The sequence below is a fragment of the Corallincola spongiicola genome (genome assembly GCF_004284785.1).
Classification (GTDB): domain Bacteria; phylum Pseudomonadota; class Gammaproteobacteria; order Enterobacterales; family Neiellaceae; genus Corallincola; species Corallincola holothuriorum.
In genome coordinates this window covers 518,962-576,632 of the sequence record NZ_SHLY01000001.1, presented here as the reverse complement: position 1 = coordinate 576,632, position 57,671 = coordinate 518,962, and the positions used below count along the sequence as shown (strand labels likewise).

Below are 57,671 nucleotides of genomic sequence, written 5' to 3'. Positions count from 1 at the left end.
GCAATACTGAAAATGAAGCGGGTATCTCTAGTCACCATACAACTAATACTTCTCACTGGCTCTATGCGGAAAAACTACCATCATCTGTCGAGGAACGTTCGACTGGTTCCTCTACGGTTGCATCACCAAAAATGGCATCAAACATCACCCCTTTAGCGAAATACAGCATGGGTACAGCCCAAATCAGGAGTAAGCTGAACATCATGGTGCTTTGTACCTGCTCCATGCCTTGACCAGATAAATATACAGCCAAAGGAATCGCCGCCAGACCCATTGCCGGCGTGAGTGCCAAGAACACTAGAAACAGTTTAAACCACTGATGGTGGGCAGCGCGTATTGAGAGGTAAACCGCCTTGGTCGGCGATATGCCGCGATCCAGCATCAGCATGATGGCGAACGATGTACCGACCGCTAAATAGATCGCAGGCAATAACAGCAACACTAAGCCCAGTTGTAACAATATGGTAATTAGCACCTGTACCAGTGCCAGTGGCGCAAAGTATTTCAGGTAATTAAACACGTCGGTAACCTGAACCGGCGCACCACGCGAACGGCGCAGCGCCATCATATCCAAGCCGCCCCAGAAAGGCGCAGCGATCAACGTTGCTATCAAATTGGCTACGCCATCGATACCTTCATTACCGCCCTCTCCGCCGCCTAGCATCAAACTCATAATATGCTGAGCGCCAATATTGATGGCCACTGCGAATAGAAATGCGAATAGCACGGGCAGTTTATTTTGCTGGGTCAGTTGCCAGGATTTTTTCAATACCTGTTTTACACTGACGCTGTATTCACCACTTATAGCCCGCTGAATAGCAGGTGAATCTTTAGGATCGTTAAACATATTTCACTAACTGATCGATGAGTTGAGGGGGATTATAGAGGATCAGCGCTGGAGGTGAAGCTTTGTCTCAATATTCGAACGCATCCCTTCCCATAAGCAGAACTTACCAACGTAACTAGATCGCCGCGTAGTCACATTCAGTTGGTCATCGGTCAGCGACAACGACCAGTGATGGTTAAGTTCATCTTCAGCCTCCAACGACTCAACCAATGCCCTGTCCAGGCACCAAACATTAGTCTGTTGAAAAAGGTGGGGCCGGAATGCTTCGTTGTCTAGCTCATCGGCAAACAGAACGATATGTAGATTTTCGAATTGATGTAGGTAGCGCTTCAGCTGATGCTCCGCGGGGATCGCGATAACCACGCCGAGCGCTTCATCTTCGGTATAAAGATCTGGGAACTCCTTACTTTCAGCATTGGCGTTTATCCGTAGAGATTCATCGTAAAACAGACAAAACATCAGTAAGCGGAGATACAGGTGGTCGCTAATCTCGGAGCCACTTAGCGCCATCGTGGTGCTGACACGATAGTAGCGTTGCTCCGATTCAATGGCGATATCAGCATGTAACCTGTGTACCAAACGTTTATCACTCATATTCGCCTCATTACTGATCAGTTAGTGATGACAAGATCAATGACTAACTTAATGGCTAACACAACCAGCGCGACGCCGGTGATCCGCTCAAGCCAATAGCCCTTGCGTTGCAATGTACTTCTAAATCTCGGACTACCAATAAGCCACGCCAATAAACAGAACCAGGCAGCAGTGGCTAACGCCATATAGATGCCATAGAACAGCTTAATACCAACATCACGCTCAGGCGATATCACTACCGCAAACAAAGCAATGAAAAATAGCGTCGCTTTTGGATTAAGACCGTTAGTCATTAATCCCTTAACGAAAGCGGAACGCTGCATCACCTGCTCGCTATTTTGACTAAGCGTATCTGCCGCTGGTTTGGCTAGCATTGCTGACACGCCCAAGTAACCCAAGTATAGAGCGGCAAGCAGCGTAAACAGCGTTAATAGTGCAGGCATCTGTTGAAAGAGCAGTGACACCCCTGCCAACGACAAGCCAACATGCCAGAGAATTGCGGTGCCCACCCCTAGTGCGGTTATCATCGCGATGCGTCTGCCCGACCGGATCGCCGTTTGGGTCACCACCGCAAAATCAGGCCCAGGGCTTGCCACTGCTAAGCCATGGATAACCACGATAGTAAGAAACTCTGGAAACCAAGGTGAATTCAACATAATCAGCGACGGCTAGTTACCTGCAACGGGTAACCTCTTTAAATAATCGATAAATGCAGGCACCAAACTGCCTGCGGGGCCATAAAATGTGTATTGAAACTCCGAGCTGGTGGATGATGGCTCCAGGTTCAGTTCAACCGTGCACGCTCCAACTTGGTTTGCTTCGCGACAAAAACCTGCTGCAGGGTAAACATTGCCCGACGTACCTATGGAGATAAACATATCAGCGCAGGATAGTGCTTGGTAGATCCGATCCATCTCCATTGGCATTTCGCCAAACCAAACAATGTCAGGGCGCAATGTCTCACTCAAACCACAGCAGTCACACTTCATTGATTCGTCCAAAACTAACGGCGCACGGGTCACATGGCCGCTAACCGCACAACGTGCCTTTAATAACTCACCATGCATATGGATCAATTGCGCCTGGCCCGCGCGGTCATGTAGATCATCGACGTTTTGAGTAACGACCAAAAGTTGGCCCGAAACCGCTTGATCAAATTCTGCGAGTGCAAGATGAGCCGGGTTAGGTACCACATCATCACTCTGCAGGTGTTGGCGTCGGGCATTGTAAAATCGATGCACCAAGGCTGGATCACGGGCAAACCCCTCCGGAGTCGCAACGTCTTCGATTCTGTGGTCTTCCCACAAACCATCAGCCGCCCTAAACGTACGTATGCCAGACTCCTGAGATATACCTGCGCCAGTCAGTACGACGATGTTTTTAGGACGATTCTTCAATGGTAAATCAAAGTGTTGCATAGAATTCCTCCAGTGAGCCTGAGTTCAGCCTACACCCTTAAACGGGCAATTAGTTAGACCCAGCGCAAATGTTTTCTCTGTCGTTTTTTGTCGGAGGGGATGAAATAACCAAAAAACGCAGTACTTCAGTGCCATTATTTTTTAGCTGATGGGGTGTCTCGGGTGTTATTGCTACACCCTGCCCCTGCTTCAAGTGGAAGTCTTGGCTGGCTGTGATGATGGTGGCAACGCCGCTTAAAACATAAAAAAATTGTTGTGCTTGATGATGAATATGAAGCACCTCGCCCGCCCCTGGTGCAACCTCCTCTTCGATAACACTGAGCTTAGGATCAGCCAGAAGATGCCAACCAAAACATCCTTGGTTCCATTGATAAGGCGTGATGCTTTTACGATCTACAACTTGGTTTGACACAGTCGCTTTACTCCGAAAAAAAGCCCGCTAGAGTGCGGGCTTATTTAATCACGGTAAATTTTTTAACGCATATTGCGCAGCGCTTCAATACGCTTATCCAGCGGGGGGTGGCTCATAAAGAACTCAGACATACTCTTTTTGCCATTGATACCAAAGGCCGCAAGTTGCCCCTCCAACTGTGTTTCAGGAGCTGGTTGCTTCAATCGTTCGAGTGCTGCGATCATTTTCTCTTTACCTACCAACCGTGCAGAGCCCTCATCAGCACGAAACTCTCGTTGCCGTGAGAACCACATAACAATGGTACTTGCCAGGATCCCGAATACCAGTTCGAGTACCATAACAACACCAAAGTAAGCAAAACCGCCTAAACCGCCACCCTCTTCATCGCCACGTAAGAAGTTATCAATAATATTGGCAACAATACGGGCAAAGAAAATAACAAAGGTATTTACTACACCTTGCAGCAAACTCATCGTGATCATATCGCCGTTCGCCACGTGGCTCACTTCATGGGCCAACACGGCTTCTGCTTCATCACGGGTCATGTTATTAAGCAAACCAACGCTAACCGCTACCAGCGCATCATTGCGTTTCATTCCAGTAGCAAAGGCATTGATCTCCTGACCAGGATAGATGGCAACTTCTGGCATACCAATGCCCGCTTTGGCCGCCTGACGCTGAACGGTATCGACTAGCCAGCGTTCGGTCTCGTTCGCTGGATTGGTAATAACATGCGCCCCAGTGGAACGTTTCGCCATCCACTTAGATATGGCCAGTGAAATGAAAGAGCCGCCAAAACCAAACACGGCTGCCAGTACAAGTAGAGACGCGATGTTGCCACGACCATACTGTAAGCCTGTCACGGAAAAGATAACGTTCAATACGATACCTAGCACTAATACAACGGCCAGGTTCGTTGCAATAAACAGTAAAACGCGCTTCATAAATGAAAACACCTCTTAGTACATAGTTATTTTATAGGTATGGTCGTTAAGACCGTTTTCAATGGAGTTTTACTTCATTTAGTAGGTAAAAAAATGTAACCAAATAAAAAGCCACCTGTGACGCAGGTGGCTTTGACGGTATTTTGGGAGACATGCGCAACTTTCGCTACGCTGCATCTGAGATTTGCTCAAATGCACGATTCCAATATAGTGTATTCTGGTAGTTCGAACTACAGATCTAGCTCAAAAAGCATTTCAAAATATTAACCAAAATTATGAAAAAACTCTTATTGTTAAGCAGCTCACGTTATCGCGATAATGCCTACCTGGCGCAGCCTCTGGCGATGGTCCGTGACTTTTTGCCGAGCGGTATACGAAAGGCTGTTTTCATCCCTTATGCGGGTGTCACCATCAGTCACAGCGTATATCACCGTATGGTCGCCGAGGCGCTACAACCTTTAAACCTGGATATCACCAATATCACTGATATGCAGGACCCGATCAAAGCCGTTCAAGCCGCTGAATTGATATTGGTGGGCGGTGGGAACACCTTCCAATTACTTGCTTCGTTATACGATCAAAAGTTGATCGATGCGATCCAAAACAAAGTAGACGCTGGTACGCCTTATATTGGTTGGAGCGCTGGCAGCAATATGGCTGGCCCAACGATTTGCACCACCAATGACATGCCGATCGTCTGTCCGCCGAGTTTCAATGCGTTAAACTTGGTGCCTTACCAGATAAATCCACACTTCACCGATGCAACTTTACCCGGTCATAACGGAGAATCACGCAGTCAACGTTTGGCAGAATACCTGACCGTTGCTCAAGATCAGCGGGTCATCGCCCTGCCAGAGGGATGCTGTATAAAAGTTGAGGGAGAACAGCACACCTATCATGGCGACACCGATGGTAAGGTGCTTCGTTACCAAGTCGATGCTGTGACACTGAAAGATGGCGACGACGTTCTTAACGCCTGATAAATCGCAGTAGCTAACACGCCTTTCAGCAAGTCAGCGTTTTCCATCGTGGGAAAACGCTGCACAATGCCTACAAAACCAAATCGAAATTGGTCACCTCTGTTTGTTGATAGCCAATTGTCCCGATCAGTGGCGCATCGATAAGCGATGCCAAGGTATCAATGTTTTCTGCTAAGAATTCCATCTCAGGCAACGGCGAGTTTGCTATCCACCCAACCAAATGACCACCCTGCGCTTTTATTTGCGCTGCCGTTAACAAGGCATGATTAAGGCAACCAAGTTTCATTCCCACCACCAAAATGACCGGCCACCGCATCGTAATAGGTAAACCTGAAAGTAGCTCACTATCATTAATCGGCACCATCCAACCGCCCGCACCTTCTACCAAGCAGATATCGGCATCGCGCTTTGCTATCACGTCCTGATGATGTTGTTGTAGCTCGGCAAGTGATACCTGAGCGTTATCTTGTGCGGCAGAGATATGGGGAGACGCTGGTGCATTAAAGCAGTATGGATTGACCTCTTGGTAAGTTGTTTCCAACTGCGTCGCAGCCATCAGCGCTAAGGCGTCCTCGTTTTCCAGCCTACCTGCGGGATTGAGTGTCCCGCCTGCTGCAACAGGTTTCGATACAGCCACCGACAGTCCTTGGTTTTGCCACCAGTGAATTAACTGAACCGACGTAAATGTTTTGCCGGCGTCAGTATCTGTGCCGGTTATAAATACTGTTTTCACATCATCCCTTTTGCTTAACGCTGTAACACCAACACGCCGATCTGATAGGTCGCCGGCAACTTATCATTGCTCAGGCGGAATGGTTCGTAGCCCGAAAGTAACCGCTGCACATCTAACTTACTCAAAGGGCTCTTGCGCTTATTCTCGGTCACCACATTAGCACCTACCGACTTCAATTCTCGGGTTAATGCAGTCAATCGCTGGTACTCAAGTGTCAGCGGTTCAACTTGAAGTCTTGCCACGCTAAAACGCTGTGTCTGTAGTTGTTCTGAAATATGCTCCGCGCTGAGGAAGTCATTCACATGGCGGTAATCATCCACTGAGCGCCATGCTTGTTCTAATTCAGCCAGTGAACCACGCAATAAGGTTGAAACTACCGCGCGCCCACCAGGCTTTAATACGCGGTAGATCTCCCGCAATGCCTGGTCTAGGTCGTGGCACCATTGCACCATGAGGTTGGAATACAAGGTATCAACGGTCGCGTCTAATAGTGGCAAAGACTCCGCATCCCCCTGCAACCAAAGGCATGAATCATCAGGGTATTGGCATTGCGCATGCTTGAGCATTCCCCGCGATAGGTCGATAGCGATAACGGTATCGGCGTTTTGCTGGATCTTACTTAGCTGCAAGCCCGTGCCACAGCCTAAATCCACCGCAACTCCGAGCGTCGGGCTTGGGTCTAAACATTGCCACAAACATTCGGCAGCATAACGCTGCAGCCTTGCGGCATCATCATAACTCTCTACAGCACGGCCAAAACTGGTTGCGATACGTTGTTTACTGCTGTTCGACGACAACCCTGTATTCCTCTGCGATTGCGGTGACAAGTGCTGCTATATCTTGTGCTTCATGGCTGGCGCTGATGGTGATCCTTAATCTCGCGCCGCCGACCGGCACGGTTGGTGGTCGAATCGCTCCTACCCAAAAGCCGCGTTCTTTAAGGCGCTCAGCTAACGCCATGGTGATAGCTACATCGCCAAGCAAAACAGGTTGAATAGCCGTGCTCGAGTCACCCAGCGGTAAACCGGCATCAGCAGCTTGTTGGCGAAATAGCATAATGTTTTTTTCAAGTAACTCTCTGCGCCACGGCTCCTCTTTCACTAAGCTGAGTGAAGCAAGCACGGCACACGCTTGTGCCGGTGGCATTGATGTTGTGTAGATGTAGTGACGACCAAACTGTTTCAGATACTCGATCACCGTATTACTGGCCGCAACAAACGCACCACCAACGCCTAACGCTTTGCCAAAGGTTGCCATATAGATACGGATCGCTTGCGGCATTACCTGGGCTAGGCTGCCGCGGCCGTTGCCGGTCACACCAAACGCATGGGCATCGTCAACCATCAACCAAGCGTCGTGTTGATTACACAAAGAAGCAATATCATGGATCGGCGCGGTGTCACCATCCATGCTGAAAACCCCTTCAGTCACCACCAGTTTGTTGCGACCAGATTGCTGAAGACGTTGCCCAAGATTGGCCAGATCGTTGTGCTTAAAGCGGGTCATTCGTGCGGCGCAGTTCAATCCACCGTCAATTAAAGAGGCGTGATTAAGCTTATCTTGGATCAGTAGATCCTCTTTGGTCAGCAACGTAGCTAACACGGCTGAATTAGCCGCAAAGCCAGAGTTAAACAGCAATGCACTTTGCTGGCCAGCAAAGTCAGCCACAGCTTCTTCCAGCTCAGCATGGGCGTGGTTATAGCCCGTAATAAGAAAGGAGCCACCTGAACCGCAACCGTATTTATCTGCGCCGGCTTTCCATGCTGCGATCACTTTAGGGTGATGGGCTAGGCCAAGATAATCATTACTGGCGAAATTAAGATAACGCTGACCGTCACCTTCCTGATCCAACGCCAAATAACGACCACTGCCGGTAACGAATAGATGTCGCTGCCGCTGCAATGACGCTAAACGGCGCGCATCTAATTCATCTGCCAGATGTTCAAACGCCATCGCAATTAATTGGCTTCGTAGAACATTTTGTCCTGCTGGCTTTCAACCACGGCGGACATAAGAACCTGCTCATGGGCCTCGTCACTGGCTTCTTCGCGCTGCTCCACTTTGATGCCCAGCGTATTGAACAAGCGGTGATCGTCAGAAGTTTCCGGATTGGGTGTTGTCAGCAGCTTGTCGCCATAGAAAATCGAGTTGGCACCAGCAAGGAAAGCCAAAGCTTGCATCTGGTCATTCATCTTTTCGCGGCCAGCAGACAAACGCACATAAGAAGCTGGCATCAAGATACGCGCGACGGCAATAGAGCGAATAAACTCAAATGGGTCGAGGTCATCCACTTGATCAAGCGGGGTGCCTTTTACTTTAACCAGCATATTAATTGGTACGCTTTCTGGCTGCATTGGCAAGTTAGCCAATTGCACCAACAAACCGGCACGGTCCTGACGGCTTTCCCCCATACCGACAATACCACCTGCACATACTTTCATTCCTGCAGAACGCACATGGGACAACGTGTCTAAGCGGTCCTGATAAGTTCGGGTGGTAATGATTTCACCATAGTATTCAGGCGAGGTATCTAGGTTATGGTTGTAGTAATCCAGCCCGGCCTGGCCTAGCACTTCTGCTTGCTCTACCGTCAATTTGCCCAGCGTCATACAGGTCTCCAGACCCATCTCTTTCACGCCTTCAACCATCTGCACCAAATAAGGCATATCCCGTTCTTTTGGATTGCTCCACGCAGCCCCCATACAAAAACGGCTTGCACCTTTATCTTTTGCTTGAGCCGCTTCCTGCAAAACTTTTTCAACTTCTAGCAAGCGCTGGCGTTCAACATCAGTATGGTAATGCCCACTTTGCGGACAGTACTTGCAATCTTCTGCACAGGCGCCGGTTTTAATCGACATCAGCGTACTGACCTGGACTTGGTTCGGATCGAAGTTGGCACGATGAACGGTTTGCGCCTGGAACATTAAATCGTTAAAAGGTAATGCGAATAGCTCTACAACCTGTTTAACGGTCCACTGGTGACGGGGTGATTCAGTCATCGGGATAACTCTTCCATTGATTCTTTTGATATTCCCGCTAGTCTACTTCAGCTTACGACCCTGTCAACGCAGACCAGAACTCAAGGTTTACAACAGAGCATTAAATGAGCAATAACAACCCAAATATTGATGTCGACTTTGACAAGAACCACCTATGGCACCCATACACATCCGCGCTAAACCCATTGCCATGCTTCGGAGTAGCGTCCGCGAGCGGTGTCAGGATCAAGCTTGATGATGGACGGGAACTGATCGATGGCATGAGCTCATGGTGGTCTGCGATACATGGCTATAACGTGCCTGCGCTTAATGACGCTGCAACCACTCAGCTTAGTAAAATGAGTCACGTTATGTTTGGTGGCCTTACCCATGCGCCGGCCATTGAACTCAGTAAGAAACTACTGGCACTGTTACCTAAGCCATTGTCACAAGTGTTTCTTGCCGACAGCGGCTCGGTTGCCGTCGAAGTCGCATTGAAAATGGCGCTTCAGTATTGGCAAGGAAATAAACAGCCTGCTAAGACCAAGTTTGTCAGCTTTAAACGCGGATACCACGGCGATACGTTTGGGGCGATGTCGGTATGCGATCCCAAAACAGGCATGCACTCCCTGTTTGAAAACGTATTGGCCAAGCAACTGTTCGCCGAGCCACCAAAAAATATCACCGAAGGCGAATTTAACCCGGCATCGCTAGAGCCACTGGCACAGCTACTAGCAACACAGCATGAACAGATCGCTGCCGTTATTATTGAGCCCATCGTACAGGGCGCTGGTGGTATGCGTATCTATCATGGCGCCGTTTTAGACCAGCTACGGGCACTGTGTGACTGCTATAATACGCTGCTGATATTCGATGAAATAGCCACAGGTTTCGGCCGCACAGGCAAAATGTTCGCGCTTGAGCACGGCGAAAGTGGTGCCGTGGTACCGGATATTATCACCGTGGGCAAAGCACTTACCGGCGGATACATGACCCTTGCTGCTACGGTGTGCACAAAAAAGGTCGCGAACGGTGTGTGTGAAAGTGAAGCGGGGGTATTCATGCACGGCCCTACATTTATGGGTAACCCCCTCGCCTGCGCTGTCGCTTGTGCCTCACTCGACCTGCTGGCCACGCAACAGTGGCAATCCCAAGTGGCAGCAATAGAGCAACAACTCCATCGTGAATTAGCTAAATGCCGCGATCTAGCTGCCGTCGCAGATGTACGTGTCATCGGTGCTATTGGCGTGGTTGAAGTGAAAGAAGATGTGAACGTCGCCGAGATCCAGGCATGCTTTGTTGAACAAGGAGTTTGGATCCGCCCGTTTGGCACACGGATCTATGTCATGCCGCCATACGTTATTGCCGCTGAAGATCTTACACAGTTAACGGACGCGATCTATCAAGCGATCGCATCGGGTGTAGGTATTAGCTAGACACTAAGCAAGCATCAATTTGATGCTGTTTTAGCCTAAGCCCCAAAGGTATAGATACCATTAGACACTTCGACGTTAGGTGGGCGTTTGTGTTCGTTAAAGTAGTCATAACCTTGTTTAAGGTTTTGCCAAAATTCGTACCACTGATTGTCCCGGTACTTGGCAAGCGCATCATTTTCTAACTCAAATGGAAATGCATGTACTCTGAAATAGGGCTGCCCTGCCCTTAACGCCGCAACTGCTAATGCGTATATTTCGTTTATGTAGCTATCAGTCATCGCGTAGCAGCCGATCGATACACAGTTGCCATGTACCATCAGCGCGCTACCTGTTCGCCCATGATAACGGTCGTAGCGATTGGGGTAACCGAGGTTAAAAGACAGGTGAAACTGGCTCCATGGGTTTAATCGTCCAGCGTTTACAAAGTAGAACCCTTCGGGGCTTTGGTAATCCCCTTCCTTCACCTTCGGTCCCAGATCGCCGGAGAAATCGCAAATATCGTAGCTTTTAAAATGTTTAAACTCACCGCTGGCCGATTCCAACCATAATTCGAGTACACCAGGCGTCTTAAATATACGGATAAATATCGGCGCACCGTATTTCAGCCCTTTGGCTGCCAGTGCCTTCTTTAATGCCGGTTCGACCTGTGCAATGGCGGTTTCTGAACGGGCACTGGTAGGGAGCTCTACTGCCCACAAACATGGGACAAAGCTGCATAACATTGTCGCCCAGGTAATCCACTTAAATTTCATAATCCCTTCAAATCGTGTGTATTAGCTGCTAACCCAGTTTCTGCTAGCGCAGTAAAAATCTTGTGGCGTGAAAATGCGTGGGTTAACCACGTTCCTTATGGTTCTACTTTACAGCCAAATTTAAGCTCAGCTTGATCTGGCACTTCAAACCTTGGCTCCATAAAGTTGAACATCATATCTGTAACTTCGAACGAGTATACTGCGGGATCTTTTTCCGCATTACGCTGTGAGACTCTCTGTTTCCGTAACGCCTTAGGGGCGTCGACAAAATGCAGTTCTGGCTCAATACCTAACGCTCTTGCTTTGTCGGCAAATGCCGCGCGCTGCTCACGCGTAGTAAAACCTAAATCGAGTATGACAATACCTTCAAGCATCAAAATCTGCTTACTTACTTCCCATATTTGGGCGTAACAACGTTCCACCCGTTCGATCATCCAGCTGTAATCCAGTGACACCATATCTTTGGAATACAGAGTTTGCATCCATGGGTCTATCGAAAAACGGACGGCGCCCAGCTCATTGGCAAGGGACAACGAATAGGTTGTTTTACCGGCACCAGTCGGGCCACACACTAAGATCATCCTTGCCATATCGTGTCTCTCCTTCTTTGTATCGCGCTAGAGTTGAGCCGTTAGAAGTTTTGTCAGTGCCTTCACAGCCGCCGGCCTATTTTTTGCTAATTTAAAATGCTTGGGGATATGCAGCAAAAATACCGAGTGTTTGTAATGAGATAGATTTCGGTCTTTAGCGGTTAAGTAGTCTAAGACGAGAGCAGCATGTTTGCGAGACCATGCCCAAAGCAATTTACCCTTCACATCGCAGCACCAATACAGATCAGCTGGCAAACGAATGAATGTCGATTTTCTAAAACCGCAGTGTAAGCAGCTGATGCTGCCTGACAACCGGCTCTTCGCTAGCGGAGCTGGTTTCCTAGCCAGATTGATAATACAGCCTTTCTCGCTAGTTTTAACATCCTGACACAGCGCGGGCCGCCCGCAATTCGGGCATACAACATCAAACTGTTTAGGAGGGGAATACCATTCGTATAAATAGGTCATGGTCAGATCTCGGTGACGCTATGATCTCTATAAACAATCATCAGAACTTGGACAATAAAAGCAACACAAAAAAACGAGAGGTGTAGTTGGTTGCTAGCTTAGACAAAGAAAATAGAATTAAACAGATTACCTTAGCCTATACCATTGGTTTTCTTTGAAATACGCCGGAATAAGAAAGACCAGACCCGCTTCGGTACGGTGAACATTAACAAGCACTCCGGTGTCTCCATCCGGATATAGCTCGATCGTTTTACTGACCGAGGTGGAAACACCACCGTTGGAAGAAAACTCACTATAAGGGCTTAAAACAAGATGTCCGTTATGACAGGAAAACTGATCCCCCTCGAATTTTTCTCGGAGATGTAGCTCTTTGCCGCCAACTAAACTAATTGTCGCACTATCTCTCAGAACAGAGAGTTCAACCTTATCAACACTGCCATTCCGCTTGTCCGTGAGTAACCAGTAGAAATCACTAATGTTGATTACTTTCGACTCACCGTTCTCAAGGTGTCTGAATGAGCCACTCAATTGGGTACAGCTGTTTGTTTTGTCTGATCCCCAACCTTTAGGCATATCGTTACTACTTGTGCAAGAGCAACACAAAACAACAGCTATGTAAAAACATATATGCTTCAAACTATCCATTCGTATAGTGCCACGCTGCGAGCTTTGCCCCCGAAAAATAAGCGACGAGTTAGTGATTTGCATTGTTATTGCTCTATTTATTTACCGCACCAGAATTTCATGCTTTCTAGCGTGGCGATATCTAACTCCGTCAGCTGCCCTTCTCTAATCGTATCGATTGCACAAAGGACATTTTCAGTACCATGTTGCTGGCGGAGATAAAAAATCACCTCCTCTGCACTCACATCCCAATTTTCCAGAAGTCTGAATATTGACGCCTCGCAGCTTTCCATTGGCCGTGGAGTTATTTTCTGGAGCATTCGTCCAGCTAATGTTTGTGCCCGCAATTTGTCTGTTTTTAAATCCCTTTTGAATACACCCATTAGTCCAAAGTAACGTTCCTTTTTGGGAGAGCTGCAAACATTCGCATGAAGCTTTCTGTATTCTGGGGTTTTAGCAACTCCATAGCGTTCTGCATGTTGAACTACTGCTTCAGTGATCTCGTCCGATGTCATAATTTTAGTGACCTATAACTCCGTAACCGAAGGCTAAGGCAAGCGGCTCGCAGCATCGTGCATCTCGCACTTAACTTATTGACTAATTTCAACAAATCTCGCACTAATTGCAAACGCCTTTATCTCATTTCTTGACACAGCTTTGGCATAGGAAGCCAGTCCAAATCAGGGGAACTGTATGAGTACACAGCAAGAAAGTGTGCAACTTAATTTGTTGCGGGCAACAAAAAAGGGGCTTATTAGCCCCTTCTCTTATGGTTTACCGCAAACTTAGTTAGTCCGGCGTTTTCTCAGCGCAACACCAACTAAGCCTAAACCGAGCAGCGCTAGTGTGGCAGGTGCCGGCACCTGATATTGAATACCACCGATAGCGCCGGAGCCGCCAAATGTGACGTCGACACGGTCGAAGGTGGTACCTAACAGTGAGGCGGTGATCGGGTTAATTTGGTTGATGGTGTTATCGCCAAAAACCGCATTGCTGCCGTAGGGGCCAGTATTACCGACCAATGCACCAAAGCCAACGCTTTCGAGCAGTGTGTCGCCATCATAAAATGATGCGAAGAAACCACCGTCGATGCCGTACTCTGACGGACCCTCGATATCAACCAGAACAAAACTAAAGCTGAATAGGTCAACATCAAATGCGAAACTGATCGTACCTGCGTTTGGTCGTGTGCCCTCGTCGTCTGGAAGGTCAAGCACGCCATCGTCGGCACCTACGTTGTTTTCAGCAATGATAAGAATATTGCCTAAATCGGTATCGGTTGGCAGGTTGCCGCCTGACCAGGGTGATTCCAGGTCGGGATCCCGAGTCGCATCTTTATTGGTATCAAATGCTGCAACGTAATCGAAACCACGATTTGGGTTGGTGCCCGACACTGTGACCCCATCAAACTGGTCGTTTACAATCTCGCCATGGCTTAACGCGTCAAGATCCATCGATAGAGGCGCGGCGCTAACGCTCAAAGGTAGAGCGAGGCTAGCAAGCAGTAATCGTTTTAGCATTCACTTGGTTCCGTTCAAGTTTATCTTGATAATGAATGGTAGGTTAGCAGTCGCTTAGGCAGGGCTCAAGCGAGTGTTCGAAAGTTTTACAGTTAGCAACAAAAAGCGGCCATTTTTGCTGAAAATAGCCGCTTTTAACTAAAAATTTGGGATTGGTTGAACCAGTAGTTAAGTGCCCGACCTGCTTACGTCACCTCTTCAAATGCACAATCCTGAATAATCTCTTTCAGCTCTGGTACACAAGAGCCGCACCCTGTACCCGCTGTGGTTTCACGCTGCAGCGCATCAAGATCTGTCGCGCCATTTTTTACTGCGGCACAAAGCGTTTTATAGCCCACCTGCTTACAAGCGCACACAGTGCGTCCTGCTGCCAGTGAGCCTTGTGCTTTACCGCTCATAATACTGCGCATCGCTTCGCTGCCCAGAGGCTTATCTAGCAGCGTGGCTAACCAGTCATAGTCGTCTCGTTGCAGGCGTTTACCAACGATATAGCAGCCCAACAAGCGTCCCTCTTTTAATACGGCGTAGCGATAACTGCCCGTCGCAGTATCAATGAAGCTAAGCTTTTGCTCGCCGATAAAGGGTTGCATGCGCGCTTGCAACAAACCGGCGACGGTATCACTACCTTGCAGGCTGGCCATGCGATAGAGAATGCCCTGCTCGACGCGTTGGTTGACCCAATATTCCGTTTCATGGATGGGAGTGTCATCCGTGGTGAGTAACAAGGCTTCACTTTGACGAAACCAAGGGCTGACTTTTACTGGTGTATGTTTGAATTCTGGTTGGCCGGATGTGGGGTCCACTTCCGGTGACACCAGTGCGCCAACCCGAGCTCTAGATGAGGTAACGCCGGTCCAGTGGATCGGCATAAAAATCTCACCCTGACGCATACGCGCGGATGTTTCTACCCGTACTAATGCGCTGCCGTGGTGACTTTCCACATTGGCGAGGCCTTCCTTTTCCAAGCCAAACTGTTTCGCGGTATCAGGGTGGATCGATATAAATGGCTCTGGCAAGTGGGCGTTCAGCTTAGATGCTAAGCCTGTACGCGTCATGGTATGCCATTGGTCGCGAATACGCCCACTATTCAATACCAGTGGATAGTTGTCGCTGACATCTTGCGCCGGTTGTCGATGCTTAACTGGAATAAGCCGGGCACGGCGGTTTGGCGTGTAGAAATTTCCTTCAGCAAAAAAGCGTTTATGTAGACTGATGTCGCCTTTCGTTATCATCGGCCATTGGAACGGCGTCAGTGCATCAAACTCTTCGTTACTCATATTACTGAAAGCGCTGATATCGAAGTCGCGCGAACCGTCGTTTTCATATCCAGAAAGCTGTGCATGCTCGGCAAATATCTCGCCTTCGTGGGAGAAGTTAAACCCCTGTTTATATCCCATGCGTTTGGCGACTTCACAGATTATCCACCAATCGGCCATGGCTTCACCTGCTGGCGGTACAATAGCGCGCTGCCGCGAAATTCGCCGCTCTGAGTTGGTGACTGTACCTGATTTTTCTGACCAACCGCGCGCCGGTAACAATACATTGGCTAAACGGGTGGTATCTGTATCTGCTATGCAGTCCGATACGACCACAAAATCACACTTCTGTAGCGCAGCCTTTACGCGATCGGCATCGGGCAAGCTGACGACAGGGTTAGTCGCCATGATCCAAACCGCTTTGATCTCGCCTTGTTCCATCTTATTAAACAGATCGACCGCTTTGGCACCTGGCTCAGTGGCCATTGTCGGAGAATCCCAAAACGTCTGCACCCGTGCAATCGCATCGTCAGTAAACTCCATATGGGCAGCCAGCATATTGGCCAGTCCACCCACTTCGCGTCCACCCATCGCATTAGGCTGACCGGTAATAGAAAACGGGCCCATGCCGGGGCGTCCGATACGACCCGTTAACAGATGACAATTGATGATCGCGTTGACTTTATCCACGCCACTGGTGGACTGGTTTACGCCTTGAGAATATACGGTGGTGACTTTCTCTGTAGCAGCAAACAGCGCCATAAATTCGGTCAACTTAGCACTATCGATACCTAACTTTGCCGCGACTTGTTGTAAATCACCCAAATCGCCCTGATCGGCATGGGCAGCGTGCAGTGCTTGCTCGGCCCCTTCGGTATATTTGGAAAGATACTCAGGATCTTGATGATCGTTCGCTGCCAGATAAGCCAGTAATGCATTGAACAGTAAGACATCGCTGCCGGGCTTGATCGGCAAGTGTAGATCGGCGATATCACAGGTATCTGTTACCCGCGGATCGATCACAATGATCTTCATGTTTGGCCGGTCTAACTTGGCCTGCTTTACCCGCTGAAACAGGATGGGGTGACACCAGGCTAAATTCGAACCAACCAGCACAAGTAAGTCTGCCACTTCAAAATCCTGATAACAACCAGGTACGGTGTCAGTACCAAATGCACGCTTATGCCCCGCCACCGCAGATGACATGCAAAGTCGGCTATTGGTATCGATGTTGGCTGAGCCAACGTAGCCTTTCATCAATTTGTTGGCGACGTAGTAGTCTTCGGTGAGCAACTGGCCGGACACATAAAGCGCGACAGAGTCTGGTCCGTGGGCATCTATCGTATCGCGAAACTGGTTCGCTACCGTGTTCAGTGCCTGTTGCCAGTTAATACGCTGACCATCTTGATAGGGGTGCGTTAAGCGCCCGGTGGGTACAACCGTGTCGCCTAGCGCGAGCCCTTTAGAACACAGCTTTCCATAATTCGCTGGGTGGGATTTGTCACCACGGATAGTGACCTTGCCCGATTCATCTGCTTTGGCTTCAACGCCACACCCGACGCCACAGTATGGGCAGGTTGTTTTCACCCAGTCGTTGGTCATGGAATACTCCTAATAAACATCTCTGCGTTGCTTTGGTGCAATACCCTTGCCACACTGCCAAAACATCGTAAAACCCCCGCCGTAACGGCATTTCAGCCTTAGTGCCTTAAATTGACAACTCGTTAAAGCTTCCCCGACTGCACTTTATTGGCGCAAGATAAAAGTGCAACCTAGATCACATTGGGCAAGCAGCTTATCAAAACACTACCTATAGCGAGATAGACCTACTACCCCTACTCATAGAATGGATTTAGACACCACCAATCGAGGCTGGAAAATAAATCAATAAATTACAGCGTGTTAGATAAAAACAACCAATCAAAAACACAGTTGGCCTCAACCTTGCTTTGTACCTAGCTAAATAGCGTTGTTTTTACAACCAGCAGCAAGTTTGAGGGTAAATGATGGGAAATAAGATTATCGCGCTGAACAATGAAACAAGAGCGCTTAAGCAGCAGTCAACTCCATCAAAGTCAGCCTCTTCGCAAGGTAAAGTCTGGTTGGTCGGCTCGGGCCCAGGTGACGCTGAACTGCTAACAGTTAAAGCTCTGCGCATTATTCAACAAGCAGACCTAATTCTCTACGATGCGCTGGTCAGCGATGAAATTAGGGCGTTGTTTCCAGAACAAACCGCAGCGCTGTTTGTCGGCAAATCGAAAAATCATCATAGCATCAGCCAGTCGGCACTAAACGAGTTGTTAGTCACTAAGGCGGCTGAAGGATTTAACATTTGCCGTCTTAAAGGAGGCGACCCGTTTATATTTGGTCGTGGCGGTGAAGAAGCCTTAAGCCTGCGTAAAATTGGCGTTGATGTAGAGATCGTGCCAGGTATCACTGCGGCATCGGGCTGCACCAGCTACGCAGGTATCCCACTCACTCACCGCGGTATGGCACAAGCTTGTACCTTTATTACCGCCCACGGTGAAACCGGACTTAACCTTGATTGGCATGCCCTTGCCCGCCCGGCACAAACGCTAGTTATCTATATGGGGCTGAGCAAACTTCCTGATATTCGCCGTGAACTGTCTCATCACGGTATGCCAACCAACACGCCGGCCGCTTTGATTTCCAATGGCTGCCGTCCAGAACAACAAACCGTTATAGGCACATTAGAAACGTTGCCCGAATTGGCAAAGCAACACCAGTTGCCATCTCCAACATTGGTCGTTATTGGCGAGGTAGTTACGTTAGCCCCTGCCCTTAACTGGTTTAACACTTTAATCGAATCAGAACAGCACGAGCTGTCAGCATAATTTAGAGGGATCCCACTATGACAAATAAAACGAAAGTCATTGTTGTCGGTAATGGCATGGTTGGTCATAAGTTCATTGATGAACTTAGCAGCCACCAAGCCGCTGATAGTTATGAAATAACCACTTTTGCAGAAGAGCCTCGTTTGGCTTATGACCGTGTCCAGTTGTCGAGCTATTTTACTGGCGCAACGGTTGATGATCTGATGATGACCAGCGAGGCTTATTACGATGAGCGTCAGGTACGTTATCTGGTGAATCAGCAAGTTGTCTCTATCGATAAAGAAGCCAAAACTATCACCACGGACAAAGGCATCGTAGAAAGTTACGACAAGCTGATCCTGGCAACCGGCTCTTTCCCGTTTGTGCCACCAGTACCTGGGCATGAACAAGAACACTGCTTGGTTTACCGCACAATTGAAGATTTAGAAGCAATCACCGCATCCGCCGAAGGCAGCAAAGTCGGTGTTGTTGTGGGTGGTGGTCTATTGGGCCTGGAATGCGCCAACGCGGTTAAGAACCTTGGCTTACAAACCCATGTTGTCGAATTTGCACCACGCCTGATGGCAGTGCAGTTAGATGAAGGTGGCGGTAAGTTACTGCGCCGCAAGATTGAAGATATCGGCGTGACTGTTCATACCGAAAAGAACACCACTGAAATCGTTGCTGGCGAAACCTGCCGTTATCGCATGAACTTTGCTGACGGTAGCTTCCTGGAAACCGATATGATCGTTTTCTCGGCAGGTATCCGTCCACGGGATAACCTGGCACGTGAGTTTGATATTGAAGTAGGCCCACGTGGCGGCATTGTGGTTGATGACAAATGTCAGACCAGCGCTGAAGATATCTACGCCGTGGGTGAATGTGCCCTCTGGGACGGTCGTATTTTCGGTTTGGTTGCGCCGGGTTACCAGATGGCCAAAGCCGCCGTTGACCAGATCACCGGTGGTGACCTTGAGTTTAAGGGCGCAGACATGAGCACCAAGCTCAAGCTGCTTGGTATTGACGTTGCCAGCATCGGTGACGCCCACGCCAATACAGAAGGCGCCCAGTGTTACACCTTCTGTGATGAATACACGCAGGTTTACAAAAAGTTGGTTGTTTCTAGCGACAACAAAAAGCTTTTAGGCGCTGTTCTGGTGGGTGATGCTGACGCATACGGTTCACTGTTGCAGCTTCACCTAAATGATATGGATCTGCCTGAGTCACCAGAAGTTTTCATTTTACCTGCAATCGACGGCGAAGAAGCTAGCGCCGGACTTGGCGTAGATGCTCTGCCTGACAGCGCTCAGATCTGTTCTTGCCATGACGTCACCAAGGGCGACCTGATGGCGGCGGTACAAGCCGGCGCGACAGATATAGGTGCCATCAAGGGCGCGACTAAAGCGGCTACCGGTTGTGGTGGTTGCCTGGCCTTAGTGGGTCAGGTGATGAATGCCGAACTACTGAAGCTAGGTGTCGAAGTTAACGACAATATCTGTGAGCACTTTGACCATAGTCGCCAAGAGTTAGCCGACATTGTTCGAGTTAAACAGATAGGAACCTTTGGTGAGTTGTTGGCCGAACATGGCCGTGGTGATGGTTGTGAAATTTGTAAGCCCGCCGTTGGTTCTATCTTGGCTTCTTACAACAACGAATATGTACTGAAAGACGAACATATATCGCTGCAGGACACTAACGACATCTTCCTTGGCAACATGCAAAAAGATGGCACCTACTCTGTTGTTCCCCGTGTTCCTGGCGGCGAGATCACCCCTGAACAGCTTATTGCGATTGGTGAAGTAGCGAAAGAATATGACCTCTACACCAAGATCACTGGTGGCCAGCGCGTCGACTTGTTCGGTGCTCAGCTCCATGAGCTGCCACCTATCTGGGCCAAGCTCATCGACGCTGGTTTAGAAACAGGTCACGCCTACGGTAAATCACTGCGTACTGTTAAGAGTTGTGTGGGTAGCACTTGGTGTCGTTATGGTGTTGATGACAGCGTCGGTTTGGCTATCGAAGCAGAGAACCGTTACAAAGGCCTCCGCGCGCCACACAAAATCAAGTTTGCCGTATCTGGTTGTACCCGCGAATGTGCCGAAGCACAAAGCAAAGATGTCGGTATTATCGCCACTGAAAACGGTTGGAATTTGTATCTGTGTGGTAACGGTGGCATGCGCCCTCGTCATGGCGATCTGTTTGCTAGCGACCTCGACAAAGAAACGCTGATTAAGTACATCGACCGCTTCCTGATGTTCTACATCCGTACCGCTGATCGCTTACAACGTACTTCGGTTTGGATGGAGAACCTTGAAGGTGGTTTGGACTATCTACGCAAAGTCGTGATCGAAGACAGCCTGAATATCGCCGACGAGCTGGAAGCAGAGATGGCGAAGGTGGTTGCGACATATCAATGTGAGTGGAAGACCACCATCAATGATAAAGAGAAGCTGAAGCGCTTTAGTCACTTCATCAATGCGGATGTGGGTGATGACAAACTGAGTTACGTCACCGAGCGTGGTCAGCGACGCCCAGCCACAGAAGCCGAAAAAGCCGCTGCAGCCGCAGGCACAGCACAAACCGAAGACCTCAACGTCGTTGAGTTAGTGGATTAAGGAGCAGGATCATGAGTAACGAAACTTGGATAGATATTTGTGACGCTGGTGATATCCACGCAGGCGTTGGTGTGTGTGCCTTACATCAAGGTGAACAAGTAGCGATTTTCCGCTCAGGTTGCGGTCAACAACTGTTCGCGATTGGTAACTATGACCCATTCGGCAAAGCCAATGTGCTTTCCCGCGGTATTACCGGGTCATTGCAAGGCGAGCCGGTGGTCGCGTCCCCCCTTTATAAGCAACATTTTTCACTGCGTGATGGCAGCTGTATCGAAGATGCAAGTGTTGCCATTCCTACTTACCCAGTTCGCGAACTGGAAGGCCGAGTTCAGCTGCAATCCCTCTGAGCATTTGGCAGGCGGATTTCCGCCTGCCGTTTTTTTTAGTTCAGGCGGCAGAGCGAAGCTACGCTCTGGCAGCAAAATAAGTATTAATTATAAAACGTGCCGTTAAAGGCACCAGGAGTTTGTAATGACTGGAGAAAAGTTCAACCTGATTTCCTTTACCGGAAAAATGAAGGTTCTACATGCCAGCTGGATCGCGTTCTTTATTACGTTTTTAGTTTGGTTTAACCACGCACCGCTGATGCAAGCGATTGCTGGTACATTAGGGTTATCGTCGCAGGAAATAAAAACCCTGTTAATTCTAAACGTGGCCTTAACGATCCCTGCGCGGGTCATCATTGGTGCCCTAACCGACCGCTTCGGCCCCCGTCTGGTTTATTCGGTGCTTTTAGCTGTCAGCTCTATCCCCTGTTTTATGTTTGCCTTTGCAGATACCTTCTTACAAGCTGCCATTGCCCGTTTTGCATTAGGTTTTGTGGGTGCTGGATTCGTTATCGGTATCCGTATGGTGTCGGAATGGTTCCCTGCCAATGAACTAGGTACCGCTGAAGGTATCTATGGTGGCTGGGGTAACTTTGGCTCAGCCGCGGCCGCTATTTCATTACCGACCGTTGCCCTGCTGTTCGGCGGTGACGAAGGCTGGCGTTATGCGATTGCATCCACCGGTGCAATCTGTCTTTTCTACAGTGTTATCTACTACCGTACAGTCCGCAACACACCTGAAGGTTCTACTTACTTTAAGCCAAAGCAAGTCGGCGGTATGGAAGTGACCAGCAAGGGTGATTTGATCTTCCTGCTGATCATGAAAGTGCCAATGTATGCAGCGTTAGCCTTGCTGACCTGGAAGTTGTCACCGAGCAATATTGATATGTTAAGCAGCACCGTGTCATACGGTATGTATATCGGCCTGGTGTTCTTGTACATCTTTGACTCTTACAAAGTGATACAGGTAAACAAGAACCTGTTCAAAGAGCCAGTACCAGAGATTCATCAGTACAAGTTTAAGCAGGTCGCTGTATTGAATATCCTTTACTTCGCGACGTTCGGATCTGAACTGGCTGTGGTATCTATGCTGCCGCTGTTCTTCAGTGAAGTGTTCGCATTGGATATGGTTTACGCAGGTCTGTTGGCTTCTGCCTATGCATTCATGAACCTGATGTCACGTCCTGGTGGCGGTTGGATATCTGACCGTTGTGGCCGTAAGAAGACTCTGCTTATCTTGACTGCCGGTTTAGCGGTTGGCTATCTGTGTATGGGTCTTGTTGATGGTACTTGGCCGCTTTGGTTAGCCGTTGCTGCAGCGATGGCATGTTCATTCTTCGTGCAAGCCGGTGAAGGCGCAGTATTTGCCGCCGTACCATTGATTAAGCGTCGTTTGACTGGACAAATAGCCGGCATGACAGGTGCTTATGGTAACGTGGGTGCGGTAACCTATCTGACTGTATTGTCGTTTGTTGACTATCAGACCTTCTTCTTTGTTATCGCCGGTACAGCCGTTGTTGGCTTTATCACGCTGTTATTTATGGAAGAGCCGAAAGGTCAGATGGCAGAAGTAAATGAAGATGGCACGGTTGAACTAATCACGGTAAGTTAGCCTTGATTGCGCGCAACTAGCTAGCTTGAAATGGGAGGTTATGCCTCCCATTTTTCTATGTTTTTACTGTGTGTTTTTTATTAATTTAAAGCCCTGCAGGAAGCCATTGATGTCGGTTTTGAGTGTTCGCTTTGCCAGCCATAGTAGTGCTGGTGTTAAACAAAAAAATGATGACGCCTTGGCGGTGAAAGTTGCTCACGGTGGCGAACTCGTACACAAAGGGATCACGGCAGTGATCGCTGATGGTGCCAGCTGTTGTAGCAGCGCCGAAATAGCCAGCCGCACGGCGGTGACAGACTTTATTAATAACTACTACAGTACGCCAGATAGTTGGACGGTTGAAAAATCAGCCACCCGCGTTTTGAGCGCGTTGAACAACTGGTTATTCGCTCAGGGCCACCGTGCACTGAACACCGAAGACAGCTTGGTAACGACATTAAGCGCGGCAATTATTAAGGGGCAAACCGCTTATCTTTTCCATGTCGGCGACAGTCGGATCTATCTCTATCGCGACAATGAACTGGCGTTACTAACCCAGGATCATTGCCATTATCAGCGAGCCAATAAGCTTTATCTGACACGCGCCTTAGGTATAGATAACAAGCTCCAGATCGACTTTAAATCTGTGCCGCTGCAAGTAGGTGATCAACTGCTGTTCACTACGGATGGGATCCATGACGCGATCAGCCCGCAACAACTGACAGAACTGATGGCTTCGCAACAGGAGCTACAGGATAAATCAGATGCAATCGCTGCGTTCGCTGCTGATTCTCATAGTGACGATAACCTGACCTGCCTTCTTGTCGAGGTTGAGTCGCTGCCCTTGCAGACGATGACCGAAGCCCAGTCGGTACTTACCTCAAAAGTGATCCCGCCGGTGATGGCTGTCGGTAATGAGATTGACGGCTACAAGATCGTGAAAGTGCTGCATAGCAACACGCGCAGCCATGTCTATCTTGTGGAGTCATCAGATGAGACCCAATGGGTACTAAAAGCACCATCAGAAAACTTTTCCGATGATCCGCAATATCTCGAAGGTTTTGTGCGCGAAGCCTGGGTCGGTGAACAGATAGATCACGATAACGTGATGCGCTGTCAGCCCGCGGATTCAGAAAGCCCGTTTCGCTACCATCTTTGCGAATACATAGATGGTATTACGCTTCGCCAATGGATGTACGACCACCCCACACCGGATATGGCGCTGATCCGCCCAATATTGAAACAGGTCATTAGCGGCATTCGAGCCTTGCAAAGGCACCAAATGGTGCATCGTGATCTTAAACCAGAAAACATCATGATCCGAAACGATGGAACGGTGAAACTTGTCGACTTTGGGACGGTACAGGTGGCGGGCTTAGATGAGATTGAGCGCTTTAATTTAGAAACCTGCCCAGTCGGCTCTGTTGACTATATTGCCCCTGAATACTTAATGGGACATAAAGGTACCTTTCAATCCGATCTGTTTAGCCTTGGCGTGATCGTTTACGAAATGCTTTGTGGTGAGCGTCCGTTCTCTTTGAAAGATCCAAAGCTTAACCCCCCAACCAGCCTTAATGTCTGGCAATATACGCCGCTAGCACACCGAAAAACCAAACGACCGCTGTGGATCGATTTAGCCATTAAGAAAGCGTGCTCTCCGAACCCTAAAAACAGGCAGCATGCGTTATCTGAATTTCTTCACGATATCTCGCAACCAAATGATGAACTGATTGAAAAATTTGAACGGGCACCGCTCATTGAGCGCAGCCCCCTCACCTTTTGGCAAGTGGTTGCAGGCCTATTGTTACTGATTAACTTGGTGCAGCTTTACTGGTTTAACCGTTAGTTAGTTCGTGACGATCGCAATCACCGACGCATATGGTGCGGGTGCTATCTGCGCGTAGGCCTCGGGGCGCACCCGCCGGCAGTCCTGGCGGATAAAAGTCTCTATCCGTCTTTCATCTTGTTCGCTGACGATAACCAGATCTGCTTGATGAAGCTTTTTCACCATACCAAAAGAGAGATCATCAAGATCATCCGGTAGTACACAAGTTAATGGAACCGCAGCGCTAGCCTGCTCAGAGGCCTCACTTAGATGCTGATCGTATAGTTTTGCATAGTCTGTGTTATCCGGATTTAACGCTTTATTGAAGAAGCCCTCCCAGAATCGCCGCCGATGACTGACCGTAGTGAAGGTGCGCTTTATGTCGGCGCGTTTTGCCGCAGAAACCGCTATCAGTTGTTTCAGATGGCGCGGCAAAATTGCGCGGATGCGGAATTTTAACAGCCGAGTTAGTACGGGTGCAGCGCCCCCTGTTGCAATGGCGATCTGGCATTGCCCGTCATTGATAAGCGAAGGGCAAATAAAACTGCCCGTATTTGCATCGTTCGCGACATTACAAAAGATCCCGTCAGCTTCCGCCTGCTGTGCGATCGCCGTATTCAGTTCTGCACTGTTTGTTGCTGCGATAACTAACCATTGCTCTGCAAGCAGCTCTGCAGAATAAGAACGACATAGCCATTTGAGGTCATGCTTTTCCACCAACATGGTCGCTTCGTCAACCAGCTGCGGCGCCACGAGCGTCACCTTTGCTCCGGCTTCAATCAATGGCGAAAGTCGACGGCAACCAACCGCACCGCCACCTACAACGAGTACGTTCCGATCTTTCAGAGTTAAATATGCGGGATAGAAAAGCAAAAGAGCTCCTTAACGCTGCCGGCAAGCCTTGACGTTAAGGAGCTCTCTACCTAATGGCAAGAACTATTCACCAAATTAGAAAGTTGAGGTGAGTTGTAGCCAAAACTTGTCGGTGTCGGTTGCATGGTCATCGGCATCGTAGGAAGCGTACTTACCGAGAATGCCAAAGTGTTTGTTGATCTTATAAGAAGCAACCAGATCAATCTCTGTACCGTAGTCTGTGCTGCCCTCATCCGATTCAAAATTGTGATAGAAGGCGGCTAACTTAACACCCGCTACTGAGCCTGCGACTTTTACATAGGTATCGACAACACCATCACCTGGTGTAACGAGGAACTTGTCGGCAAAACCCTGGAATTTATGCAGCGTGGCCAACGGTGTTTTAAAGCTAACGCCATCGTCTGATCCCAGAACTTCGTAGCCAGCACTGACAGAAACAGGCTTGAACTTCACACTACCTTCAACCAAATAGTAATCTGCATCATAGCTGGCTGGGTTATCACCGGCGTCAGACTGCATCGCATAAGACGCTTTTAGTCCAAGCTTGGTCGTCTCGCTCAGCGCATAACCGCCGTTATAAACAAAACCAACGGTGTTGCTCGATAAACCATCGTTGTTATCGAAGTCGAGATAGTAGTCAAACGCCGTCACCTTACCAAATTTACCGGCATCATAAGTGAGGTTAAGCGCACCGATATTACCGTGCAGATCTGAGTCAGCACCATCTGGACCAAAGATGCGGTTCACGTTCCAGATATATGATGCGTCAACAGAGAGTGCCTCGGAAAATGCGTATTCGACACGGCCACCATCATAAGTCTGCTCGTTTTGGCGCCAGCCAACACCGCCGACAAAACGTTGGTCACCGAGATTAATGCGCTGACGACCGAGCGTAGCAGTGGTATTTTCAAAGCCAACGTACTTTAAAAACGCTTGGTTCAGATCAGTGCCTTTCGGATCGGCAACCACTGGGTATTCAGTCTTTCCGTTCTCGGTACTGTTGTAGTTATCGTTACCCACAACCAATACATGGTCCGCTTCTACACCGGCAATGAAACCACTGATAGGTGCTGACGTATAGGTAATGCGCGACTTCAATGTACTCGCGTTGGCTTCTTTGTCCTTACCGTCTTGGTCCACATATTCATAACGGTAGCGCATGCTTAGTTTGGTGCTACCTTCTTTAATACCGGTGGCTATATCGTCAAGTAACTCTGCTTGAACAGGTGCAGTGGCTAGGCCGATAGCCAAGGCGATCGGGCTAAGCTTGATAGCATTTTTCAGTGTATTAGATGTATGCATTAGTAGAACTCCCTTAAACATTATGTGACGCGATTAGATAAAGATATTGGTCGCGTGCAATCCCGAATCGCGGCTTATGAACCGTCTGTTATGTTTTGGTTACGGGTATGTAAAGGCAGGTTCCATGCCAACACTGTTGATTTAGATCAATATGTGACAGTTAGGTGACAAAAATATCTCTAAGGGGGTATGAAAATGACGAGGATACAAAAAAGCCGACTGACGTCGGCTCATTCAACGCCCCATTCTGGGGGCTTATTTAGTGCTTATAATGACTCATCTTCACTAATTCGGGACGCCACTGCACTTTGTTGATCCTTGTATTTAGCGTCAGTGCGTTTGTTATAAGGGCGTGCAGCCGGCGCGGTGAGCGTTTCGAAGTTTAGTGCTCCGATCTTCATTTTGGGGCGCAATGCTAATGGCAACTTACCACTGTTATAGAACTCCAACACGATGCGTCCAGACCAACCCGGATCAATACGGTGGGCCGTCACGTGCACCATGAGTCCCAACCGAGCCAACGAAGAACGACCATCTAACCAACCGACAATATCGGCGGGCAGTGTCACGGACTCATGGGTCACGGCTAATGCCAACTCACCTGGGTGCAGAAAAAACGCATCGCCATCGGCAATGACAATCTCTTCGCTCATCACCCGTTGCATTGCCGCCTGAACCTCTTCTCTGGGGCCACTCAAATCAATGTAAGGGGCGGTGTGATCATTGAACGTACGGAAGGTGTTACCCAAGGTGACATCGACACTGACCCCGCTAATCAGTTCGCTCGATGGCCGTGGATCAATGATTATGCGCTCTTCGTCTAAATAACGTTCAATATCAGTATCACAAAGTCTCATGCTGTTCCCCTATAGATCGGCGCGCTCATTAAAACGCTGACGCCTATTTTTCGCAACCTTTTGCTTATTGTATTTCGATAATAGGTACGTTATCGGTTGCGGCCTGATGCCGAGACCAAACAAACGCACCAACTTTTCTCGCCAATTCTATGTAAAGCTGGCTCACAGGCTTACTTGGATCGGCAGCGACTGAAGGGTTACCAGAGTCGGCATCACTACGGATCGAGGGTTCCAGCGGTAAACGCGCCAACAGCGGGACGCCCGTCTCTTTAGCTAACAGATCGCCCCCTTCTTTACCAAAGATGTGATTAATGTGGCCGCACTGTTCGCAAGAATAAAAGCTCATATTCTCTACCACGCCGCAAACGGGGATATTGACCTGATTGAACATATCCACACCACGCCTGGCATCAGAGAGCGCAAGATTTTGCGGCGTCGTGATCACGAGGGCGGCACTGACTGGTACTTTCTGCGCCAAGGTGAGCTGAATATCGCCGGTGCCCGGTGGCATATCGATGACCAGATAGTCCAGCTCAGGCCATTGGGTGTCATTTATCAGTTGTTGTAACGCACCCGAAGCCATTGGCCCGCGCCAAACAGCAGCTTTATCGCTGTCGATAATAAAGCCCAACGAGTTACAGACAATACCATGAGCCGCAACGGGAGCCATCACTTTGCCGTCGGGTGACGCGGGCGTTGCACCTTCTACACCTAGCATAATAGGTACAGAGGGCCCGTAGATATCTGCATCTAGTAGGCCAACAGCAGCACCGTCATGGGCTAGCGCTAACGCTAAGTTGGCAGCCGTGGCTGACTTGCCCACGCCGCCTTTGCCGCTCGCCACAGCAATAATGCTTTTCACTTTACTGAGGTTTTCTCGAGATTCATCTACTAGGTAATCCGGCACTCGGGTTAAAATAGTTATTGCTATATCACCCAAACCATACTGCGCAACTAAGCGCTCAACCTGCCCCGTTAATTGGTCTTTGAATTCTTGATTAAAACTGCCAACAGTGATGGTAACTGCATTATTGTTTAGCTCTACCTCTGCGGACAACTGGCTCAACGTGCGTCCTGTCAGCGGCTCTACTAATTCACCAACAGCGACTAAAAAGGCGGATCTATTATCGATTGTCATGGGTAATTCTTATCGTTCTGCGGGCTCAGAAGTGTATCACGTCAATTGTTTAGGCCGAAGCGGGTGCAAGCTGGCGCTGCTTCTAGTAAAATCCGCTTCCTTATAAAAGTGCAACGAATTCAGGATTTGGACGACACCATGTCGCGAAACATTTTGGTTACCAGCGCCCTGCCTTATGCAAATGGGCCGATCCATCTAGGCCACTTGCTCGAGTATATTCAAACGGATATCTGGGTACGCTTTCAAAAACTCCGTGGTCACGCTTGTCACTATGTGTGTGCCGATGACGCGCATGGCACGCCGATCATGCTTAAAGCGCAGCAATTGGGTATATCGCCTGAAGAGATGATTGCGCAAACAGCGATTGAGCATCAGCAAGACTTTGCCGATTTTCAGATCAGCTTTGACAACTATCATTCTACTCACAGTGATGAAAACAAAGCGCTGGCGGAGATGATTTACACCAGATTAAATGACTCTGGCTATATCAAGACCCGTACCATCAGTCAGCTATTCGACCCTGAAAAAGAGATGTTTCTGCCTGATCGCTTTGTTAAGGGCACCTGCCCGCGCTGCGACGCTGAAGATCAGAACGGCGATAACTGTGACAACTGTGGTGCCACTTATAGCCCAACAGATCTGAAACACCCTAAATCTGTCGTCTCAGGTGCTACCCCTATCCTCAAAGATTCAGAGCATTTCTTCTTCGATTTGCCACAATTTAAAGAGATGCTTGGTGAATGGCTCAATAGCGGTGCCCTGCAAGAAGAGAATGCCAATAAACTGAAAGAGTGGTTTGAAGGCGATCTCAAGCAGTGGGATATCAGCCGAGATGCCCCCTACTTCGGTTTCGAGATTCCTAACGCACCGGGTAAATATTTTTATGTCTGGTTAGATGCGCCTATCGGCTACCTCGCCAGCTTTAAAAATCTGTGTGATAAGCGTGACGACCTGAACTTTGATGATTTCTGGGCACCCGGCTCCGATGCCGAAGTTCATCATTTCATCGGTAAAGACATCACCTACTTCCATTGTCTGTTCTGGCCTGCGATGTTACACGGCGCAGATCTACGCCAACCGACAGCGGTACACGCTCACGGTTATGTGACGGTCAATGGTGCGAAGATGTCCAAGAGTCGGGGTACGTTTATCAAGGCGCGCTCTTACCTTGATCACTTAAATCCTGAATATTTGCGCTACTTCTATGCGGCAAAGCTCAGCAGCAAAATCGATGATCTGGACCTGAATCTTGAAGACTTTGCCCAACGGGTAAATTCAGACTTGGTCGGCAAGGTGGTTAATATTGCCAGCCGTACTGCAGGGTTCATCAGTAAACGCTTCGACGGCACCTTATCAACCACTATCGCTGACCAAGCGTTACTTGATGAGTTCGTAAACGGGTCTGAGACCATCGCTGAGCATTATGAAGCTCGAGAGTTTGGCAAAGCGATGCGCGACATTATGGCATTGGCGGACAAGGCTAATGCCTATATTGCCGAGCAAGCACCATGGAAACTGGTGAAGACCGAAGGCCAAGAGCAACATGCCCATGACGTCTGTTCACTGGCGATCCACCTGTTCAGGATCTTGATGGTCTACCTTAAGCCTGTGTTACCTGCGATGGCTGCTGAAGTCGAACTGTTCCTAAATGATAGCTTAACTTGGGACAGCACAACTAAGGTGCTTACGGGCGCCAAAATCAATAAATTCAAACCGCTAATGCAGCGGGTAGAGATGGATAAAGTAACCGCGATGGTTGATGCGTCAAAAGAGAATTTGCAAACAGCAAACGTGGCCGAACCAGCTACTGAAACACCAGAGCAGGCTGAATCAGAACTGGCAAAAGATCCACTGGCTGATGAGATACAGTTTGACGATTTTGCCAAAGTTGACCTACGCGTGGCACTTATCGCCAAGGCTGAAGAGGTTCCAGAAGCGAAGAAGCTACTCAAGTTGACCTTAGACCTAGGCGGCGAAACCCGTCAGGTATTTGCGGGTATCAAGAGCGCCTATACGCCTGAGGATCTTGAAGGCAAGCTAACGGTGATGGTGGCGAATCTGGCACCACGTAAAATGCGCTTTGGTGTATCGGAAGGTATGGTGGCGGCCGCCGGCCCTGGGGGTAAAGAGATCTATATCTTAAGCCCTGACAGTGGCGCCAAGCCTGGCATGCGTATCATGTAATATAGAAAGCCCGGATAGCTTAGTTATCCGGGTTCTTTTTTGCGTGACGCATTTTCTTCTATAAGGTGCGAAACTCGCTAACATTAGCGCACGGTACTTGGTCTATTTGTAAAGACTCCACAGTCGCTGTTCGCGGCCCAGTTTCTAACCACATCAACATGGCACTAATTGCACTCAATTCGCCTTCGATTAATACTTCCACCCGACCATCCACCAGGTTTTTGGCATAGCCCGACAGTCCGCGCTTTAGCGCTTCCTGCTGAGTATAGTAACGAAAGCCAACACCTTGAACATAGCCCTCGACAAGACACAACCTCGCCTCTCGCATCGTTATTTTCGCCTCTTTTTCGTTTCCTGAAGTTTAGCTTGCGTTGAGTTAAGTCATGATTCTGCTATCCCTGCTACGCTTTAGCCCTTACAATCCCGCCTCTTTTATCTTGGAATAGAACAATGACAGCCTCAATTACATTAGCCAAAGGCCGTGAAAAATCATTACTCAGACGCCATCCCTGGGTCTTTTCTGGCGCCGTTAGTAAAGTTAAAGGCAAACCGCAATTGGGTGATACGGTCAATATATACGCAACCGACGGCAGTTGGGTAGCCAGAGGCGCCTATTCCGCAGAGTCTCAAATACGTGCCCGTATCTGGACTTTTGACGAGTCAGAAGAAGTAGATGAAGCATTTTTCCTTCGTCGTATTGCGGCGGCGAATGCCCGTAAACTTAAAGTGTTGGCGGATAACCTTCCGACGGCCTATCGCGTTGTTGCTGCAGAGTCTGATGGCTTACCGGGGATCACTATCGATAAGTATGCCGATACGGTGGTGTGTCAGCTACTCTCAGCCGGTGGCGAACGTTGGCGCGGCGCTATCGTAGCGGCACTGCAACATGTCTTCCCGGAGCATTCAGTCTATGAACGCTCAGACGTAGATGTTCGCAAGAAAGAAGGCTTATTACCGGTTACCAACCTGTTGCATGGTGAGATGCCTTCCACTGAAGCCGTTATTGAAGAAAATGGCTTAAAGCTGCTAGTCGATATTCAGCAAGGACATAAAACAGGCTATTACCTGGACCAAAGAGATAATCGTCTGGTCAGTGCTGATTACGCAAAAGATAAAACTGTACTCAACTGCTTTAGTTATACCGGCGGTTTTGGTACCTATGCTCTGAAAGCTGGCGCTGCTCATGTGGTCAACGTCGACATGTCACAACCCGCACTCGATATTGCCAAGCAAAATGTTGAGCTGAATGGGTTGGATCTCAGCAAGGCTGAGTTTATTCGTGAAGATGTGTTTAAGTTGCTGCGTCGTTATCGGGCAGAAGGAAAGCAGTTCGATACGATCATTCTTGATCCACCAAAGTTCGTCGACAGTAAGCAACAGTTAACTCGTGCTTGCCGTGGCTACAAAGATATCAATATGATTGCAATGCAATTGCTTAAGCCCGGTGGGATCTTGCTTACTTTTTCCTGCTCAGGCCTGATGCCAACGGACCTGTTCCAAAAGGTTGTCGCAGACGCGGCACTAGACGCAGGTCGCGAAGCGTGGTTTTTGAAGTGGCTTCACCAAAGTCAAGATCACCCAGTGTTAAGCAGCTACCCTGAAGGGCTCTATCTAAAGGGTTTGGTAGTTCAAGTTGATTGAGCTTCTAGCTTCATGTGACTGATAGAAGCGGAGAATAAGCTCCGCTATCATACTTGCGCACTGCCTATCACTGAGCTTTGCTGGCGGTGCCAAGTGTAAATATCGACTTTTGAGGCGATTACAACTGCGGGACAAAAACACCTTAGCGTGTGCCATAGAGATCGGCAGTTGCCTCGTTCCGTTCTCTTCCACCGCTATCCGCGCCAAATCAATAGTCATCATCGAAGGCAGTTTTGAGTCAGCAAGATAGTCCGCATGAGTAATAACCGCTTTCGACCATGACACATCATCAGCACTATATAGTGTATTCAGATCGCTAAAGCAGGCTCTTTCTAACGCTGCAAATAGCGGCTTTACAACCGTCCCCGCCATTGCCGATAAACGGCCCACTTCACCCTCTTCGTATTGCATAACAGCAGCTTGCAATAATTCAGGCTGCGGCAGTTCGACGTTATCAGCTTGAAGAAACAAGCTGGCGAGGGGCGCGCCAGTATAAGCGCCGATCCCTTCGGTCATGCCTATCAGCGTTTCTGGGCCACCACCGATGAGTACAACTTTAAGGTTGCACATGGCAGCCATGTGAACAACGCGACTGACATCAGCTTGGTCCACTTCCAACCCGGCACAGATCTTATTCTCAGGGTGGCTATTCAGCAGCTTAATGGCAAGCGCTTCGAGCACAAGCGTAGATAACTTTCTCGTTGGCGCCGTTCGCACAAAGATTAAGACATACTCCGAGCCGTCACGGTTCAAACCCAGCATACTGTCGATCAGATGATTATCGGCAGCCGCAGTGTCTTCAGGCAGTTGACTAAATGCTTCCAGCATCGCAGTTTGAGTACTCTCTTCTGTGGCCATAAAAGCGCTCGATAATAAACGTACACTCTTCATCACTGGTGACTCTCCTGAACGCCGGCTAAGCAGTGCAATATCCGCTGTATATACAACTGTATTCTTTGCTATATTGATAGCTCTAAGGGTATGACACACTATAAGGGAGTTGGAGCTTACATGCCTAAATTTTTAGATATCCAACAATCAATTAGAGATGCGATCAGGGAAGGAACACTCAAACCTAATCAACAAACGCCTTCCGAAAATCAGCTAGCTTCCACGTTCAGCGTTAGCCGTATGACGGCAAGACGGGCATTACAAGAATTGGTGGCAAAAAATGTTCTCTTTTCAGTTAAGGGGCGTGGCACTTTTGTCAGTGATCCTCGTGGCCAATCACCGATTTTTGAATTCAAGAATATTGCCGATGAGATCCGTGAACGTGGAAGCCACTATAAGAGCCGAGTTCTTTTGCTGACATCGCGCCCCGCCGATCGCGAAACAGCGTTTGCGCTCGGTACAGCGGAAGGCAACGAGGTGTTTTTCAGCATGATAGTACACCTGCAAGATGGCATTGCAGTGCAATTGGAGCAGCGTGCGGTCAACCCCGATTTCGCGCCGCAATATCTTGCTCAAGACTTCAATCATACGACCCCCCACGACTATCTCTGTGGTGTGGCGCCACTGACGGAGGCCAGCCATCAAATAGAAGCAATTCTACCAACATCAAGTATGTGCGAATGGCTTAAGATTGATGCAGCACAACCCTGTATACAGGTAACCAGGCAGACGCTGAGTGACAAGAGTGCGGTAAGTTTTGCCCGGTTAATCTATCCCGGGCATAGATATAGATTAGGTAATGAACTGGTGTCTGGGTAAGGAAACGATGGCGCTACTTGAAGCTTCGGATTAAACCATCACAAGCATCTTCAAGTAGATTCAGTACCACTTCAAAACCTTTTGCTCCGCCGTAGTACGGGTCGGGTACTTCTGACAATGAGGAGGTTCCGTAGCTGAGCATGAGTTTTATCTTCTCGCGGTATTCCGGCGGACAGATCTCGGCTAGGTCATCCATATTTTGGTTATCCATCACCAATATTAAGTCAAACTCTTGGAAATCACTTGCTACGATTTTTCGTGCTTTGAGACCTGTAAAAAAGTAGCCGCGCAACTCCCCTGCCGCTTGCGCACGGGGATCGGGTGAAGTGCCTTGATGGTAGCCAATAGTACCGGCGGAATCCGACTTTATATTAAAACCAGCCTCTTCGGCTTTTACTTTAAAGACGGCTTCAGCTGTTGGCGAACGACAGATGTTCCCCATACATACAAACAGAACCGATTGCACTTTGCTTACCATTACTTACCGTTCACTCGTTTCGCACTAACAATGCAGCAGATAGTAACAGAGCTCATTTCTTTTAATCACTAATCTTCTCAATTAAGACCACTTTTCCGGCTTTGAATGTGAAGATCGTGATCTGTTTTTCATTTTCGAGTTGAAAACCGACGCGTTCAACTTTGGTTTCATCATCGCCGGAGACCACATCTGACAACACTGGGGAGCCACACTTAGATATCACAACCAATTTGTCGTCTTCACGGGTTACCCAGCCACCTTCACATTTTACGTTGGTTACAGTGTAGGTACCCGCCACGACGATAGCTGACGAAACAATAGATATAAAGAGAAGAGAGACTTGATAGAAACTGCGCATTTTTCTCACATCCTTGTGGTCTTTTATAAACCGAATTAGTTCTCCTAGATTACCATTGTGCCAGCTCACCGATCAAATCACTGTAACCGCGCATCTCTAACGTATCTAGTAGGACGCTAACCGACTGCCAATCACTTTGAACGGCATCATGAAGCGCATTACTTAATTCTTGTGCATGATTGGCGCTATAACCTTCGTTTATCGCCAAGGCAAAGACCTCATTTCGATTAAAGCCTCTGGCACCGGATTTGATTTCTCTGATCGCTTGATCCAACATAAATACGCCCAATTTTTCAGCATCGCTATTCGGTAACATTAACAATAGAGATTGGCTTCATCGAACGGATTTTGAGCAGGTCGTGATCCAGCGCAAGGCGATTGTAAAAAGAGAGCCTAGTTAAGGTGATTATCATCACAGATATAGTTCGCCGTAAGAATCATCGACGATGACAGCATACGGAAGCAAAGATAAACCTCAGTATTAAGCAACATCAAGGATTTAACTATCTACTCTCAGGCTGTCATATCATTACTCTCTTGCGTAGAAGAACGTTACCCTAGCGTAAATGTACGCCCAACCTACTCCTTTAATCTGACCGGTGTGGCAGCGGGTAAGTGCACAACGCAGTTCTCGCTATTTGGTCAACTAACCCACTGTCATCTGGAGTTTAATGCCAAAGCGATCGCCGCTGATAAAGCGTTCTTTGAAAATGAAACTCTTCCCCATGAGGTAGCCCACTTTGTTATCGCTTCTTTGTATGGAAGAAGTAAAGCGATAAGACCTCACGGGCCAGAATGGAAAAGGATATGCATAGAGTTAGGCGGTTCTGGAGCAAGAACTCACAACCTCGCGCTAAAAAGGTCGAAACAATATCGGCAGTGGTTGTATATTGATTCAAATGGCCATCGCCACATGCTTAGTACCATTCGCCATCGCCGCGTGCAAAGTGGAACCGTATATAAAGCGCGCTCGAGTAAAGCTACCATTGAAGCAAAAGGTTTTCTGGAAGAAGTAATACAGGATGCAGAGTAGTCACTTTATTATTGTTAACTCGGCAGAAATAGGTGATTCTAGGTTGAAAATGCGGGTGTAGTTCAATGGTAGAACGGCAGCTTCCCAAGCTGCATACGAGGGTTCGATTCCCTTCACCCGCTCCAAATTCGCAGCCAATCTATCCTTGCCAAGTTAATAGGGCTGCAGACCGATATGCATATTCTGATATATCTAATTGCAACCGGTTGCCGACATCACACGAAGTTTGTGCGACTCCTTGGCGATAGTAATTTAAAACCTCAAACAGGCCGCTGGCTGCACCAAGCTCGCCAAGGAATAAGTTAGAAAAGCTCGTTTTAGTTCGTGGGGAGAGCACCTTAGCCAACTTTTGATAGCTACAAAGCCATTCATCTCGCTGCTCTTCCGCTGCGTGCGTCACACAATACTGGTCTACAGGAGACCCTATTTCTGTCACATAGCCGCTGAAAATGGCACTGACAGCACCACCCACCTCCGTCGTAGTAAGTTGCGCTTCCGTTTTGAGCCAGGGAATCAGGACACCAACATCGCTCTTTGCGACGCGAGTAAGCAATATACAATCATTCGCTACATATTCATTAGTCAGCGATAATGCAGAGCAGTCAGCAGCGACAATAGTAACGTGCGTGACCTGTGACTGTTCAAGGAGCGTATCTAAACGCTTCATACCCATTAATGCAGATGCGCGCCCATAAGGGTAGAGATAACAGTTGGCAGAGGTGGCGAGCTCAGGAAAGAGCGTGGTTACCAAGTCAAAAGCTAGCTTCCCCGCTTCATCTGCAGACGGGGACAGTTGCGGCATTAAAAAGATAACAGGCAGATCAGAACTGACTTGCTCACGCAGGAGATCTCTTTTCGACAACAAATAGGCCTGAAGTCTATCGAACTTAGTTAGCCCCTCCTGGAACTGGTATGAATGACTAAATCGCGCGCGTAGTTGGTGCGCTTTATAAGCCAAATAATCTACCGCCGGTAGCTCATCAGCAGGAAATATAAGTTGATCCTCAAACGCGGTATCACCGAGAAAAAACTTTGAATCTGAAAATTTTAAGGCCATCGCTAACCAATTAGTACCGTCGGATTACCAACGACTATCTTCCCGCCATGTGCCGTACCATCGCCCAGCCTCGCAGCGGGTTTACCATTAATTTTAACGCTACTTGAGCCTTGTTTAATTGTGTCGGGGGGGCCTATGCAGATCAACTTATCCCCTTTACACGCCGCTGGTAAGCCACCGATTAGTACGTTGCCAGAGCCGCCGACGACAGGCCCTCCGACGTGGGGGACCTTGGACGTCACCTTTGGACAAACGTGGAAACTGGTTAAAGTCGCCGCAGGTTTTCCCATTGTAATTGCCCTAACCTTAGTTCAGAGAAATGCTGCCAGCTTTTAACGCGATAGCACTGCCATTTATTGAAATTTTCGAGCCTTTAATATCTACCGAACCACTACTCGACAACGTTATAGATGCACCGCCAGTTTTTATCGTTATCTTGCTACCAGCATCGATAACTAGCTCTTTACCTATGGTCAATTTATCGCTCTTACCAACCTCGGTAACCCGTTCACCTTTAATCGCTGTGGTGTCATCTTTATTAATCTGAGTCAGACGATCTCTTTTAATAGTTTCAGTGCGATCGTTCTTGACGAGTAATTCGAGATCCTTTTCTGCCTGGGCATATAGCAGCTCTTTACCTTTTGCATCCTCAAATTTTATTTCATTAAAATTATCGGCGCCGCCAGATTTGGATGATCGGGTTTTAATTCCGGAAACCGTCTTTTCCGAAGGAAGATCATAAGGCGGCATCAAATCGCCGTTATATACAGCACCAATGATGATCGGCTGATCGGGATCCCCACCGAGGAACTCAACGAGCACTTCCTGTCCCTTACGCGGAAAAAAGAATGCTCCCCAACGGTCTCCCGCCCAGTTCTGCGCCACTCTTACCCAGCATGAACTGGCACTATCAAGAATTCCTTCACGGTCCCAATGGAAAAGCACTTTGACTCGACCATACTTATCGATCGTTATCTCGTCAGTCGAATCCCCAGTCACTACGGCAGTTTGCACACCCGTGATAGTCGGCTTAACGGTGAGTTGACTGGGCACAAAACAGACGTCAACAGGTATACAGCTAATGCTATTAGTAATGAGCTGGTCTTGTTGTTTCTCGGCACCAGTTTGACTGGCAATTTTTATGACTAAATGACTTTTAGTAATGAGATATGATTTGTTAATCTCGGCCGGATCTTCATGGGCAGAAAAAGAAAAATAGTGCCCTGCCGTAAAGCTTCTGCAATTACTGCTGGCATTGGCCTCAATCCGGTCTTTTTGCAAGGACGCGAGAGTAACTTCTGCAGCAAGGTTGGAACGGTTATTCCATTCTGATTCACTTACATATTCATAGACTTCGAGTTCGTCACTTTCTGTTGCTGTGGCACACGGCTTCTTTGTAGGCTTAGCAAAATCGTATCCAGCGATAACCGCCTTGGTTGACGGTAGATTAATTGAGCCACTCCAGCTGTGGATGTGGGCCTCAGAAAGGCTTCCGGTCGTGTAAGCCACTTGACCTTCTGGACTTTTACGATAGGAGGCTACATCATCGGAAAATACAATCGTATGTGCGCCTTTTACGTGTTCGAAGAAATAGAATATTCCTTCATCTTCTAATAGCCTTGAGATAAATGAGAAGTCGCTCTCATGATATTGAACTTTATAATCGTAAACGGCGTGAGTTTTATTTAATTCAAACTTTGATTTTATTCCATATACAGAAAGTATATTTCTAACAATATCTTCGATATTTTTCTTTTGAAAAATCTTACAGTTTGTTCGTCTATTGAGAGACCAAAGATCTGGAGAAACGGTAAGTTGATAGTCTTGATACTTATGGCCATCGGCATCAGCTGAAACACGACTACCCAAGGACCTCAAATTTGTGATCTGTCCGTGTAAATAACGTTTTTTATTACCTCCAAGCAATATAGTTATCGTCGCATCAGTACCGATCATCCGATCACAGACAACGAGTTCTTCATTAGCGTATACGTTAAGTTGAATACTAAATAGGGTGGAAATACTCTCTACGGCTTCCAATGAAGTAATGTGGAGTTTGTCTTTTCCAAGATCAGTTTCAACGCTAATGATATTGTTGTCTTGCGACGCCTTTTCCATGGCTTACCTATTTACTTTTCAGTAACTAAAAATGGGGTGCCTAAGCACCCCTTTATACAGAGTAGCTTGCGCTTACAGCTGCTGTCCTTTAACACCGCTATAGCCATAAACCATAGGTGCTTGAACATTGTTTTTGTCGTCGGTAGGTGTCACTGTCATCATCATCTCGGTATAAGAGATAGTCAGCGTTTCAACTGGACGATCGTTTTGTACTGACACTGAATAGCTAGAAATCATAGCGTCAGTCAGTTCAATCTTCATGATCTCTTCGATTTTCTCACCCTGCTTGGTAATGTGGAAAACCGCTTTTTTACCTTTACCAATGGTTGCTTCTTTGAACAGATCTGGTGATGCCTTATCTTGCATCTTAGTGATAGTAATATCACCTAATCTTGTAGCACTTGCTTCACGATCTTGTGCAGTACCAGTGAAAGATGTAATTTCACGATTTACTGCCCAATCAACAGAAAGCAAGGTGATCAGATCTTTATACTGCTCAGCTGTTGCTTCACCTTTGATGCCTTCATAATTTAGATAAGTATTTGCTTGCACGCTAATCTCCTTTAGCATTATCAATGTCACAGCCAATGATTTAACTGCAACTTATATATCATCACTTCGTTGATGATTTGTGATATTGACAAAAGGAAATTGGCTCATTCCCGAGCGGGTTTGAAGTGCCAATTCCTTTTGGCTTAGCGACCGAAAACATTTATTGGTCACAGTGATTATATCTTTATAGCCGATATTTACAAACTATAAACAACGATATATTTAAATAATTAAACCTTTCATTCAACCTAAATTAGCGCCACCTAACTTACAATAGGCCGATCGTAATTTCCCCATTCTCTACATCCAAAACAACATGATCAAACTCTCTATTTTCAGACAACGCGAGTAGTACTTCTGAAGATAGGTTGGGTAAAAGAATATTTTGCAAATTATTGTGTAAAACACGCGCACCTGAGCCTGCATCATCACAGAGAGAAATTAGATGGTTAATTAGCGCTTCAGAATATTCTGTAGATGCTTGGTATGCACGTTCGATTCTTCCCGCTATCTTATCAAGTTGCATCTTAGCGATAATAGTCAACAACCCATCATTTAATGGTAGATATGGAATTACATTTATCCGACCAAGAAACGCGGGCTTGAAGACCTCTAGCAGATCAGGTTTTATTGCTGTTAACAGCCCTTCGGTAGACGGCGCGGTATCAGGATCTTCATGTAACCGCATTATCGTGTCAGTTCCAACATTTGAGGTCATAATAATGATGGTATTGGAAAAATCTATATCACTCCCCTCACCATCCTTAATCGTACCTTTATCAAAGACTTGGTAAAAAATATCCTGCACACCTGGATGAGCTTTCTCCATCTCATCAAGCAATACAACGCTATAAGGTTTACGGCGAACCGCCTCAGTCAACACACCGCCTTCGCCAAATCCAACGTAACCCGGAGGTGAACCAAGAAGAAGAGAAACTTTATGCTCCTCTTTGAACTCCGACATATTGATAACCGTCATTGCGTCCTCGCTACCATAGATCTGTTCAGCGAGAGCCAGCGCCGTTTCCGTTTTACCTACACCACTGGGACCGGAAAGAAGAAAAACACCGTTAGGCTTTCTTTCGTCTGCTAATTGAGCCCGGGCAGTTTGTACAACTTTTCCGATCAGTGCCAATGAGTGATCTTGCCCAACGACACGTTCTTGCATCGATTCGCTAAGGTTTAGTACGGTCTTAATCTCATCGCCCTGCATTCTTCCAACAGGAATACCGGTCCAATCCGCAATAATTTCAGCGACTAATGTTGGTGTTACAGACTGATGAACTAATGGCGCAGCGGTGGCTTCAACTGAGTCTTTAAGCGCAATTAGTTTCGACCGACTTTCCTCGTCGGCTTGTTGGCCTTCGGAATTATAGAGCGTGTGATACAGATCGTTGAGTTGTTCAACTATCGCTTTCTCATCGCGCCAAGCGGACTCTAAACACGACTCTTCAGATTCAATGTTAGTCAGTGCTTCACGTAATTCAGTGATCGTTTCAGCATGATCAGATCCGGTTACCTGCTCTTTTTCTAACAGTGCAACTTCAGCGGTCAGCTCTGACTTTTTCTTTTTAATTTGTTCTAAAGTGGGTGGTACTGATGCTTGGCTCATCGCTACACGCGCACATGCAGTATCAAGCAACGCAACAGCCTTATCTGGTAGTTGGCGGCCCGTAATATAACGACTAGATAACGTCACCGCCGCGCGCAGTGCGCTATCAGATATGAACACGCCATGGTGCTTCTCCATGATTGGTAGAATACCGCGCAACATAACCACCGCAGTTTCTGGCGAGGGTTCTTCCACTTTTACTACCTGGAAGCGACGCGCCAATGCAGCGTCTTTCTCAAAATATTTTTTATATTCAGCCCATGTAGTCGCAGCGATAGTACGTAATTCCCCTCGCGCAAGGGCGGGCTTTAATAGGTTTGCCGCGTCATTTTGTCCTGCTTGGCCACCGCTTCCGATTAAGGTGTGCGCTTCATCGATGAAAAGCACGATTGGCTGTTCAGATGCTTTTACTTCTTTGATCAGATTCTTAAGGCGACTTTCAAATTCACCTTTCATGCCGGCACCGGCTTGAAGTAACGCTAGATCCAACGAAAGTATACGGATCTGCTTAACCGCATCAGGTACATCACCGTTTGCAATGCGCTGTGCTAGTCCCTCAACGACCGCCGTCTTACCCACACCAGCTTCCCCCGTTAGGATCGGGTTGTTCTGTCGCCGCCGCGTTAGGATATCGATCATTTGTCGTATCTCTATGTCACGCCCCAATACAGGATCAATTTTCCCCTGTTTGGCCATATCAGTCAGATCAGTTGTGAACTGCGCCAGCGCACCGCCAGTGGTAGCCTTTTGAACTCCGGCGTGTGCTGTGTTTTGATCGGTCGTGATCTCCACGCTTTTCTGTCTTAGCTCCGGCCACACATCAACTAATTTCGCTGGGCTAATCGCCTCCAGCGTAGTGGTATAGCGCATAGTGGCGGTGACTAATTGATCGTCATTAATCAACGCATAGAGTAGATGAACTGTACCAATTTGATGATCGGAAAACTCAATTGTTGCAGCCATCCAAGCTGATTTTAGCCACGCAACTAACTGCGGTGACAGTCCCGGAGACGAATCATAGCCGCTACTTAGCTTGTCCAAACTCGAATTAAGATTTGACCGTAGTTCGCCCATATCTACGGCAAAGTAATCAGCTAATAGGGCAAAATCTCCCTGCTCATTAGATGCGAGCGTAGACAGCCAATGGAGCACCTCAACCGTCTGGTGGGACTTCGAATGACACAATGCGGCAGCCGATTCTAAGCTTACTTTGCAATTGGGTGACAGTTTTTCAACGAGTGACTTCAATGTCATCGTGGACATACCAGTATCCTTTCCAGTTAATCAGTAGTAGATGTTGTTATTGATAAATTTATGCAATGGTTATCGTTGTTTGTTCTGTTAGCCTCTGACTTCTTACTTGTAATCCAGCACCTTGTCCGAGCCCCGGACTGCGACTTCCAAGAACAGCGCTCGGCAGATCACCGTATTGGGCTGTCATTCGCCAGCGTACTTTCATACCCGCGGGGAGGTATCGTTCACTGATCCGTTTTACCGCCATGAAGAGCTTCATCCCCGGTAGCAATGCCCGCGCCTTTTCCATGCTATCCACATGAAACTCAATATCGATTGCCGAACTTGTATCCCATACTTTTTTACCTATGGTTGCGCCCATACCAAGGGCTGCATACTGCCCTTCCGGTTGCAGACGCCCCGCAAGTCGAGTCTGCTCTTCTTCGCGCAATGACAGCCAGCGCCCGACAAATTGTTTAACTGAAACGACGCTACCACTAAGGTCTTCAAGAATATTCTGTAGCGATTTGGCATTTCTAATTTTGTTAGCAAACAAGCCACCATAATAGGCTTCTAAACTCGTAGAGCCACCGGCAAACGCGTGCATAACATCATCTAAAGTTTTCCGTTGGCCGTTAGGTTTATTCTCATACGCTACGGGGACCCGATATTTTTCCCAAGCACGGAAAAAAAGTGACAGAACTCGGTGATTAAACAGGTCATAAAACTCCGCCATCGCGGTGTCTTTGTTTTTAATTCGCTGCATAACGAGTTCGGAGTAATGCTTCGGCAGCACACCGTTAACACCGGTTAAGCCAAACAGCGCGGTCTGCAGTTTAACTCTCTTATGACTGCGAATCAGGTAGGGGCCGATATGAACATTTTCAACAGAGTGACTTGGGACACCAAGGTGTTGAGATGTTTTAAAGCGAACCAACTCTTTTGATGGCAGACTGTCCGTGCCAATCCAATGCACCTCATCGGCACCGCGCCACTGTTTTTGTATATAACGCACGGTTTCAAAAAAATCATAATGGTGCGTATTCTTTGCCAACTCGTTTAGATTCATAGCAAAGGCACTCCACCAGAAACTGCAGGCCATTGATGAAAATGACGGTTCTGGTAACGGAGTTTGATCGACAATTGCGTAAAACTGTTAACCGCTGCAAATAGAGAAAAGAACTCAGATAAGACACTACCAAAAAAGAACAGTTGGCTCCCCGAAAGCTCATCCTCGATAAACTCGATAATGACTTCTGAACCGTGACAAAAAGCCACCCTACCCTTGCTTACGACTCTAGATGTCGCTGGTTTAACCTCCACCGAATGAATAGCGTCAATCATGGATGCGGTTTGTGGTGACGACGTAAAGTCGTACAACTTTAGACAATCAACCAGTATTTCGCGGCTATTACCATCTGCAAAATCGTTTAAACAAAGGTTGCGCATCAACTGCCATCGTGTCGCTTCACCAAGGGCCGGGCGTATCGGTTTTGTTGGCGGCACCAAGCACCGCACAGATTTAATAAGGTCTGCTTTTGCACTTATTTGAAGTTTCGGCTGGCCAACACCAAATGGTAAGCGGCTAGCTAAGTTCCTGTTGCTACAAGTGGCAGTAACATCAACAACCAAACGTTGCTCTTCTTCCAACTCCACTAACTGAGCCTCTGGATCGATGACCGAGAGATAAGTTTCATGGCCTGGCTCAGTAAAGCCACCGGCCCAGCTAACTAACTCGCGCCGACTGCTCCAATAAAGATCGTTTTGATTTGAATACCGCGGATGGGATTCACTATAAAAGGGCTTCAGTTGTAGCCTTTCACCCTGATGATCAAACGCCTCTACATTGTCAATTTTGATCACTTCCCGTGCATCAGCATCACCATATTGCGGAGTTAATTGGTATTCATATCGCGCAGGTTTAACTTCAAACGTCTCCATTTTTTGTTCAAACAAGTTGATTATCGGCGTACAGCCTAACAAAACATGCTCTTTGTTGAGTTGCTTGGTGAGTGTTTCGGAAGGCGCACTAAAAAAGAGGGTTATCTCAACCTTGTTATCATCACCCAACCACTCGGGCAAAAGCTCATCAAGTTCGAAAAATAGAAACTTCTCAGGAAAGGCAAATTGCTCAACTAACAACCGGTAGCCATCAAAGCTTCTTTTACTATATGGCACCACGGCCTGCTGACTATCAAAACCAACTCTTTTGAGGTGTCTCGGCTGCAAGTACCGAGTTTGTCCCTTTGCGCCTGATTTTATGGCAATTCCAAGCGCCGATTGGAATATGAGTTGATACAAAGGCAGTGTAACCTGTGGTTGTCCATTAAGATGGAATCTTAATCGATCAATCCCCATCTCTTTCAGCTCAACGTTCGTAAAGTCGCCTGTGACATTTAGACGCAACATTGACTGTGCTTTACTAAAAGGCCCTACAGGATCTTTAAACGGCGCATTAATAAAAGATGCATCTGCAACACTGATTGGCCAAACATCGGTCTCATAGCATGTTCTAAAAGTGCAATTTTTATAGCCTTCGTTGCGACTTTCCACCACGGATTGTGCAGGTAATTTTAATGCAGAATCCGTCAGGTTCTGACTTGATACCTGAATAATGGACATTGAGGGGATCGGCGCTTGATAGTCAGGGTACAACATGCCTAACAAACCATCGGTTAACTCTGGAAAGCTGTCATCCAGCTTTCTTCGCACCTGAGCTGTTAGTAGAGAAACACCTTCAAGCAAACGCGAGACGTGAGGGTCTTCGACTACCTCCTCACTCATTCGAAGTCTTCCCGCTACCTTGGGGTAACGGTTGGCAAACTCTGCTCCCATATTTCGCATATAAGAAAGCTCGCGATTATAGTACTTCAGCAGTTGATCACTCATCCATGAACCTCTTTCACAAGCATACCTAAATGAACAGGCTCCAGTTCTGAGTCAAATGAAACCTCTTCGGGGAGCGGATCAGCATGCAAATATGCGTTAATACGTATCTTTAAAATGCGATCTAATGGCATCTCTTCATCCAGCGCCGTTACTGATACTTCTACAAATCGCGGCTCGAAGCGCAAGATAACCTCTTCTATTATCTGGCACAGCCTTTGACGCCCCTCTAAGTTACTCGTCTGCATAGAGGAAAAGTCAGGTAAACCATAATTTACCAACGAAGCCTGAAGCTCTTCATAGTGATCAGGGATCTCCAACCAACTACTTCGAGAGTTCAGCAAGGCTTCAAGATCCCGGCGAACACTGTCACGTAACTCGCGAAGACCGAAATTAGTCATCGCTTTACTGTCACGAACACCGCTAGGGTCATCATCAATCAAACGATCCAGTAATGAACGCTGCAGGGGTTGTTTACTGTGCAGTGGCATTAACGGCTAGACCGATACAGCTTCACAGCGCACATTCTCGTGCAACTTCACCGTCGCGCACGCGTTCAGTGCTAAATCGGCTTCGCCAACCAGCCAAACTTTGAGTCCCCGGCCAACATAGACTTCGCTACCTTCAAGTTGCGCCCAGTTAGTTTCTTGACCGAGCTTTTCCTGATCACTTTCCGAGCCGAGATACGTCATAGGGATGAAAGCATCACCACCAGGGCCGTCTTTAACTTCTATCTCTACGCGACGCCACACCGACTCAACCAAAGAGCTCACCGGTTTAAAAGCGATGCTCTCTATTTGGCTCAACGGGAACAGATAATAGAGACCGTTAGTACCAAACACTTCGACGTAGTTACACAAGGTGTCATCAAGATCTCGAACAGTCGTCTCGAGAACATCGTTAATGCCCAATTGCACTTCGCTGCGAAGGCTCTCCAGCTGTTCTGCATGTGTCGTGATCGCCTCTGCATTTTGCTCTTTCATCGCTATGCGCAAACCGACTAATGCCTTGAACGAGTCATCTGCTTCACTCGTCAACGTGACAGTGTCACCACCATTAGCGAAGTCAACGCGAGCTTGCGCCGCGCGGATAAGTTGACGCAGACTGCTGGCGCCGCCGAGGCATTCAGGGTGTTGACGCACCAGCATATCAAGTTGCTTATCAGCCCGCTCGATCTGACCATCTATGCAAAGCAGTTCAATAAAACTGCTGCGATAGTCGATATTCAGAGGGTCAGCCTTTAGCTTTTCTCCGAGATATTGAATACCATCGGTTAACTTTCCCTGTTGTATTAATGTCTTTAGTTCCTTCATGGGGCTCTCACACGGCTGTTTTAAATTTGGGGGACAATTCAGTAACCAAGCGCATACTCGACACCATCTGGTCCAACTGAAAATGCGGACGAAGTCTGATGACCGAGTAATAGTGTCCCGGCTGACCAAGTTTTTCTTTAACTTCTATATTTGCTTCACCTAACGGGTACTTAGCTCTGACCTCGTTTGATGCATTATCACTGGCGGTCGTATAACTATGGAGCCAGCGCTGTAACTTTGATTCGATGGTGGAAGATGTTTCATAGGTGCCTAACAGATCCCGCCCCATCACTTTTATGTAGTGAGCGAAACGGGATACACACATGACATACTGAAGCATGGACGACAGCCGCGAATTGATAGTCGCCGCTGGAGAATCGTATGCCATCGGCGTTTGCACGGAGGCATTACTATAGAAGACCAAGTGCGGCGAATACGGAACGGTGGACAACGGTACCAGACCTGAGTCTGACAACGCTTTCTCGAGACGGTCACTAACTTGCAGGTCAACACTATTCATACCTAGGCCTGTCTCGACAATTTCGCTAGCGACGCGACAGGGAAGCTCACACACTAGCCCGTTCGCTTGTTTTCCAGGTTGTAACCCACGAATTTGGCTGAACCATCCACATTCAGCGAAAGTTCGCACAAGCACCGCAGCAAAGCCAAATGCAGCATTACCCCAAAGGAGATCCTGTTCGCCGGAGGCCACGCACTCCTGATAATGGAATGCTTCCTGCCGACTACCATCTCTCATATAAGGACGGCGCATTAATATCCGTGGCAGTGTTATACCGAGAAAACGGGATTCCTCCATCTGCCTGAGTCGGCGCCAATTAAGGTAATCCAGCTGTTGGAACTGTGTTGACACGTCGGACACCGATGACAGCTCACTAAATTTGTCGACACCTAACAATGTCGGCGACGCGGAAGTAATAAACGGCGCAAAGGCAGCAGCTGCGGTAGATGCTATCTCCTTCAACACATTAATATCATTCAACTGTTCGCCGGCACGTTGACGATGACTGACTTCGTAATCACCAACTAAAAGACCAAATGGCTCACCACCCGCCATATCAAATTCATTGCTATAGATCAGCTTAAAGAACTCACTTTGGTCGAAGTCGATTGCGCGATTAATATCACGACTCAACTCATGCCAACTAAGCGAAATAACTTTAATACGGCACAAACCGTTGCGATCATGTTGCTCAGTTTGCTCTGCCAAATAGCAGAGCCCTCGCCAACTAGCCTCTAGTCGCTGAAAGGCAGAATGGTGGAGAATGGTATCAAGTTGTTGCTGGATTTTTTTATCGATACTGGTTATCGCGCGCAGAAGCCTAGCACGCAAAACCGCCAAAGCGTGTTGCTCTTTGCTTTCACTTACGCCAACCGATGTTGCCTTAAACTCAGCACCCATGTTTATCCACTTCCTTGTGTCACTGCTAGGCTTACCAAGCTATTGCCCGGTAAGCCTAAAAACGATCAGCTGCCAATTTCAGGGATCTTGGCGACCAAACGAAGTGACGTGGTCAGCTCTTCCATCTGCAACCAGGGGCGTAACCATGCAATAGCATTATATGCGCCAGGCTTTCCAGGTATTTCCTTCACCTGAACCTTGGCATCCGCTAACGGGTACTTGGCTCGAATATCTTGACCGCCACCTTCTGATGCGTTCACAAAAGTTAGGATCCAGCGATTCAACCAAGCCTCAACATCTTCAGCTTCCATATAACTACCGATCTTATCCCTTGCCATCACTTTCAAGTAATGAGCAAAACGCGAGGTCGCCATCATATAAGGCAGTCGAGAGGAGATCGCTGCATTAGCAGTTGCTTCAGGGTTATCGTAACGCTTAGGTTTTTGGCAAGACTGACCACCAAAGAACACGGCATAATCGGTATTCTTATAGTGACAAAGCGGCAAGAACCCTAATTTACCCAATTCAGCTTCTCGGCGGTCTGTAATACCGATTTCTGTTGGACACTTCAGATCAGGGTCGCCATCATCACTAACAAATAGATGTGATGGCAAGTTTTCAACACGACCACCGCCTTCCGCGCCACGGATAGCAGTACAGAAACCATACTTTGCAAATGCTTCGGTTAAACGCACACCCATTACATAAGACGCGTTCATCCAACAGTAATCATCGTGTTCAGCGGTCTTAGACAGATTCGTCTGAGCGTCAACTTCAAACTCTTCGTAGTTAAACTCTTCTACCGAAGTCGTCGCTTCGCCATACGGCAGACGAGCCAAAACACGCGGCATCGTCAATGTCACGAAACGGCTATCATCACTCTCACGGAATGAGCGCCACTTACTGTATTCAAGTGATTCGAATACCTTTTCCAAGTCTCGCGGCTTAGATAGTTCTGTCCAGTCGTCGAAGCCAAACAGTGATGGTGAAGAGGCAGAGATAAATGGTGAGAAGCCCGCAGCGGCCACATTGGACATCAAGCTAAGGGTTTCAATGTCTTCGGGGTGATTAGTGAACTCGTAATCACCGATAAGCGCACCATAAGGCTCACCGCCAGGTGTACCGAACTCGGACTCATATACCTTCTTGAAGATTTGGCTTTGGTCAAATTCAACCGCTTTGCTTAAGTCTTTGTGCAGCTCTTTCTTATTCATGTTGAGCATACGAACTTTAAGCGTTTGGCTGGTTTCACTATTCATGACAAGGTAATTCAAGCCGCGCCAGCTTCCTTCAAGCTTTTGAAAACCTTCATCATGCATAATGGCAGCAAGTTGGCGCGATATTGTTTCATCGATCGCTGCGATTGCTTCATTAAATGTGACCGTTAAGTTTTTCTGCCACTTCACAGTGCCCGATAACGCTTCTTCGGTCAGCGTCTTAATCAATTCTTGAGCACGGCTACTTTCCGTTTGTTTGGTCGCGTCAATCGCTTGAGAAAGTAACGAACTGGTAACCTCTGCCGTCTCTGTGGCTAATGCTTCTGCTGCTTCCGTGCTCATTCTGCAGGCTCCTTAGTTGATATATTCAGTTCATCAGCTAATTTCTCAAGATCACCAGTATTACTAAGCACCTTTTCAAGGATGTTTTCCAGATCTTCTGAACGGTCAATCTTGGTCATCAAATCACGTAATTTATTGCGAGTTTCCATTAGCTTACGCAGAGGGTCGACTTGATTTACAACTGCTGCAGGCTCGAAATCAGACATTGAATTAAACTCAAGTGCCACTTTCATCTCTGTGCCGTCGTCAGCCATCTTGTTATCAACTTTAAACTCCAACTTTGGATTCATGCGCTTAAGCACATCATCGAAGTTATCACGGTCGATTTGAATAAAGCGGCGTTCCTTTAACGGTTTTAAGGCACTGGTATTTTGCCCTGCAAAATCACCCATAACGCCAACAACAAAAGGCAACTCTTTTTTAACCGTCGTGCCTTCTGTTTCAACATCATAGGTAATGTGAACCCGAGGTTTACGTACCCGGGACAGCTTGCCGTGGATACTATTCATCTTGATCTCCTTTCAATGTTCCACACCCAAGCGACCCGTCCGCGCCGCTTTTCTGGGCAAATAACAACTTATTCAATGGGTATTCCCGTTAAACGGAAATAACCGTTTCTAGCTTCACCATCACTGATCAGTTCACTGAGCAGATCCGGTAATGACATGTCACTCCAACGTACAACTTGTTCAATGCCATAAGCCATTGGGCTATGTGGCTCAGAGCTCTTAAAGAACGCAGCAACTTGACGTAGGGTTTCTATCGCTTGCTCTCGATTAGCGACGTGAGATTGCGAGCCAAAAGCCTGCGATGTTGTGCCTAGCTCTTCATCTGCACCACGCTCTTCGGCAGACTCTGGCATCTCAACCAATTTGTCGCCAGCCAAATAGACCACCGCTTCTTGGGCAGCATTCAGGCGCTTGGTTATTTGCGAAGTTGGTTGCGGGGAACTGCAGGCAGCATCCATCGCCATAGAGAGTCGTTCAAACGACGCGATGGCATTACCAACATCTCTATTAAGTTGCAAAAAGAAACTCTTGGGTGCAGCCTTCGCTGCTGATAACACATCGGCCAACTCAACTGCACCAGCATCAATACGGTTGCGCTTCTTTTCGTCGTCCAATCGCTCTACTTCTAGCGCCTGTTCGTATTCCCAAAGAGAAAAGCTAAATTCGCCGCTCTCTGGTGTCAGGGGGATCGATGAGATTGGCATCAACAATGCGCCTTCGCCTTCAATGCCATTCAACCCAATCAGGGGTGATATGCGAGTCTCAAGCCCCTCCTCATCTGGAGATGGGTAAAGCTGTTGCCAATGGTCTTCTATAAGATGTGTCGCCAGCGAAAATCCGGCTGCCAGGCCAGCAAATCCATGGAGCCTCGCGAGTGCTTCTATTAGCCAAGCGGTTAGCTCTAAATCTTTATAATGGCTCTGCAGTAACTCGGGGACTTGGTCGGCAATAGGTTGCCAAAGAGATGACAAGCTTAGTAGTGATTCATTGTCGATAAGCGCATTACGCTCATTCGCCCGTGCCGTGTTCCGCACATCTTTAAGTGTGTAGTATGGCGATGTGGGCGTGACATCAAGACGAGGATCGATCCCCGTTGGGGCCTCTTCAGAAATAGGCGCGATGAGCGCGGAGATATCTAACAAAGTGTCGTCCATGAGTCCTGTAAACCAAACTGCATCCTGCATTGGCGTTAAAGAGTATAAGAGGATTAACTTAGTTTCAATCCCCTAACGTTGAAAAGTGTCAAATATAGGTATGGTATCGTCAATTATATGACGCACCTCTGAAGCAGAAGCCTCTTCAGTAGCGCGAACTAACGCGATAGTGACATTGTCAGACGCACCTTTAACTAATGCGGTATGCAACATCGCCATACCCGCATTGGTTAGACTATCAGCAGCGAAGCAGCTGGCAATCTCTTCATCGGACAGCTCTTTGTTCAAGCCATCACTACATAAGAGAAACTGATCCCCGGATAAAAGAACCCCAGAAACCTGGTCTAACGCTAATTCACTGTGTACACCTACTGCTCTTGTGATCACATTGGCTAGGGGATGGCTTTCAGCTTCCGACGCTAACAGCAAACCTTCGCTGACCATATCCATCACCTGACTATGATCGCGAGATTTCTGCAGCAAGCGCCCCTCCCTCTTAAGATAAAGGCGACTGTCTCCGGCCCATAAGCAGTGAAAATAACCATCTTGAATAAATAGTAGGACAACGGTGGCACCAATAGTTTTCCCACTGAGGTGTGAGGCTGAGTGACGTAATATCTGTTCGTTAGCCTGCTCTAACGCGGTTCTGAGTTTATCAATTGATAACTGCTCCGCGGTTAAGTCCTTCACCGCCATTTCTACGCAGTCAATAACGATACGGCTAGCCACTTCACCCGCTTCATGCCCGCCCATACCATCCGCGACCACCCAAACCCCAGCTTCAGGGTTGTCGAAACACGCATCTTCGTTATGGTCGCGAACTTTTCCTTGGTGAGTCTGGGAAAAGCTAAAATAGTGCCAGAGGCTCTTCTGTTTCATGTTTACCATCCCCACGCCTTCCAATCACCATCAAGCATTGCCGCGAACTGACTGACCAAAGGCAGCTTTGATGTGATTAAGGTGCACTGTTGCACTAGTTCTGAACCCTCGGTCCACCATATACAATAGGCGTCGTGTTGTTCTTTTAAATACTGATCTAATATCGCCGGACAACTCGATAGACCGCTATCAGAAAACACAATACCACTGCCTTTGTTCGCAACGGCGTTGAGATCCGCAGGCTCTATTGCAACCTCGCTTAAGGGGTGCTCATCCGCGAGGCCTTTTGCCCATTTTTTAAGATCAATATCGTCATCCAACACATCTAATGCTTTTTCCGAGGTGTAGTCACCCCACTGCCTATCTTTCCAATAATGAATTGCAGCTTCTTCGACACCCGCAACCAAAGTAAACGGATAGTGACGGCCAATCGCATCAACGCTCGGGATCATAGTGCCAACCAAGGTTTCATCGCCACAGACCCCGGACGAAAGCGCAAAATGCCAAATAGGTGACGTTAGGTAGCATGACAACCATTGATCGCCTAGCTGCTCTTTGCTCACCGCCAAAGCAGATTGGATCCATTCATGCCAAACCTGCTCAAACGCTTCCGGCAATCCATCTTTAACAAAGTCCCGCCGCGCAGGGAGTTTGCCACAATAGCCAAAAGATCCACTTATAGCTGTATCGGACATTTAAAACGCTCCAGATCTGCATTCCAAAATGGATGATTAACGCTGCTAGGTATCAACTCCACGTCAAACTTATTACCTTGTAACGATATCTGCACCAACTTGTCCTTGACGGTTTCAGGCCTTGATTCGGCGGCCTTATCAAGTAAGCGGAACCATCCCCAATCGCCATCATAGGTTGCAGTTATTGAACGCCCAACTCTTGGTGGTGCAAACATTACCCGTGTCGTGCGCTCAGCTTGTCTTCCCGGCCACTCAAAGTTAGATAAGCGCAACGGGCCGTGGCGATAAGACAATGTCTGTCCGTCCAACTCCAACATGAAATGGCTAATGCTACGATCCAAATACGCGGGTTTTAAGCCAAACTCAACATGGGGGATCTGAGATCCGTCGGCAAAAAATGCGTCCCGGATCCGCCTTGCCCGTTCAAATACTTTCAGCGTCGACGCACTAACCCCGATATTTTTCTCAAAACGCCAATTTGTTTTAGAGGTATCAACAAAGGGCTCTAGGTATGTAGTAAAAAAGCTATCTAGCGTGCCGCCGTAGCCAAAAAATCCGCCAAAGTCCTTTAACGTCACCTCCTTGGTACTAGATGGCGTTACTGGGTAGCGCCCTTTGATAGCTGAACGGTACTCTGCCAATACTTTATCGCGCCAGATATCATTCAGATGGGTACGAGCCCCTTGCTGGGCCAAGCTCGAGGTCTGATTCGCTAGGCCATTTATCCACTGATCGAATGGTGAAGGCAGGCTACGCTTAACCTGATACATCGCACGGCTCAATTTGCCTTGCCCATTCCCCCCCAACTGACTTATATAAGCAGCTTTATCGTTATCTCCGGGAGCTGAAAGCTGATCTAGATAGCGATGTAAGGATTTTAAGGATTGATGCAGTTTGCCCAGTTCAGCATCGGTGATCTCGATAACACCTTCAAAATGTGCTTCTACTTCTGCTCCCGGCAGTTGCACCTCAATATCGGGCATACTATTTGGTAGGTAACGACTGATCCTGCTTTTTTGCCGTGCCAGGGCAACATCGGCGACGCTTGCCGCCACTTCGCCAGCTGCCGCTGCCTCATCGCTGATAGGTAGTTTGGTCAAGGCAACCTGCTCACGTACCGCCTCGATGATATTCTGCAGAGGCTGCTCAGGGCCGGCGAGCACTTTCGCTTGATAAGCACCCTGTTCACTGTCAGTAAACGGCTTTAACTCAACGTCACCTAATAGATCATCCCAAAAGTGGATGTAATCGCGGTAATACTTCAAACTCACTTCGGCCGCTAGCTTATCTTTCGCGCGTCCTCCGAGTTCGCCGAGTTCATCACCATATACCCAGCTATCTTCCATCAGCCGTTTAACCACCCGGCCATTTTCCAATTGAAATAAGGTGTGAAAGCCCTGATAGGTGTATAGCCCCGGAACGCCTTGATTCAGCGGTTTACCGCTGCGCCGTTGAAACACTCTAAGGCTATCGGTTCCCAGCACTTCTGTCAGGCGAAAATCTGGTACATGGCTGCTTAGAAATTCAGTTCGGAGGCGCTGATATGCACGTTCAGAGAGCGGCATTTGAGTTAGTACAGCGCGAGCATTCGCTGTTGCCTGTTCATCCTTGAACGAAGGATCGACACCCAATAAATTCAATTGCCGGATGTGACCAATCAAGGCCACGCGCAGATCTTTGTTTATCTCACCAGGTAACTTGCGTTCAAAATAAACCTCGAACCAACTGATGATCTGCGTTTCATCCCGCTTTGATTCATCGAACAACATCAAATACGTTTTTAGCGATTCATACAAAAACTCCAAAAAGTCTTCATTAGCGCGCATCTCTTGTTCCAGCGTTTTCGCCATGAACGGCGCTAAATAGCCCTGTAACGCTCGGGTATATGCAGACTTTGCCGGTTGACCGATTTTTTCCCCTTGGTATAGACCTAACCCCTTAATCCCATCTTCATTGATGACAGTTCCGTCCGTCCCTGCAGGCAGCTCTCTAAGCGCCGAAAGGGCATGCCCGAGCGTGACAACGTCGGCATCTTTGGTTAACTCGCCACCAACGATCTCACGATAGCGTTGGACGGCCGCATCACTTTGATCAATCAGGCTGTGATTCCAGCTATAACTGCCATACCAAAGTAGCGAAAAAGTGAGCGTGAGCAACATCGATGCCGCCAAAGCGCCGCGGGTCAACCAACGATGCTGCTTCTCATGGTGTAGATTAGTGGACGCAACATTTTGCTCTGGAAAGATAATATCTTCTAACAAACGCTTTAAGAAAAAACCTTTTGTATCACCGGCGGAGTGACGCAGCGGGATCTGTCCTAAACCAAGGCCGCCAGACGTGTAATTCATGACACGGTCGATCGGTTTTCCTTCCTGGGTTGCACTGACGATGTAAACGCCCCTCAACATTGGCGCTTCTTCAAATGCGTTTGGCGCGAAGATCTCTTTCAAAAAATCATCTGCGTGCGCTTGCAACATACGCAACTGTTTCGGGAATTCATAGATCAGCGTTCGACGATCGGTATCATGTTCCTGCAACAGCTTCTGGTTCATCGACTGACGTAACGAAGAGAGTAAACCATGAAACTCTTTATTAAATTCACCAACCACACCGCGTTCGCTGTCTTCGACATCTAACGGGAAGGTCATACCCCACACTTGCTCGCGTTGCTCCTTGTCAAAGTCAGAAAAGAACTCAGAGAAACCTGCGACTAGATCTGCCTTAGTAAGAATGACATAGACGGGAAAACGCATACCAAACTGATTTTGTAGCTCCTGCACCCTGTGCTTAATCGCTCTGGCATGTAGGTTTCGCTCGGTTTTCGTTTGCGTTAATAGATCGGCGAGGCTCACTGTAATAATGGCGCCGTTAATTGGCCGGCGTGGGCGGTATTTCTTTAGTAATCCCAAAAAACCAAGCCAAGCACGGGCGTCTCTCTTGGCATGACTATCTTGCGTGGTATACCGACCGGCAGTATCAATTAGCACAGCTTGATTAGTAAACCACCAATCACAATGTCTTGTACCACCGATCCCTGACAACGCATCTGCGCCCAGCTTATCTTTTAATGGAAACTCCAAACCTGAATTGACCAGCGCGGTAGTTTTGCCGGTGCCCGGTGGGCCAATGAGAACATACCAAGGCAGCTGATACACACTCTGACCTTTATTCAAGCGAGCGCTTTTCAGGATTTCCAACGCCTGAGTAATGCGTGTTTTTAAGGTGGCAACCTCTTCGTCAGATACATCTTCGCCACTTTCATCATCACCATCTAATAGACTTTTAATTGCTTCGTCATTATGACGGCGGTGACGCGCCTGGTGGCCGACATTAATCGCTCCCCACGTTATCGCGAAGATGAGTAACATCACCAATCTGGCGACGGGACTTGCTAAAGGTTCATGCCCTGCGATGGCAAGTAAGGGGCCACCAAACCAAATAAGCAGTGAGAGAGCCACGAAGCCTATCAATGTAACTAACCACTTCGACTGAAATACAGACAAAGAGCGCTGGAATACGCCTTTAATTGACATAAAACTTCCCTGTTTTTAGCGGTAAAGGATATCTATTTCGACACGGCGGTTCTGCGCACGTGTGGATGTACTACTATTTTTGACAAGCGGCTCTGCTTCTCCCCTGCCCTCCGGCCACAATCGTCCATGAAGATCTGCGCTATACGATAGAACATTCGCCACCGAAGTAGCGCGTGCTAAAGATAGGTGCCAGTTGGATGGGTACTTGCTTGTAAAAATAGGTTGGTCATCTGTATGGCCAGTAATAAGTATGCGACCCTGACTTGTTTCTAGTGCTCTTGCCACCTTAGCTAGTACGGGAGAAATGCTCTCCTTTATCTCTGCACTGCCAGAGCCGAAAAGCTCACTAGAGCGTAAAGTTAGCCTTAATCGATCGGGTTGATGGCTAATCGCCAAAATACCTCGATCTACTTCCGTTTGTAGTAACTGCGCAATATGGCGGGTATCGCCATACTCGGCGACAATCCCCTGTTGAACAGGCTTTTGCCAAGGTGCTAAGGTATTTAACTCTGTATATATTTGATTGGAATACTCATTTATTTGATAGTTAAATACCATATAGATGGATAGCAATACCAAACCTAGCACGCTACCAATCACCCATACCGGAAATCCCCCCTGCAACTCTTCACCATTCAGCACGCGCTCACGCCAGCGCCACGACAGCTCTTTTGGCCTTTCCGGTTGGTTGATTTCAATCGCCCGTAAAACTCTGGATCGATAATCTTCGAGTTTGGACAAACCTTGTGGTTCTATGCGCATTTTGCCGTTAAACCCTAAGGACAGACAGAGGTATTGAAGCTCCAAAAGGTCTCGATAACGGTGAGGCTCAGC

Annotated in this window: 54 protein-coding genes and 1 tRNA gene (2 of these 55 only partly in view); 12 read left to right on the top strand and 43 right to left on the bottom strand. The window is 47.9% G+C overall.

What is annotated here, in order from left to right:
* From EXY25_RS02505 to htpX, 7 genes are all read right to left on the bottom strand, one after another.
* Window positions 1–38 carry the start of a glucosaminidase domain-containing protein gene (locus tag EXY25_RS02505; RefSeq protein ID WP_130565608.1) on the bottom strand. Its footprint begins 751 nt before the window's first position, so only the first 38 of its 789 coding nucleotides appear in the window; the start codon lies at window positions 36–38; its stop codon lies off the left edge, out of view.
* Between the two features lie 23 nt (window positions 39–61).
* Entirely contained in the window at window positions 62–847 is a 786-nt protein-coding gene (locus EXY25_RS02500; RefSeq protein ID WP_114336599.1) for a hypothetical protein, read from the bottom strand.
* 42 nt (window positions 848–889) lie between these two features.
* Window positions 890–1,441 carry a YaeQ family protein gene (locus EXY25_RS02495; RefSeq protein WP_130565607.1) on the bottom strand — a complete coding sequence of 184 codons (552 nt, stop codon included), beginning with the start codon at window positions 1,439–1,441 and terminating at the stop codon, window positions 890–892.
* A gap of 17 nt (window positions 1,442–1,458) precedes the next feature.
* Window positions 1,459–2,097, bottom strand: coding sequence for a LysE family translocator (locus tag EXY25_RS02490; RefSeq protein ID WP_130565606.1), 639 nt, complete (start codon window positions 2,095–2,097; stop codon window positions 1,459–1,461).
* 12 nt (window positions 2,098–2,109) lie between these two features.
* The gene (gene cobB / locus EXY25_RS02485; protein WP_130565605.1) at window positions 2,110–2,859 is read right to left on the bottom strand and encodes a Sir2 family NAD+-dependent deacetylase; all 750 of its coding nucleotides are present in this window, start codon (window positions 2,857–2,859) and stop codon (window positions 2,110–2,112) included.
* 49 nt (window positions 2,860–2,908) lie between these two features.
* Complete coding sequence (locus EXY25_RS02480) at window positions 2,909–3,271, bottom strand: cupin domain-containing protein (RefSeq protein ID WP_207232092.1); 363 nt, start codon at window positions 3,269–3,271, stop codon at window positions 2,909–2,911.
* Between the two features lie 62 nt (window positions 3,272–3,333).
* Window positions 3,334–4,215, bottom strand: a complete 882-nt coding sequence (gene htpX, locus EXY25_RS02475; RefSeq protein ID WP_114336603.1) for a protease HtpX — start codon at window positions 4,213–4,215, stop codon at window positions 3,334–3,336.
* 275 nt (window positions 4,216–4,490) lie between these two features.
* Between htpX and pepE the strand changes: the two genes are divergently transcribed.
* Window positions 4,491–5,195: a dipeptidase PepE gene (gene pepE / locus EXY25_RS02470; RefSeq protein ID WP_130565604.1), complete on the top strand. Its 705-nt coding sequence runs from the start codon at window positions 4,491–4,493 to the stop codon at window positions 5,193–5,195.
* A gap of 70 nt (window positions 5,196–5,265) precedes the next feature.
* Here the strand turns inward: pepE and bioD are convergent, their stop codons facing one another.
* From bioD to bioB, 4 genes are read right to left on the bottom strand one after another with little or no spacing between them, the layout of a single operon-like run.
* Complete coding sequence (bioD, locus tag EXY25_RS02465; RefSeq protein ID WP_130565603.1) at window positions 5,266–5,928, bottom strand: dethiobiotin synthase; 663 nt, start codon at window positions 5,926–5,928, stop codon at window positions 5,266–5,268.
* Between the two features lie 14 nt (window positions 5,929–5,942).
* Window positions 5,943–6,725 (bottom strand): malonyl-ACP O-methyltransferase BioC, encoded by a 783-nt coding sequence (bioC, locus tag EXY25_RS02460; protein WP_165419231.1) that lies wholly within the window; start codon window positions 6,723–6,725, stop codon window positions 5,943–5,945.
* Window positions 6,706–7,881, bottom strand: a complete 1,176-nt coding sequence (gene bioF / locus EXY25_RS02455; protein WP_114336607.1) for an 8-amino-7-oxononanoate synthase — start codon at window positions 7,879–7,881, stop codon at window positions 6,706–6,708. The genes bioC and bioF overlap by 20 nt, the downstream gene beginning before the upstream one ends.
* A gap of 5 nt (window positions 7,882–7,886) precedes the next feature.
* Window positions 7,887–8,927 carry a biotin synthase BioB gene (gene bioB, locus EXY25_RS02450; protein ID WP_130565601.1) on the bottom strand — a complete coding sequence of 347 codons (1,041 nt, stop codon included), beginning with the start codon at window positions 8,925–8,927 and terminating at the stop codon, window positions 7,887–7,889.
* Between the two features lie 104 nt (window positions 8,928–9,031).
* Between bioB and bioA the strand changes: the two genes are divergently transcribed.
* Window positions 9,032–10,342: an adenosylmethionine--8-amino-7-oxononanoate transaminase gene (bioA, locus tag EXY25_RS02445; protein WP_130565600.1), complete on the top strand. Its 1,311-nt coding sequence runs from the start codon at window positions 9,032–9,034 to the stop codon at window positions 10,340–10,342.
* 35 nt (window positions 10,343–10,377) lie between these two features.
* Here bioA and EXY25_RS02440 read toward each other — a convergent pair whose 3' ends face one another.
* From EXY25_RS02440 to EXY25_RS02415, 6 genes are all read right to left on the bottom strand, one after another.
* A complete protein-coding gene (locus EXY25_RS02440) occupies window positions 10,378–11,094 on the bottom strand; it encodes a L,D-transpeptidase family protein (protein WP_130565599.1) in 717 nt (238 codons plus the stop codon).
* A 95-nt stretch (window positions 11,095–11,189) separates the two neighbouring features.
* Window positions 11,190–11,684, bottom strand: a complete 495-nt coding sequence (locus EXY25_RS02435) for a P-loop nucleotide/nucleoside kinase family protein (RefSeq protein WP_114336611.1) — start codon at window positions 11,682–11,684, stop codon at window positions 11,190–11,192.
* Between the two features lie 594 nt (window positions 11,685–12,278).
* Complete coding sequence (locus EXY25_RS02430; RefSeq protein ID WP_130565598.1) at window positions 12,279–12,725, bottom strand: hypothetical protein; 447 nt, start codon at window positions 12,723–12,725, stop codon at window positions 12,279–12,281.
* 149 nt (window positions 12,726–12,874) lie between these two features.
* A complete protein-coding gene (locus tag EXY25_RS02425) occupies window positions 12,875–13,291 on the bottom strand; it encodes a hypothetical protein (protein ID WP_130565597.1) in 417 nt (138 codons plus the stop codon).
* 270 nt (window positions 13,292–13,561) lie between these two features.
* Window positions 13,562–14,296, bottom strand: a complete 735-nt coding sequence (locus EXY25_RS02420; protein ID WP_114336613.1) for a PEP-CTERM sorting domain-containing protein — start codon at window positions 14,294–14,296, stop codon at window positions 13,562–13,564.
* A 185-nt stretch (window positions 14,297–14,481) separates the two neighbouring features.
* Window positions 14,482–17,154 carry a nitrate reductase gene (locus EXY25_RS02415; RefSeq protein WP_130565596.1) on the bottom strand — a complete coding sequence of 891 codons (2,673 nt, stop codon included), beginning with the start codon at window positions 17,152–17,154 and terminating at the stop codon, window positions 14,482–14,484.
* A gap of 401 nt (window positions 17,155–17,555) precedes the next feature.
* Here EXY25_RS02415 and cobA point away from each other — a divergent pair, with 401 nt between their 5' ends.
* From cobA to EXY25_RS02390, 5 genes are all read left to right on the top strand, one after another.
* Window positions 17,556–18,407, top strand: coding sequence for a uroporphyrinogen-III C-methyltransferase (gene cobA, locus EXY25_RS02410; protein WP_342771974.1), 852 nt, complete (start codon window positions 17,556–17,558; stop codon window positions 18,405–18,407).
* 17 nt (window positions 18,408–18,424) lie between these two features.
* A complete protein-coding gene (gene nirB, locus EXY25_RS02405) occupies window positions 18,425–21,001 on the top strand; it encodes a nitrite reductase large subunit NirB (RefSeq protein ID WP_130565595.1) in 2,577 nt (858 codons plus the stop codon).
* Window positions 21,002–21,012: 11 nt separating this feature from the next.
* On the top strand, window positions 21,013–21,348 hold the full coding sequence (gene nirD, locus EXY25_RS02400; protein WP_114336616.1) for a nitrite reductase small subunit NirD: 336 nt from the start codon (window positions 21,013–21,015) through the stop codon (window positions 21,346–21,348).
* 124 nt (window positions 21,349–21,472) lie between these two features.
* Window positions 21,473–22,939, top strand: coding sequence for a NarK family nitrate/nitrite MFS transporter (locus EXY25_RS02395; protein WP_114336617.1), 1,467 nt, complete (start codon window positions 21,473–21,475; stop codon window positions 22,937–22,939).
* A 109-nt stretch (window positions 22,940–23,048) separates the two neighbouring features.
* Window positions 23,049–24,764, top strand: coding sequence for a bifunctional protein-serine/threonine kinase/phosphatase (locus tag EXY25_RS02390; RefSeq protein WP_165419230.1), 1,716 nt, complete (start codon window positions 23,049–23,051; stop codon window positions 24,762–24,764).
* Here EXY25_RS02390 and EXY25_RS02385 read toward each other — a convergent pair whose 3' ends face one another.
* The 4 genes from EXY25_RS02385 to apbC form a co-directional block, all read right to left on the bottom strand.
* Window positions 24,765–25,616, bottom strand: coding sequence for a precorrin-2 dehydrogenase/sirohydrochlorin ferrochelatase family protein (locus tag EXY25_RS02385; RefSeq protein WP_130565593.1), 852 nt, complete (start codon window positions 25,614–25,616; stop codon window positions 24,765–24,767). It abuts the gene before it with no gap.
* A gap of 75 nt (window positions 25,617–25,691) precedes the next feature.
* Entirely contained in the window at window positions 25,692–26,918 is a 1,227-nt protein-coding gene (locus EXY25_RS02380; RefSeq protein ID WP_114336620.1) for an alginate export family protein, read from the bottom strand.
* A gap of 266 nt (window positions 26,919–27,184) precedes the next feature.
* Entirely contained in the window at window positions 27,185–27,775 is a 591-nt protein-coding gene (gene dcd / locus EXY25_RS02375; protein ID WP_114336621.1) for a dCTP deaminase, read from the bottom strand.
* Window positions 27,776–27,839: 64 nt separating this feature from the next.
* Window positions 27,840–28,913, bottom strand: coding sequence for an iron-sulfur cluster carrier protein ApbC (apbC, locus tag EXY25_RS02370; protein ID WP_130565592.1), 1,074 nt, complete (start codon window positions 28,911–28,913; stop codon window positions 27,840–27,842).
* Window positions 28,914–29,051: 138 nt separating this feature from the next.
* Here apbC and metG point away from each other — a divergent pair, with 138 nt between their 5' ends.
* Complete coding sequence (gene metG / locus EXY25_RS02365; protein WP_130565591.1) at window positions 29,052–31,097, top strand: methionine--tRNA ligase; 2,046 nt, start codon at window positions 29,052–29,054, stop codon at window positions 31,095–31,097.
* Window positions 31,098–31,155: 58 nt separating this feature from the next.
* Here the strand turns inward: metG and yccX are convergent, their stop codons facing one another.
* Window positions 31,156–31,410 (bottom strand): acylphosphatase, encoded by a 255-nt coding sequence (yccX, locus tag EXY25_RS02360; protein WP_246019478.1) that lies wholly within the window; start codon window positions 31,408–31,410, stop codon window positions 31,156–31,158.
* A gap of 137 nt (window positions 31,411–31,547) precedes the next feature.
* On the opposite strand from yccX, the gene EXY25_RS02355 reads away from it, so the two are divergent.
* Entirely contained in the window at window positions 31,548–32,738 is a 1,191-nt protein-coding gene (locus EXY25_RS02355) for a class I SAM-dependent methyltransferase (protein WP_130565589.1), read from the top strand.
* On the opposite strand, the gene EXY25_RS02350 is transcribed toward EXY25_RS02355, so the two are convergent.
* Window positions 32,709–33,632: a hypothetical protein gene (locus EXY25_RS02350; protein ID WP_130565588.1), complete on the bottom strand. Its 924-nt coding sequence runs from the start codon at window positions 33,630–33,632 to the stop codon at window positions 32,709–32,711. The genes EXY25_RS02355 and EXY25_RS02350 overlap by 30 nt on opposite strands.
* Window positions 33,633–33,749: 117 nt before the next feature.
* Between EXY25_RS02350 and hutC the strand changes: the two genes are divergently transcribed.
* The gene (gene hutC, locus EXY25_RS02345; RefSeq protein WP_114336627.1) at window positions 33,750–34,448 is read left to right on the top strand and encodes a histidine utilization transcriptional repressor HutC; all 699 of its coding nucleotides are present in this window, start codon (window positions 33,750–33,752) and stop codon (window positions 34,446–34,448) included.
* Between the two features lie 13 nt (window positions 34,449–34,461).
* Here the strand turns inward: hutC and EXY25_RS02340 are convergent, their stop codons facing one another.
* The 3 genes from EXY25_RS02340 to EXY25_RS02330 all read right to left on the bottom strand — a co-directional run bounded on the left by EXY25_RS02340 (window position 34,462) and on the right by EXY25_RS02330 (window position 35,606).
* Window positions 34,462–34,926 (bottom strand): low molecular weight protein-tyrosine-phosphatase, encoded by a 465-nt coding sequence (locus EXY25_RS02340; protein WP_114336628.1) that lies wholly within the window; start codon window positions 34,924–34,926, stop codon window positions 34,462–34,464.
* Window positions 34,927–34,987: 61 nt separating this feature from the next.
* Entirely contained in the window at window positions 34,988–35,284 is a 297-nt protein-coding gene (locus tag EXY25_RS02335; protein WP_130565587.1) for a DUF2845 domain-containing protein, read from the bottom strand.
* 49 nt (window positions 35,285–35,333) lie between these two features.
* A complete protein-coding gene (locus EXY25_RS02330) occupies window positions 35,334–35,606 on the bottom strand; it encodes a hypothetical protein (protein ID WP_130565586.1) in 273 nt (90 codons plus the stop codon).
* 168 nt (window positions 35,607–35,774) lie between these two features.
* Here EXY25_RS02330 and EXY25_RS02325 point away from each other — a divergent pair, with 168 nt between their 5' ends.
* Both EXY25_RS02325 and EXY25_RS02320 read left to right on the top strand, forming a co-directional pair.
* Entirely contained in the window at window positions 35,775–36,317 is a 543-nt protein-coding gene (locus EXY25_RS02325) for a SprT family zinc-dependent metalloprotease (RefSeq protein WP_130565585.1), read from the top strand.
* A gap of 51 nt (window positions 36,318–36,368) precedes the next feature.
* Window positions 36,369–36,442, top strand: a tRNA-Gly gene (locus tag EXY25_RS02320).
* 14 nt (window positions 36,443–36,456) lie between these two features.
* Here EXY25_RS02320 and EXY25_RS02315 read toward each other — a convergent pair.
* The 17 genes from EXY25_RS02315 to tssL all read right to left on the bottom strand — a co-directional run.
* Window positions 36,457–37,374 (bottom strand): hypothetical protein, encoded by a 918-nt coding sequence (locus tag EXY25_RS02315; RefSeq protein ID WP_130565584.1) that lies wholly within the window; start codon window positions 37,372–37,374, stop codon window positions 36,457–36,459.
* Between the two features lie 2 nt (window positions 37,375–37,376).
* Window positions 37,377–37,664, bottom strand: coding sequence for a PAAR domain-containing protein (locus EXY25_RS02310; protein WP_114336633.1), 288 nt, complete (start codon window positions 37,662–37,664; stop codon window positions 37,377–37,379).
* Between the two features lie 16 nt (window positions 37,665–37,680).
* Window positions 37,681–39,492 carry a type VI secretion system Vgr family protein gene (locus EXY25_RS02305; protein ID WP_130565583.1) on the bottom strand — a complete coding sequence of 604 codons (1,812 nt, stop codon included), beginning with the start codon at window positions 39,490–39,492 and terminating at the stop codon, window positions 37,681–37,683.
* 72 nt (window positions 39,493–39,564) lie between these two features.
* Window positions 39,565–40,044 (bottom strand): Hcp family type VI secretion system effector, encoded by a 480-nt coding sequence (locus tag EXY25_RS02300; RefSeq protein ID WP_114336858.1) that lies wholly within the window; start codon window positions 40,042–40,044, stop codon window positions 39,565–39,567.
* A 268-nt stretch (window positions 40,045–40,312) separates the two neighbouring features.
* Window positions 40,313–42,919 carry a type VI secretion system ATPase TssH gene (gene tssH, locus EXY25_RS02295; protein ID WP_130565582.1) on the bottom strand — a complete coding sequence of 869 codons (2,607 nt, stop codon included), beginning with the start codon at window positions 42,917–42,919 and terminating at the stop codon, window positions 40,313–40,315.
* A gap of 49 nt (window positions 42,920–42,968) precedes the next feature.
* Window positions 42,969–43,958 carry a type VI secretion system baseplate subunit TssG gene (gene tssG / locus EXY25_RS02290; RefSeq protein ID WP_165419227.1) on the bottom strand — a complete coding sequence of 330 codons (990 nt, stop codon included), beginning with the start codon at window positions 43,956–43,958 and terminating at the stop codon, window positions 42,969–42,971.
* Window positions 43,955–45,778: a type VI secretion system baseplate subunit TssF gene (tssF, locus tag EXY25_RS02285; RefSeq protein ID WP_130565580.1), complete on the bottom strand. Its 1,824-nt coding sequence runs from the start codon at window positions 45,776–45,778 to the stop codon at window positions 43,955–43,957. The genes tssG and tssF overlap by 4 nt, the downstream gene beginning before the upstream one ends.
* Window positions 45,775–46,266 carry a type VI secretion system baseplate subunit TssE gene (gene tssE / locus EXY25_RS02280; protein WP_130565579.1) on the bottom strand — a complete coding sequence of 164 codons (492 nt, stop codon included), beginning with the start codon at window positions 46,264–46,266 and terminating at the stop codon, window positions 45,775–45,777. Before tssE ends, tssF begins: the two co-directional genes overlap by 4 nt.
* Before the next feature lie 6 nt (window positions 46,267–46,272).
* Window positions 46,273–47,088, bottom strand: coding sequence for a type VI secretion system accessory protein TagJ (locus EXY25_RS02275; protein ID WP_130565578.1), 816 nt, complete (start codon window positions 47,086–47,088; stop codon window positions 46,273–46,275).
* Between the two features lie 7 nt (window positions 47,089–47,095).
* Window positions 47,096–48,508, bottom strand: coding sequence for a type VI secretion system contractile sheath large subunit (tssC, locus tag EXY25_RS02270; protein WP_114336640.1), 1,413 nt, complete (start codon window positions 48,506–48,508; stop codon window positions 47,096–47,098).
* 65 nt (window positions 48,509–48,573) lie between these two features.
* Window positions 48,574–50,067, bottom strand: coding sequence for a type VI secretion system contractile sheath large subunit (gene tssC / locus EXY25_RS02265; RefSeq protein ID WP_114336641.1), 1,494 nt, complete (start codon window positions 50,065–50,067; stop codon window positions 48,574–48,576).
* Window positions 50,064–50,576 (bottom strand): type VI secretion system contractile sheath small subunit, encoded by a 513-nt coding sequence (gene tssB / locus EXY25_RS02260; RefSeq protein ID WP_114336642.1) that lies wholly within the window; start codon window positions 50,574–50,576, stop codon window positions 50,064–50,066. The genes tssC (EXY25_RS02265) and tssB overlap by 4 nt, the downstream gene beginning before the upstream one ends.
* A gap of 68 nt (window positions 50,577–50,644) precedes the next feature.
* Complete coding sequence (gene tssA / locus EXY25_RS02255) at window positions 50,645–51,730, bottom strand: type VI secretion system protein TssA (RefSeq protein ID WP_130565577.1); 1,086 nt, start codon at window positions 51,728–51,730, stop codon at window positions 50,645–50,647.
* Between the two features lie 72 nt (window positions 51,731–51,802).
* The gene (locus tag EXY25_RS02250; protein WP_130565576.1) at window positions 51,803–52,609 is read right to left on the bottom strand and encodes a PP2C family protein-serine/threonine phosphatase; all 807 of its coding nucleotides are present in this window, start codon (window positions 52,607–52,609) and stop codon (window positions 51,803–51,805) included.
* A gap of 2 nt (window positions 52,610–52,611) precedes the next feature.
* A complete protein-coding gene (tagF, locus tag EXY25_RS02245; protein WP_130565575.1) occupies window positions 52,612–53,304 on the bottom strand; it encodes a type VI secretion system-associated protein TagF in 693 nt (230 codons plus the stop codon).
* The gene (gene tssM, locus EXY25_RS02240) at window positions 53,286–56,837 is read right to left on the bottom strand and encodes a type VI secretion system membrane subunit TssM (protein WP_130565574.1); all 3,552 of its coding nucleotides are present in this window, start codon (window positions 56,835–56,837) and stop codon (window positions 53,286–53,288) included. The genes tagF and tssM overlap by 19 nt, the downstream gene beginning before the upstream one ends.
* Before the next feature lie 15 nt (window positions 56,838–56,852).
* Window positions 56,853–57,671 carry the 3' portion of a type VI secretion system protein TssL, long form gene (gene tssL, locus EXY25_RS02235; protein ID WP_130565573.1) on the bottom strand. It continues 474 nt past the right edge of the window, so only the last 819 of its 1,293 coding nucleotides appear in the window; its start codon lies beyond the right edge, outside the window; it ends in the stop codon at window positions 56,853–56,855.

Bases quoted from the DNA above. Each gene is read 5' to 3' on its own strand.
- EXY25_RS02415 (WP_130565596.1), bottom strand. From the start codon at position 17,154: ATGACCAACGACTGGGTGAAAACAACCTGCCCATACTGTGGCGTCGGG.
- tssE (WP_130565579.1), bottom strand. From the start codon at position 46,266: ATGCCACTGCACAGTAAACAACCCCTGCAGCGTTCATTACTGGATCGT.
- tssG (WP_165419227.1), bottom strand. From the start codon at position 43,958: ATGAATCTAAACGAGTTGGCAAAGAATACGCACCATTATGATTTTTTT.
- cobB (WP_130565605.1), bottom strand. From the start codon at position 2,859: ATGCAACACTTTGATTTACCATTGAAGAATCGTCCTAAAAACATCGTC.
- bioA (WP_130565600.1), top strand. From the start codon at position 9,032: ATGAGCAATAACAACCCAAATATTGATGTCGACTTTGACAAGAACCAC.
- EXY25_RS02395 (WP_114336617.1), top strand. From the start codon at position 21,473: ATGACTGGAGAAAAGTTCAACCTGATTTCCTTTACCGGAAAAATGAAG.
- EXY25_RS02440 (WP_130565599.1), bottom strand. From the start codon at position 11,094: ATGAAATTTAAGTGGATTACCTGGGCGACAATGTTATGCAGCTTTGTC.
- EXY25_RS02305 (WP_130565583.1), bottom strand. From the start codon at position 39,492: ATGGAAAAGGCGTCGCAAGACAACAATATCATTAGCGTTGAAACTGAT.
- EXY25_RS02355 (WP_130565589.1), top strand. From the start codon at position 31,548: ATGACAGCCTCAATTACATTAGCCAAAGGCCGTGAAAAATCATTACTC.
- metG (WP_130565591.1), top strand. From the start codon at position 29,052: ATGTCGCGAAACATTTTGGTTACCAGCGCCCTGCCTTATGCAAATGGG.
- EXY25_RS02310 (WP_114336633.1), bottom strand. From the start codon at position 37,664: ATGGGAAAACCTGCGGCGACTTTAACCAGTTTCCACGTTTGTCCAAAG.
- cobA (WP_342771974.1), top strand. From the start codon at position 17,556: ATGATGGGAAATAAGATTATCGCGCTGAACAATGAAACAAGAGCGCTT.
- tssB (WP_114336642.1), bottom strand. From the start codon at position 50,576: ATGAATAGTATCCACGGCAAGCTGTCCCGGGTACGTAAACCTCGGGTT.
- tagF (WP_130565575.1), bottom strand. From the start codon at position 53,304: ATGTCCGATACAGCTATAAGTGGATCTTTTGGCTATTGTGGCAAACTC.
- EXY25_RS02390 (WP_165419230.1), top strand. From the start codon at position 23,049: ATGTCGGTTTTGAGTGTTCGCTTTGCCAGCCATAGTAGTGCTGGTGTT.
- bioB (WP_130565601.1), bottom strand. From the start codon at position 8,927: ATGACTGAATCACCCCGTCACCAGTGGACCGTTAAACAGGTTGTAGAG.
- EXY25_RS02495 (WP_130565607.1), bottom strand. From the start codon at position 1,441: ATGAGTGATAAACGTTTGGTACACAGGTTACATGCTGATATCGCCATT.
- tssM (WP_130565574.1), bottom strand. From the start codon at position 56,837: ATGTCAATTAAAGGCGTATTCCAGCGCTCTTTGTCTGTATTTCAGTCG.
- EXY25_RS02335 (WP_130565587.1), bottom strand. From the start codon at position 35,284: ATGCGCAGTTTCTATCAAGTCTCTCTTCTCTTTATATCTATTGTTTCG.
- tssA (WP_130565577.1), bottom strand. From the start codon at position 51,730: ATGGACGACACTTTGTTAGATATCTCCGCGCTCATCGCGCCTATTTCT.
- htpX (WP_114336603.1), bottom strand. From the start codon at position 4,215: ATGAAGCGCGTTTTACTGTTTATTGCAACGAACCTGGCCGTTGTATTA.
- EXY25_RS02250 (WP_130565576.1), bottom strand. From the start codon at position 52,609: ATGAAACAGAAGAGCCTCTGGCACTATTTTAGCTTTTCCCAGACTCAC.
- tssC (WP_114336641.1), bottom strand. From the start codon at position 50,067: ATGAGCACGGAAGCAGCAGAAGCATTAGCCACAGAGACGGCAGAGGTT.
- nirB (WP_130565595.1), top strand. From the start codon at position 18,425: ATGACAAATAAAACGAAAGTCATTGTTGTCGGTAATGGCATGGTTGGT.
- tssC (WP_114336640.1), bottom strand. From the start codon at position 48,508: ATGGGTGCTGAGTTTAAGGCAACATCGGTTGGCGTAAGTGAAAGCAAA.
- nirD (WP_114336616.1), top strand. From the start codon at position 21,013: ATGAGTAACGAAACTTGGATAGATATTTGTGACGCTGGTGATATCCAC.
- EXY25_RS02500 (WP_114336599.1), bottom strand. From the start codon at position 847: ATGTTTAACGATCCTAAAGATTCACCTGCTATTCAGCGGGCTATAAGT.
- EXY25_RS02430 (WP_130565598.1), bottom strand. From the start codon at position 12,725: ATGCCTAAAGGTTGGGGATCAGACAAAACAAACAGCTGTACCCAATTG.
- EXY25_RS02315 (WP_130565584.1), bottom strand. From the start codon at position 37,374: ATGGCCTTAAAATTTTCAGATTCAAAGTTTTTTCTCGGTGATACCGCG.
- EXY25_RS02340 (WP_114336628.1), bottom strand. From the start codon at position 34,926: ATGGTAAGCAAAGTGCAATCGGTTCTGTTTGTATGTATGGGGAACATC.
- tssH (WP_130565582.1), bottom strand. From the start codon at position 42,919: ATGTCCACGATGACATTGAAGTCACTCGTTGAAAAACTGTCACCCAAT.
- tssF (WP_130565580.1), bottom strand. From the start codon at position 45,778: ATGAGTGATCAACTGCTGAAGTACTATAATCGCGAGCTTTCTTATATG.
- EXY25_RS02490 (WP_130565606.1), bottom strand. From the start codon at position 2,097: ATGTTGAATTCACCTTGGTTTCCAGAGTTTCTTACTATCGTGGTTATC.
- dcd (WP_114336621.1), bottom strand. From the start codon at position 27,775: ATGAGACTTTGTGATACTGATATTGAACGTTATTTAGACGAAGAGCGC.
- pepE (WP_130565604.1), top strand. From the start codon at position 4,491: ATGAAAAAACTCTTATTGTTAAGCAGCTCACGTTATCGCGATAATGCC.
- EXY25_RS02380 (WP_114336620.1), bottom strand. From the start codon at position 26,918: ATGCATACATCTAATACACTGAAAAATGCTATCAAGCTTAGCCCGATC.
- apbC (WP_130565592.1), bottom strand. From the start codon at position 28,913: ATGACAATCGATAATAGATCCGCCTTTTTAGTCGCTGTTGGTGAATTA.
- EXY25_RS02275 (WP_130565578.1), bottom strand. From the start codon at position 47,088: ATGAAGGAACTAAAGACATTAATACAACAGGGAAAGTTAACCGATGGT.
- EXY25_RS02420 (WP_114336613.1), bottom strand. From the start codon at position 14,296: ATGCTAAAACGATTACTGCTTGCTAGCCTCGCTCTACCTTTGAGCGTT.
- EXY25_RS02425 (WP_130565597.1), bottom strand. From the start codon at position 13,291: ATGACATCGGACGAGATCACTGAAGCAGTAGTTCAACATGCAGAACGC.
- hutC (WP_114336627.1), top strand. From the start codon at position 33,750: ATGCCTAAATTTTTAGATATCCAACAATCAATTAGAGATGCGATCAGG.
- EXY25_RS02435 (WP_114336611.1), bottom strand. From the start codon at position 11,684: ATGGCAAGGATGATCTTAGTGTGTGGCCCGACTGGTGCCGGTAAAACA.
- bioF (WP_114336607.1), bottom strand. From the start codon at position 7,881: ATGGCGTTTGAACATCTGGCAGATGAATTAGATGCGCGCCGTTTAGCG.